Origin of the sequence: Roseococcus sp. YIM B11640 (assembly GCF_049727625.1) — a bacterium.
GTDB lineage: Bacteria > Pseudomonadota > Alphaproteobacteria > Acetobacterales > Acetobacteraceae > Roseococcus.
The window spans coordinates 280,180-335,111 of the sequence record NZ_JBBJOZ010000004.1 but is presented as its reverse complement, the minus strand read 5'-3'; the positions used below and the strand labels follow the sequence as shown (position 1 = coordinate 335,111).

Annotated in this window: 55 protein-coding genes (2 of these 55 only partly in view); 20 read left to right on the top strand and 35 right to left on the bottom strand. The window is 70.5% G+C overall.

What is annotated here, in order from left to right; all coding sequences use genetic code 11:
* On the top strand, window positions 1-13 hold the final stretch of the coding sequence (locus tag WJM96_RS18065) for a PadR family transcriptional regulator (RefSeq protein WP_424813931.1). It extends 497 nt beyond the left edge of the window; 13 of the gene's 510 nt are visible here — the last part of the coding sequence; its start codon lies off the left edge, out of view; its stop codon occupies window positions 11-13.
* A gap of 6 nt (window positions 14-19) precedes the next feature.
* On the opposite strand, the gene WJM96_RS18060 is transcribed toward WJM96_RS18065, so the two are convergent.
* Together WJM96_RS18060 and WJM96_RS18055 are read right to left on the bottom strand one after the other, a co-directional pair.
* A complete protein-coding gene (locus WJM96_RS18060; protein ID WP_424813930.1) occupies window positions 20-1,417 on the bottom strand; it encodes a malonyl-CoA decarboxylase in 1,398 nt (465 codons plus the stop codon).
* A 90-nt stretch (window positions 1,418-1,507) separates the two neighbouring features.
* Window positions 1,508-2,929 carry an NAD(P)H-hydrate dehydratase gene (locus tag WJM96_RS18055; RefSeq protein ID WP_424813929.1) on the bottom strand — a complete coding sequence of 474 codons (1,422 nt, stop codon included), beginning with the start codon at window positions 2,927-2,929 and terminating at the stop codon, window positions 1,508-1,510.
* A 28-nt stretch (window positions 2,930-2,957) separates the two neighbouring features.
* On the opposite strand from WJM96_RS18055, the gene WJM96_RS18050 reads away from it, so the two are divergent.
* Genes WJM96_RS18050 through WJM96_RS18030 form a run of 5 tightly spaced genes read left to right on the top strand, consistent with a single transcriptional unit; the run spans window position 2,958 to window position 6,378 of the window.
* Window positions 2,958-4,292, top strand: a complete 1,335-nt coding sequence (locus WJM96_RS18050) for a sulfite oxidase (RefSeq protein WP_424813928.1) — start codon at window positions 2,958-2,960, stop codon at window positions 4,290-4,292.
* Complete coding sequence (locus tag WJM96_RS18045) at window positions 4,292-4,615, top strand: hypothetical protein (RefSeq protein ID WP_424813927.1); 324 nt, start codon at window positions 4,292-4,294, stop codon at window positions 4,613-4,615. Before WJM96_RS18050 ends, WJM96_RS18045 begins: the two co-directional genes overlap by 1 nt.
* Before the next feature lie 7 nt (window positions 4,616-4,622).
* Window positions 4,623-5,249 (top strand): hypothetical protein, encoded by a 627-nt coding sequence (locus WJM96_RS18040; protein ID WP_424813926.1) that lies wholly within the window; start codon window positions 4,623-4,625, stop codon window positions 5,247-5,249.
* Between the two features lie 34 nt (window positions 5,250-5,283).
* A complete protein-coding gene (parA, locus tag WJM96_RS18035; RefSeq protein WP_424813925.1) occupies window positions 5,284-5,910 on the top strand; it encodes a ParA family partition ATPase in 627 nt (208 codons plus the stop codon).
* A gap of 36 nt (window positions 5,911-5,946) precedes the next feature.
* On the top strand, window positions 5,947-6,378 hold the full coding sequence (locus WJM96_RS18030) for a GNAT family N-acetyltransferase (RefSeq protein ID WP_424813924.1): 432 nt from the start codon (window positions 5,947-5,949) through the stop codon (window positions 6,376-6,378).
* Between the two features lie 133 nt (window positions 6,379-6,511).
* On the opposite strand, the gene WJM96_RS18025 is transcribed toward WJM96_RS18030, so the two are convergent.
* Together WJM96_RS18025 and WJM96_RS18020 are read right to left on the bottom strand one after the other, a co-directional pair.
* Window positions 6,512-7,822, bottom strand: a complete 1,311-nt coding sequence (locus WJM96_RS18025; RefSeq protein ID WP_424813923.1) for an NtaA/DmoA family FMN-dependent monooxygenase — start codon at window positions 7,820-7,822, stop codon at window positions 6,512-6,514.
* A 150-nt stretch (window positions 7,823-7,972) separates the two neighbouring features.
* Entirely contained in the window at window positions 7,973-8,842 is an 870-nt protein-coding gene (locus WJM96_RS18020; protein ID WP_424813922.1) for an amidohydrolase family protein, read from the bottom strand.
* Window positions 8,843-8,907: 65 nt separating this feature from the next.
* On the opposite strand from WJM96_RS18020, the gene WJM96_RS18015 reads away from it, so the two are divergent.
* Window positions 8,908-9,657 carry an SDR family oxidoreductase gene (locus tag WJM96_RS18015; RefSeq protein WP_424813921.1) on the top strand — a complete coding sequence of 250 codons (750 nt, stop codon included), beginning with the start codon at window positions 8,908-8,910 and terminating at the stop codon, window positions 9,655-9,657.
* 19 nt (window positions 9,658-9,676) lie between these two features.
* On the opposite strand, the gene cls is transcribed toward WJM96_RS18015, so the two are convergent.
* The 12 genes from cls to WJM96_RS17955 all read right to left on the bottom strand — a co-directional run bounded on the left by cls (window position 9,677) and on the right by WJM96_RS17955 (window position 23,937).
* Window positions 9,677-11,107, bottom strand: coding sequence for a cardiolipin synthase (gene cls, locus WJM96_RS18010; protein WP_424813920.1), 1,431 nt, complete (start codon window positions 11,105-11,107; stop codon window positions 9,677-9,679).
* A gap of 39 nt (window positions 11,108-11,146) precedes the next feature.
* Window positions 11,147-13,429, bottom strand: a complete 2,283-nt coding sequence (locus WJM96_RS18005; RefSeq protein WP_424813919.1) for a xanthine dehydrogenase family protein molybdopterin-binding subunit — start codon at window positions 13,427-13,429, stop codon at window positions 11,147-11,149.
* Window positions 13,426-14,400 carry an FAD binding domain-containing protein gene (locus WJM96_RS18000; RefSeq protein WP_424813918.1) on the bottom strand — a complete coding sequence of 325 codons (975 nt, stop codon included), beginning with the start codon at window positions 14,398-14,400 and terminating at the stop codon, window positions 13,426-13,428. The genes WJM96_RS18005 and WJM96_RS18000 overlap by 4 nt, the downstream gene beginning before the upstream one ends.
* The gene (locus tag WJM96_RS17995; RefSeq protein ID WP_424813917.1) at window positions 14,397-14,903 is read right to left on the bottom strand and encodes a 2Fe-2S iron-sulfur cluster-binding protein; all 507 of its coding nucleotides are present in this window, start codon (window positions 14,901-14,903) and stop codon (window positions 14,397-14,399) included. The genes WJM96_RS18000 and WJM96_RS17995 overlap by 4 nt, the downstream gene beginning before the upstream one ends.
* Window positions 14,904-14,997: 94 nt before the next feature.
* Window positions 14,998-15,801: a crotonase/enoyl-CoA hydratase family protein gene (locus WJM96_RS17990; RefSeq protein ID WP_424813916.1), complete on the bottom strand. Its 804-nt coding sequence runs from the start codon at window positions 15,799-15,801 to the stop codon at window positions 14,998-15,000.
* A gap of 10 nt (window positions 15,802-15,811) precedes the next feature.
* Entirely contained in the window at window positions 15,812-16,804 is a 993-nt protein-coding gene (locus WJM96_RS17985; protein ID WP_424813915.1) for an acyl-CoA dehydrogenase family protein, read from the bottom strand.
* The gene (locus WJM96_RS17980; RefSeq protein WP_424813914.1) at window positions 16,804-17,940 is read right to left on the bottom strand and encodes an acyl-CoA dehydrogenase family protein; all 1,137 of its coding nucleotides are present in this window, start codon (window positions 17,938-17,940) and stop codon (window positions 16,804-16,806) included. Before WJM96_RS17980 ends, WJM96_RS17985 begins: the two co-directional genes overlap by 1 nt.
* A gap of 83 nt (window positions 17,941-18,023) precedes the next feature.
* The gene (locus tag WJM96_RS17975) at window positions 18,024-18,515 is read right to left on the bottom strand and encodes a nucleoside deaminase (RefSeq protein WP_424813913.1); all 492 of its coding nucleotides are present in this window, start codon (window positions 18,513-18,515) and stop codon (window positions 18,024-18,026) included.
* Window positions 18,516-18,572: 57 nt separating this feature from the next.
* Entirely contained in the window at window positions 18,573-19,541 is a 969-nt protein-coding gene (locus tag WJM96_RS17970) for a Bug family tripartite tricarboxylate transporter substrate binding protein (RefSeq protein ID WP_424813912.1), read from the bottom strand.
* A 48-nt stretch (window positions 19,542-19,589) separates the two neighbouring features.
* Window positions 19,590-20,255 carry a hypothetical protein gene (locus tag WJM96_RS17965; RefSeq protein ID WP_424813911.1) on the bottom strand — a complete coding sequence of 222 codons (666 nt, stop codon included), beginning with the start codon at window positions 20,253-20,255 and terminating at the stop codon, window positions 19,590-19,592.
* Window positions 20,255-21,652 (bottom strand): PhoX family protein, encoded by a 1,398-nt coding sequence (locus WJM96_RS17960; protein ID WP_424813910.1) that lies wholly within the window; start codon window positions 21,650-21,652, stop codon window positions 20,255-20,257. The genes WJM96_RS17965 and WJM96_RS17960 overlap by 1 nt, the downstream gene beginning before the upstream one ends.
* The gene (locus WJM96_RS17955; RefSeq protein WP_424813909.1) at window positions 21,649-23,937 is read right to left on the bottom strand and encodes a molybdopterin-dependent oxidoreductase; all 2,289 of its coding nucleotides are present in this window, start codon (window positions 23,935-23,937) and stop codon (window positions 21,649-21,651) included. Before WJM96_RS17955 ends, WJM96_RS17960 begins: the two co-directional genes overlap by 4 nt.
* A gap of 104 nt (window positions 23,938-24,041) precedes the next feature.
* Between WJM96_RS17955 and WJM96_RS17950 the strand changes: the two genes are divergently transcribed.
* Window positions 24,042-25,436 (top strand): aspartate aminotransferase family protein, encoded by a 1,395-nt coding sequence (locus WJM96_RS17950; RefSeq protein ID WP_424813908.1) that lies wholly within the window; start codon window positions 24,042-24,044, stop codon window positions 25,434-25,436.
* Window positions 25,433-26,650 carry an O-antigen ligase family protein gene (locus tag WJM96_RS17945; protein WP_424813907.1) on the top strand — a complete coding sequence of 406 codons (1,218 nt, stop codon included), beginning with the start codon at window positions 25,433-25,435 and terminating at the stop codon, window positions 26,648-26,650. Before WJM96_RS17950 ends, WJM96_RS17945 begins: the two co-directional genes overlap by 4 nt.
* Window positions 26,651-26,676: 26 nt before the next feature.
* Here WJM96_RS17945 and WJM96_RS17940 read toward each other — a convergent pair whose 3' ends face one another.
* The 5 genes from WJM96_RS17940 to tpiA form a co-directional block, all read right to left on the bottom strand.
* Window positions 26,677-26,907, bottom strand: coding sequence for a DUF2934 domain-containing protein (locus WJM96_RS17940; protein ID WP_424813906.1), 231 nt, complete (start codon window positions 26,905-26,907; stop codon window positions 26,677-26,679).
* A gap of 62 nt (window positions 26,908-26,969) precedes the next feature.
* Window positions 26,970-27,785 carry a 3-deoxy-8-phosphooctulonate synthase gene (gene kdsA / locus WJM96_RS17935; protein ID WP_424813905.1) on the bottom strand — a complete coding sequence of 272 codons (816 nt, stop codon included), beginning with the start codon at window positions 27,783-27,785 and terminating at the stop codon, window positions 26,970-26,972.
* Window positions 27,785-29,419: a CTP synthase gene (locus tag WJM96_RS17930; RefSeq protein ID WP_424813904.1), complete on the bottom strand. Its 1,635-nt coding sequence runs from the start codon at window positions 29,417-29,419 to the stop codon at window positions 27,785-27,787. Before WJM96_RS17930 ends, kdsA begins: the two co-directional genes overlap by 1 nt.
* Before the next feature lie 65 nt (window positions 29,420-29,484).
* Window positions 29,485-29,805 carry a preprotein translocase subunit SecG gene (gene secG, locus WJM96_RS17925; RefSeq protein WP_424813903.1) on the bottom strand — a complete coding sequence of 107 codons (321 nt, stop codon included), beginning with the start codon at window positions 29,803-29,805 and terminating at the stop codon, window positions 29,485-29,487.
* 36 nt (window positions 29,806-29,841) lie between these two features.
* On the bottom strand, window positions 29,842-30,579 hold the full coding sequence (gene tpiA / locus WJM96_RS17920) for a triose-phosphate isomerase (RefSeq protein ID WP_424814038.1): 738 nt from the start codon (window positions 30,577-30,579) through the stop codon (window positions 29,842-29,844).
* A gap of 94 nt (window positions 30,580-30,673) precedes the next feature.
* On the opposite strand from tpiA, the gene WJM96_RS17915 reads away from it, so the two are divergent.
* Window positions 30,674-32,572, top strand: a complete 1,899-nt coding sequence (locus WJM96_RS17915) for a SurA N-terminal domain-containing protein (RefSeq protein WP_424813902.1) — start codon at window positions 30,674-30,676, stop codon at window positions 32,570-32,572.
* A gap of 1 nt (window position 32,573) precedes the next feature.
* Window positions 32,574-34,079 (top strand): anthranilate synthase component I, encoded by a 1,506-nt coding sequence (gene trpE, locus WJM96_RS17910; RefSeq protein WP_424813901.1) that lies wholly within the window; start codon window positions 32,574-32,576, stop codon window positions 34,077-34,079.
* A gap of 39 nt (window positions 34,080-34,118) precedes the next feature.
* Here the strand turns inward: trpE and WJM96_RS17905 are convergent, their stop codons facing one another.
* The gene (locus WJM96_RS17905) at window positions 34,119-34,607 is read right to left on the bottom strand and encodes a cupin domain-containing protein (protein WP_424813900.1); all 489 of its coding nucleotides are present in this window, start codon (window positions 34,605-34,607) and stop codon (window positions 34,119-34,121) included.
* Between the two features lie 143 nt (window positions 34,608-34,750).
* Between WJM96_RS17905 and WJM96_RS17900 the strand changes: the two genes are divergently transcribed.
* The 5 genes from WJM96_RS17900 (at window position 34,751) to WJM96_RS17880 (ending at window position 40,920) form a co-directional block, all read left to right on the top strand.
* Window positions 34,751-35,332 (top strand): anthranilate synthase component II, encoded by a 582-nt coding sequence (locus tag WJM96_RS17900; protein ID WP_424813899.1) that lies wholly within the window; start codon window positions 34,751-34,753, stop codon window positions 35,330-35,332.
* 19 nt (window positions 35,333-35,351) lie between these two features.
* A complete protein-coding gene (locus tag WJM96_RS17895; protein WP_424813898.1) occupies window positions 35,352-36,509 on the top strand; it encodes a M20 aminoacylase family protein in 1,158 nt (385 codons plus the stop codon).
* Between the two features lie 72 nt (window positions 36,510-36,581).
* On the top strand, window positions 36,582-38,144 hold the full coding sequence (locus tag WJM96_RS17890) for an ABC transporter substrate-binding protein (RefSeq protein ID WP_424813897.1): 1,563 nt from the start codon (window positions 36,582-36,584) through the stop codon (window positions 38,142-38,144).
* Complete coding sequence (locus tag WJM96_RS17885; protein WP_424813896.1) at window positions 38,144-39,727, top strand: GMC family oxidoreductase; 1,584 nt, start codon at window positions 38,144-38,146, stop codon at window positions 39,725-39,727. The genes WJM96_RS17890 and WJM96_RS17885 overlap by 1 nt, the downstream gene beginning before the upstream one ends.
* 38 nt (window positions 39,728-39,765) lie before the next feature.
* Window positions 39,766-40,920: a GGDEF domain-containing protein gene (locus tag WJM96_RS17880; RefSeq protein ID WP_424813895.1), complete on the top strand. Its 1,155-nt coding sequence runs from the start codon at window positions 39,766-39,768 to the stop codon at window positions 40,918-40,920.
* Here the strand turns inward: WJM96_RS17880 and WJM96_RS17875 are convergent.
* From WJM96_RS17875 to WJM96_RS17865, 3 genes are all read right to left on the bottom strand, one after another.
* The gene (locus WJM96_RS17875) at window positions 40,917-41,603 is read right to left on the bottom strand and encodes a DUF1194 domain-containing protein (RefSeq protein ID WP_424813894.1); all 687 of its coding nucleotides are present in this window, start codon (window positions 41,601-41,603) and stop codon (window positions 40,917-40,919) included. The two genes, WJM96_RS17880 and WJM96_RS17875, sit on opposite strands and share 4 nt — an antisense overlap.
* Window positions 41,604-41,648: 45 nt before the next feature.
* Complete coding sequence (locus WJM96_RS17870) at window positions 41,649-42,821, bottom strand: YbfB/YjiJ family MFS transporter (RefSeq protein WP_424813893.1); 1,173 nt, start codon at window positions 42,819-42,821, stop codon at window positions 41,649-41,651.
* 89 nt (window positions 42,822-42,910) lie between these two features.
* Window positions 42,911-43,798 carry a LysR substrate-binding domain-containing protein gene (locus tag WJM96_RS17865; protein WP_424813892.1) on the bottom strand — a complete coding sequence of 296 codons (888 nt, stop codon included), beginning with the start codon at window positions 43,796-43,798 and terminating at the stop codon, window positions 42,911-42,913.
* 86 nt (window positions 43,799-43,884) lie between these two features.
* Between WJM96_RS17865 and WJM96_RS17860 the strand changes: the two genes are divergently transcribed.
* Window positions 43,885-44,673 (top strand): enoyl-CoA hydratase-related protein, encoded by a 789-nt coding sequence (locus WJM96_RS17860; protein ID WP_424813891.1) that lies wholly within the window; start codon window positions 43,885-43,887, stop codon window positions 44,671-44,673.
* Here WJM96_RS17860 and WJM96_RS17855 read toward each other — a convergent pair.
* The 8 genes from WJM96_RS17855 to WJM96_RS17820 form a co-directional block, all read right to left on the bottom strand.
* Window positions 44,670-45,839 (bottom strand): Bcr/CflA family multidrug efflux MFS transporter, encoded by a 1,170-nt coding sequence (locus WJM96_RS17855; RefSeq protein ID WP_424813890.1) that lies wholly within the window; start codon window positions 45,837-45,839, stop codon window positions 44,670-44,672. The two genes, WJM96_RS17860 and WJM96_RS17855, sit on opposite strands and share 4 nt — an antisense overlap.
* On the bottom strand, window positions 45,836-46,276 hold the full coding sequence (locus tag WJM96_RS17850) for a cupin domain-containing protein (RefSeq protein ID WP_424813889.1): 441 nt from the start codon (window positions 46,274-46,276) through the stop codon (window positions 45,836-45,838). Before WJM96_RS17850 ends, WJM96_RS17855 begins: the two co-directional genes overlap by 4 nt.
* 126 nt (window positions 46,277-46,402) lie before the next feature.
* Complete coding sequence (locus WJM96_RS17845) at window positions 46,403-47,104, bottom strand: ABC transporter ATP-binding protein (protein WP_424813888.1); 702 nt, start codon at window positions 47,102-47,104, stop codon at window positions 46,403-46,405.
* Window positions 47,104-47,859 carry an ABC transporter ATP-binding protein gene (locus WJM96_RS17840; RefSeq protein ID WP_424813887.1) on the bottom strand — a complete coding sequence of 252 codons (756 nt, stop codon included), beginning with the start codon at window positions 47,857-47,859 and terminating at the stop codon, window positions 47,104-47,106. The genes WJM96_RS17845 and WJM96_RS17840 overlap by 1 nt, the downstream gene beginning before the upstream one ends.
* Window positions 47,852-48,775, bottom strand: coding sequence for a branched-chain amino acid ABC transporter permease (locus WJM96_RS17835; protein WP_424813886.1), 924 nt, complete (start codon window positions 48,773-48,775; stop codon window positions 47,852-47,854). Before WJM96_RS17835 ends, WJM96_RS17840 begins: the two co-directional genes overlap by 8 nt.
* Window positions 48,772-49,692 carry a branched-chain amino acid ABC transporter permease gene (locus WJM96_RS17830; RefSeq protein ID WP_424813885.1) on the bottom strand — a complete coding sequence of 307 codons (921 nt, stop codon included), beginning with the start codon at window positions 49,690-49,692 and terminating at the stop codon, window positions 48,772-48,774. Before WJM96_RS17830 ends, WJM96_RS17835 begins: the two co-directional genes overlap by 4 nt.
* 71 nt (window positions 49,693-49,763) lie before the next feature.
* Window positions 49,764-50,963 (bottom strand): ABC transporter substrate-binding protein, encoded by a 1,200-nt coding sequence (locus WJM96_RS17825; protein ID WP_424813884.1) that lies wholly within the window; start codon window positions 50,961-50,963, stop codon window positions 49,764-49,766.
* Between the two features lie 29 nt (window positions 50,964-50,992).
* A complete protein-coding gene (locus tag WJM96_RS17820; RefSeq protein ID WP_424813883.1) occupies window positions 50,993-51,784 on the bottom strand; it encodes an alpha/beta hydrolase in 792 nt (263 codons plus the stop codon).
* Between the two features lie 47 nt (window positions 51,785-51,831).
* On the opposite strand from WJM96_RS17820, the gene WJM96_RS17815 reads away from it, so the two are divergent.
* The 3 genes from WJM96_RS17815 to WJM96_RS17805 are packed head-to-tail and all read left to right on the top strand — an operon-like array spanning window position 51,832 to window position 53,982.
* Window positions 51,832-52,365, top strand: a complete 534-nt coding sequence (locus WJM96_RS17815; RefSeq protein WP_424813882.1) for a nucleoside 2-deoxyribosyltransferase — start codon at window positions 51,832-51,834, stop codon at window positions 52,363-52,365.
* 53 nt (window positions 52,366-52,418) lie between these two features.
* Entirely contained in the window at window positions 52,419-52,883 is a 465-nt protein-coding gene (locus tag WJM96_RS17810; RefSeq protein ID WP_424813881.1) for a hypothetical protein, read from the top strand.
* Window positions 52,884-52,887: 4 nt separating this feature from the next.
* Window positions 52,888-53,982 (top strand): OpgC family protein, encoded by a 1,095-nt coding sequence (locus WJM96_RS17805; protein WP_424813880.1) that lies wholly within the window; start codon window positions 52,888-52,890, stop codon window positions 53,980-53,982.
* Here the strand turns inward: WJM96_RS17805 and WJM96_RS17800 are convergent.
* The gene (locus WJM96_RS17800) at window positions 53,975-54,844 is read right to left on the bottom strand and encodes an MBL fold metallo-hydrolase (protein WP_424813879.1); all 870 of its coding nucleotides are present in this window, start codon (window positions 54,842-54,844) and stop codon (window positions 53,975-53,977) included. The genes WJM96_RS17805 and WJM96_RS17800 overlap by 8 nt on opposite strands.
* On the bottom strand, window positions 54,841-54,932 hold the final stretch of the coding sequence (locus WJM96_RS17795; RefSeq protein ID WP_424813878.1) for a DMT family transporter. The gene runs 811 nt beyond the window's last position; only the last 92 of its 903 coding nucleotides appear in the window; its start codon lies beyond the right edge, outside the window — the gene reads right to left on this strand; its stop codon occupies window positions 54,841-54,843. The genes WJM96_RS17800 and WJM96_RS17795 overlap by 4 nt, the downstream gene beginning before the upstream one ends.

Genomic DNA, 54,932 nt, shown 5'->3' with positions numbered 1-54,932 from the left:
CGAGAAGCTGTAAGGCCGATCAGGCCTTGATCAGCTTCTTCACGCCCGAGGCCATCGCGCGCTTGCCCTCGCCGGCATAGGCCTCGTGGTTGTCCTCGATGACGCCGAGGTCATAGAGGTAGTTCACCATCAGCCCGGCGCTCTCGCGCATGCCCTTCTTCGAGGTATCGCCGCGCCAGTTGATGCGCTCGATCCGCGCGCCGTTCGAGAGGTGGAAATGCGCCACCGGATCGGCGGCGCGCTTCTTGTTGCGCCCGGCCTCGACCGCCAGGTAGCGCGCGCAGAGCCGCACCAGCACGGGCTCTAGCGCCTTGCGGATCTCGGGCGTCGGCTCCTGCCGCGCGATGAGCTGCTGCAGCGCCGCGATGCCCGAGGTTTCGGGCGGCACGCCGGCGGCCGTGCGGAGCGCCGTCACCTCCTCGGGCGTCAACAGCGTGGGATCGGCCGCTTCCTCGCGGGCGGATAGCCAGCGCATGAAGCCGGGGATGGGCGAGAGCGTCGCGAACTGCTTCAGCCCGCGGAATTCCTGGCCGAGTAGTTCCACCACGCGCTTGATCAGGAAGTTGCCGAAGGCGATGCCGTCCAGGCCGCGCTGGCAATTGTTGATGGAGTAGAAAATAGCGGTGTCAGCCGTGGCTGGATCGGTCGCCACCGCATTCGGGTCCAGCAGCGCCTGCACCGAGGAAGCGAGGCCCTTCACCAGCGCGATCTCCACGAAGATCAGCGGCTCGGCCGGCATGCGCGGGTGGAAGAAGGCGTAGCAGCGCCGGTCCGAATCCAGGCGGTTCTTGAGGTCCTCCCAGCTCTCGATCCGGTGCACCGCCTCGTAGCGGATCAGCTTCTCGAGCAACGCGGCCGGGCTGTTCCAGTCGATGCGTCGCAGTTCCAGGAAGCCCAGGTCGAACCAGGAGACCAGCAGCGTCTTGAGGTCGGCCTCCAGTGCCTGGAGCAGCGGATCGCTGTCGGCCACGCCGAGGAGGTCCTCCCGCAAATCAACCAGCAGCTTCATCCCGTCGGGAATGGCGGTGAACTGCGTCAGCAGGCGGATGCGCGGGCTTTCCAGCGCGCGGCGCAGTTGCACCTTCGCGGCCGCCTTGCCCGCGCCTTCCGGCGCCTCGGCCCAGGCGGCGATGGCGCGTTCGACGGCCTTGGGATCCGCGTCGAAGCCGGCCAGGACGCGCAGGAATTCGACACGCTCGCCATTGGCAAGGCCGCGGTACAGCGCGGCCAGCTTCGCCGCGCGCGCGCGGGCCGAAACCTCGCCACCCCGGCCCGCGAGGCAGGCGCGCATCTGGGCGGCGATATCCTCCGGCTCCCGGCCTCCGACCTTCTCGGCCATATCGCGCCAGAGGCCGGTGACGCGGCGGAGCGCGCGGTCCACCAGCGTTTCGGGCGACTCTGCGAGCGTATCGGCCATGACTCTCTCCGGGTGAGTTGGGGATGCTACCTTGGAAATATTGAGAAACAAAGCGCGATCCCATGCGTCAGGAACATCGCCGGCAGGTGCTCAGTTGCGCGGCAACGCATCAGGAAGGTCTTCCGCGATCAGGCCAGGGCCAATCCGCATCGCGGCCTCGCCCTGCATCCAGGCAGCGGCGCAGGCGGCCTCGAAGGGAGGCATGCCCTGGGCCAGCAGCGAGGCCGCGATTCCCGCCAGGACGTCGCCCGTTCCCCCCGTCGCAAGCCAGGGCGGCGCGTTGTGGTTGACGGCCACCCGCCCGTCCGGCGCCGCGACCACGCTGTCCGCGCCCTTGAGCAGCACCGCGCCGCCGATCCGTGCAGCGGCGGCACGCGTCGCCGCCAGGCGGTCCTGGGCGGAGCCGAAGACGCGCGTGAATTCCGCCGCATGCGGGGTGACGACAGCCACGCCACGCAGCGCCTCCGCATCCCCGGCAAAAGCGGTGAGCGCGCCGGCATCCGCCACCACCCGCCGCTGGGCGGCGAGAAGGGCGCGCAGCAGCCCGCGGGTGGCGTCGCCGGGCGGCAGGCCGGGCCCGGCGAGGATCACCTCCCGGCGCGGGTCGTCGACGATCGCCGCCGCCACGGCGTCCATGCCCGCCGCCTCAATCACCAGCGCGCCGGGCTCCGCGATCCGGTGGATCTGCGCCGCCTCGGCGCTGGGACAGGCGATGGTCACGAGTCCTGCCCCTGTCCGGCGCGCGGCCCTCGCCGCCAGGAGGGCGGCGCCCGTCATCTCCGCGCCGGAGACGATCGTCACATGGCCGCGGCTGTGCTTGTGGCTCGCGCTTCCGGGAGCCGGCCGGTCCCATAGCGCGGGACCATTGGCGAAGGCGCGCGGGCGGATCGAAGCCAGGACATGCGCGGGCAGGCCGATATCGGCGACGACCAGCTCGCCGCAGAGGTCGCGGCCGGGCAGCAGCAGGTGGCCCGGCTTGGCACGGAAGAAGGTGACGGTCAGCGCCGCCTGGGGCGCGAAGCCACGCACCGCGCCCGTCGCGCCATCCATGCCGGAGGGCACGTCCACCGCGACGACCGGCGCGGCGCAACCCCGCAGGGCATGGGCGAAACTCCCCTCGAAATCGCGCGCGAGTCCCGCGCCGAAGAGCGCATCCACCACCAGCCCCGCGCGCGGCACATCGGCCAGCGTCGCCATCCGCCCTCGCCAGCGTGCCGCGGCGCCCTTGGCATCGCTGCCTGGGCGCGGCGGAGCCGCCGCGGCGACGGATACGTCCCAGCCCGCCTGCTCCAGCCGGCGCGCAACTACATAGCCATCGCCACCGTTGTTTCCGGGCCCTGCAAGCACCAGCACGCGGCAAGGACGGAACCGGCGCTGGATCGCCAGCGCAACGGCGTGCCCCGCCGCCTCCATCAGCGCGGGGCCATTCCCGGCGAAGCGGTCGGCCTCCGCCATTTCGGCGGGCGTCAGCAATTCCATAGGGATTGCGAAGGTGGGGCGGGTCTGGGCCATACTCACTTCAGATTGGGAGGCAACACGAATGTCCAACAAGAGCCGTGCACGGCCCGAACGCTCCTTGGTCGAGCTCTACCGCGACGATCCGGAACGCGCGGATGCGCTGGCCTGGGGTCGGCGCGGCGCGCTGCGCGGAACCGCTCTGGCCTCGATGGGCGCGGCGCTCGGCGTCTCGATTCCCTTCGCCGATCGCCTTCCCGCCGGCGTCCTTCCCGAGCTGCTGGCCCGTCCCGCCTCCGCGCAGACGGCTTCCGACGCGCCCCAGGTCTTCCGCATGGAGGGCAAGGAGCCGCTGATCCTGCTGGGCGACCGGCCGCTGGTGGCCGAAACGCCCGAGCATCAGCTCGACGAGGCCGTAACGAGCTTCAAGAACTTCTTCATCCGCAACAACGGCCAGATGCCCGAGCCCGCCACCAATCCCGACGGGTGGCAGCTGACCATCGACGGCGAGGTGAACACGCCGCTGACGATGACCATCGGCGATCTGCGGAGCCGCTTCCCCAACGTCACGCTACAGCTGCAGATGGAATGCGGCGGCAATGGCCGTGGCGCATTCGCGCCACAGACGCGGGGCAACCAATGGGGCAACGGCGCCATCGCCAATGCCGAGTGGACCGGTGTGCGCCTGCGCGATGTGCTGAACGCCGCGGGCCTCAAGCCCAGCGCCATCTACACCGGGCATTTCGGCGCCGACCCGCATCTCTCGGGCGCGACGGACCGCCAGGCCATCAACCGCGGCATGCGGATCGCGAAGGCGATGGACGAGGACACAATCCTCGCCTTCCGCATGAACGGCCAGCCTATCCCGCACATCCACGGCGCGCCGCTGCGCCTCATCACGCCGGGCTGGCCGGGCAGCTTCAGCCAGAAATGGCTCACCCGCATCTGGATCCGCGACAAGGTGCATGACGGCGCCGGCATGGGCGGCACGAGCTATCGCGTGCCGACGAACCCGATCGTGCCGGGCAGCAATAACAACGGCGCGAGCTTCCGCGAGCTGGAGAGCATGCCCGTTCGCGCCATCCTCTCGTCCCACGCGCATGGCTCGCGCCTGCCGGCCGGCACCCGCGCCCTCAACCTGCGCGGCGCCGCCTGGGCGGGCGACCTCACCGTCCGCGCCGTCCATGTCAGCACCGATTTCGGCGCGAGCTGGACCGAAATGCAGGTGGCCGCACCGGCCAACCGCCACGCCTGGCAGCGCTGGACGGGCCGCGTCGCCCTGCCCTCGGACGGGTATTTCGAGATCTGGTACCGTGCCACGGACAGCGAGGGGACGATGCAACCCCACGCCGCGGCGAACTGGAACCCTCAGGGTTACGGCGCCAATCCCATCAGCCGCGCCGCCGTGCTGGTGGGCTGATGCGCGCCTTCCTGCTGGCCCTCCTGGTCCTGGGCGGCGCCGCGCTCGCCCAGCCGGCGGCCGAGCCCGAGGAACCCTCCGTCCTGCCCGCCGGCGACGGGCAGGAGGAAACCTTCTACGCCTGCACCGCCTGCCACAGCACCGCGATCATCCGCCGCAGCGCCTTCTCGCGCGAGCAATGGGACGGGCTCATGGACTGGATGGTCGAGAAGCAGGGCATGAACCCCATCGAGGGCGACGACCGCCGCCAGATCGTGGACTACCTCGCGCGCCATTTCGGCCCCCGCGCCCCCGCGCGGGGCCGCAACCCCTTCCTGAACTGAGGCGCCCGTGCCCATCACCATCGCCTGCCTGCACACGGCCGAGAGCAACGCGGCGCTGTTCGACACGGCCGCGGCTGCGCTGCCCGGGGGCGCGCTTCGCCTCACCCACCGCGTCCGCCCCGACCTGCTGCGCGAACCCACGCCGGACACGCTGGCCGAGGCCGCTGCGATCCTGCGCGACCTCGCCTGGCGATCGGATGTCGTGCTGCTGACCTGCTCCACCATCGGCGGGGCGGTCGAATTCGCCCGCGACGCGCCCAAGCCCGTGATCCGGGCGGACGGCGCCCTGGCCGAGGCCGCCACCCGCGCGGGCGGAGAGGTGCATGTGCTCTACGCCGCGCCATCCTCCCGCGAGAGCACGCGCAACATCTTCGGCGAGGCCGCCGCCGCGACCGGCGCCCGCGTCTCCCTCCATCTGGTCCCCGGCGCCTGGCGGCTTTTCCTGGCCGGGGAGCACGCCGCCTACCTCCAGCGGATCGCCGATATGGCGCAGGGCATGGACGGCCGGGTCGTGCTCGCCCAGGCCTCCATGGCGCCCGCCGCGGCGCTGATGGCGGATCACCCTCCCCTCACCATTCCCGGCATCGCGGTGATGGCGGCCGCGCGAGCGGCACGGGCACGAAAACTCGCGTAAGCTGCGGCCGCACGGATTCGCAGAGAGGTGCCGCTTGGCCTTCATCATCGCGGTGGCGCAGCAGAAGGGCGGAGCGGGAAAATCCACCCTCGCCGCCAATATCGCCGTGGCCCTGGCGCAGAACGGCCAGAAGGTCGTCCTGCTCGACACCGATCCGCAGCAGAGCCTGCAGCGCTGGCACGCGCTGCGGCCCGCGACCGCCGCACCCTTGGGCTTCGAGGCCCCGTCCGGCTGGCGCCTCACCGGCGCTGTGGACCGGCACAAGCGCTCGGCCGATTTCATCGTGCTCGACACGCCGCCCCATGCCGATACGGATGCCCGCATCGCGGTGCGCGCCGCCGATCTCGTGCTCATCCCGGTCCAGCCCTCCCTGCCCGACCTCTGGGCCGCCGAGGGGACGGTCGCGCTGGCCGAGGCGGAGAAGACGCCCTACCGCTTCGTCCTGAACCGCTTGCCCGCCACCGGCCGGCTGCGCGATGTGGTGATGGACGAGCTGAAGCGCCGCAAGGCCCCGGTCTCGCCCCACACCCTGGGCAATCGTTCCGCCTTCGCGGCGGCCTTCGCGCTCGGATTGGGCGTCACGGAGAGCGCCGCGCGGAGTCCCGCCGCAGAGGAGGTCCGCGCCCTGGCCTCTTCCCTCCGGCCGGGGAAGGCCCAATAAAGCCGGGATGACTTTCCGCCGAACGGGGCGCCGCGCGTGAAGGCGGGCCCCAAGATCACCATCAGCGATGACGACTACCCCGAGCTGGAGGCCGTGGCGGCCATCCAGCGTGGCCTGCACGCGTACAACCAGGAACGCGGCGGTCCCTACGACCGCGAGCCCGTCACCGTCCTCGCCCGCGACGAGGAAGAGGTGGTGAAGGGTGGGCTACTCGGCCTCACCTACTGGAACTGGCTTTTCATCGACTGGCTCTGGCTGGCGCAGGGCGCCCGCGGCCAGGGACTGGGCACCGAACTGCTCTCGCGCGCCGAGGCCATCGCGCGCGGGCGCGGCTGCACGGATGCCTACACCGACACCTTCAGCTTCCACGCGCCCGAATTCTGGCAGCGCAATGGCTGGGTGGAGGCCGGGCGGCTGGACGGGATGCCGCCGGGCCATTCGCGGATCTGGTACCGCAAGAAGCTGTAAGGTCCGGTTCGGTCCCGGCCGCCTTACTATCTTACCATCTTACTATCTTACCCGTACGCGCCGACCGGCGGACGCGCCTCGCCCCTTGGCGCACCCTTTATAGGAAAATTGTCTTTTCCACTCAAGCCGCGCGTCAGCCGGGGTTCAGCAGGTTCTCGCGTAGCGTCCTGCCGGCATATTCCTTACGGAAGATGCCGCGCCGCTGCAGCTCCGGCACCACCATCCGGCCGATATCCTCGTAGGTCATCGGGAAGGTCGTGGGCGGGATCACGAAACCGTCGCAGGCGCCGGCCTTGAACCAATCCTCCATCACATCGGCGATCATCTCCGGCGTGCCGGCCAGCTGGGCGCGGGCCTTGCGCGCCGCCTCGGCATAGGAGGTGCCGTCCGCCTTCGCCCTTTGCCGCATCCGGTCGCGCGAGCCCTGGGAGCCCTTCGCGCCGGCCGCCGCGTCGGCCTGATCTGCGCTTTCCATCTTGCTGAGGTCCACACCCAGCAGACCGGAATTGGAGGCCATCACCAGCTCCGGGTCGATGATGGTCTGCAGGAACTCCGCCTTCTCCTTCGCGATGGATTCCGTCTCTCCCACCACGGCCGAGAAGGTCGGCAGGATCGCGACGTCGGAACGCGATCGGCCGAAGGATCTAAGCCGCCGCTCCATGTCCTCGCAGAACTCGATGCCGTCCTCCTTGGTGGCGACGGTGCAGAAGATCATCTCCGCCCAGCGCGCCGCGACGTCGCGACCGCGCGGCGAGGAGCCCGCCTGCAGGATCACCGGGCGGCCCTGCGGCGTGCGCGGGATGGAGAGCGGCCCGCGCGTCTTCACGAAGGGCCCCTCGTAGTTCGCGTAGCGGATCTTCGTCGCATCGGTGAAGACGCCGCTCTTGCGGTCCAGCACGACCGCATCCTCGTCCCAGCAGTCCCAGAGGGCGCAGCAGGCAGCCAGCACATCCTCGGCACGGTCGTAGCGGAGGTCCTTGTCCGGCAGCTGGTCCAGGCCGAAGTTGCGCGCCTCCGCGTCGTAGCTCGACGTCACCACGTTCCAGGCCACGCGGCCCTTGCTGATGAGATCGAGCGAACCGAGGCTGCGGGCGAGCTGATAGGGCTCGTAGAAGGTGGTCGAGAGCGTGGCGCCGAGGCCCAGATGCGTCGTCGCCCGCGCCATCAGCGGCAGCACGATCATCGGGTCCAGCAGGCTCGCCTGGCCGCCGCGGCCGATATAGTCGGCGAAGCTGTCGCGATAGAGGTCGGGGATGCCCAGGCCATCGGCGAAGAAGCCGCAATCGAAGCGCGCGGCCTCGAGCAGGCGTGCGAGATTCTCCCAGCGCGAGGGTTCCCAGATATCGTCGAGGGGCGCGGCCGGGTGGCGCCAACCGCTGGCGAAACTCGCGGTGGGGCCCGTCTTCAGATAGGCCACGAGATGCATCTTGCCCGGACGTCTCACGTCAGTCTCCTCGCGCAATCGGCGCCGGCGCTTTGCCTACCATCGCAGACAAAGCCCGTCAGGCCGAGCGGCGAGGACGGATCGCGCCGACGGGACCTGGAATGACCCGCGCTTGGGCAGCGGGGCTCAGGGAGCGGGCAGCGGCCAAGCTCAGAAGCGGTACAGCACCGCCGGGTTGTCCACGAGCACGCGATGCCGCGCCGCATCGTCCGGCACCCAGTCGAAGAGCCAGTCGAGCAGCATGCCGTCATCGGTCATCTGCTCGACCGTCTCGAACTGGGTGTGCGGCCAGTCGGTGCCCCAGACGCAGCGCTCGGGCGCCGTGTCGACGAAGCGGCGCGCGATGGGCGCAAGGTCCGCATAGGGCGGGCGGCTGGCACGGTAGCCGCAGATCTTCACCCAGGCGCGGCCCGTCTCCAGCAGGCGCAGCGCGGCGGCGAGCTCGGCGCCGTCCGGCCCGTTCGCCGCGTCCACGCCGGCCATGTGGTCCAGCACGATGGGCACGGGAAGCCTGGCCAGCACGGGCTCCAGTTCCCGCACCTGCGCGCCCTTCATGTAGAGCTGGATGTGCCAGCCGAGATCGGCGACGCGGCGGGCCAGGCTCTCCAGCTGCTCGACCGGCGTGCCGTTGCCGCTGACGGCGTTGAAGCGGACGCCGACGGCGCCCTCGCCGGCCAGGCGCTGCAGTTCCTGCGGCATGGCGCTCTCGTCCACCACCACGACGGCGCGGGCATTGTCGCGGCCGAAGCGCGCCACGGCATCCATGGTAACGCGATTGTCGGTGCCGTAGACGCTGGCCTGGACCACCACGCGGCGGTCGAGGCCGAGCGTGCCGGCCATGTCCAGGTAGTGGTCGATCAGCGCGGGCGGCGGCGTGTAGGGCCGGGAGGCGCTGAGGGGGAAGCGGTCATAGGGGCCGAAGATGTGGAAGTGGCTGTCGCAGCTTCCGGGCGGCGCCTTGCGGCGGGGCGGGTTGGTCCGCGCGTTGGCGGGCACGCAGGTGAAGGTGAGCGTTTCCATCGGCCCAGATTGCGGGGATCGCCGAGGCGGCGCAATCTCGGGCCCTCAGATTCAGGAGGATACGTATGAGCAAAGTCGCGGTCGTCACGGGGGCGAGCACGGGCATCGGGCGCGCGGCGGCGCTCGGGCTCCTGAAGGCGGGCTATCGCGTGGCGCTGGCCGCCCGGCGCCAGGATGCGCTGGAGGAGACGGCTCAGATGGCCGGCGCCCATTCCGGCAATGCCCTGCCCATCGCCACCGACGTTTCCTCGCCCGAGGGCGTGGAGCAGCTCTTTTCCACGCTGAAGTCCAAGTGGGGCCGTTGCGACCTGCTCTTCAACAATGCGGGCATGGGCGTGCAGGGCTACCTGCTGGAAGACCTGCCGGTGGAGAAGTGGCTGCAGGTGGTGGCGGTGAACCTCACCGGCTCCTTCCTCTGCGCGCAGCAGGCCTTCCGCATGATGAAGGAGCAGACGCCGCAGGGCGGGCGCATCATCAACAACGGCTCGATCAGCGCGCATACGCCGCGGCCCGACAGCGTGGCCTATACCTCGACCAAGCACGCGATCACCGGGCTGACGAAGCAGCTCATCCTCGACGGCCGCAAGTACAACATCTGCGCGGGCCAGATCGACATCGGCAATGCGGCGACGAACATGACGGCGCGCATGACCAAGGGCGTGAAGCAGCCGAACGGCGAGATGATGGTCGAGGCGACGATGGACGTACAGAACGTCGCCAACGCCATCGTCTTCATGGACAGCGTCACGCCGGAGGCCAACGTGCCCTTCCTGACGGTGAAGGCCAACCTGATGCCCTGGGAAGGGCGCGGCTGATCTTCCACTCTCCCGGCCGCTAGAGGAGCGGGCTGAGCACCGCGGCGCTGTTCTGCCAGAGGCGCCGCAGGATCGGCCATTGCAGCACCTCGGCCGCATGCACCTCCTGCCCGCGCGCGGCATAGTTCAACTGCCGCTCGCGGATCTCCGCCACCAGTTCCGGCGAGTGCAGCAGGATGTTGTTCTCGTAGTTCAGGTCCAGGCTGCGCCGGTCGATATTGGCGGAACCGACCAGCGCCACCTCGCCATCCACCGTCAGGGTCTTGGCGTGCAGCAGCCCGCCCTGGAACTCATGGATCGCGACCCCGGCGCCCAGCAGGCTCGCATAATGGCTGCGGCTCGCGGCAGCGACTGCCCAGCTGTCGTTGCGCGCGGGCAGGACGAGCATGGTCCGCACGCCGCGATTGCCCGCCGCCCGCAGCGCGGACTGGATCGAGGAATCCGGCACGTAGTAGGGCGTGGTGATGATGAGCTCCCGCCGTGCCGCGAAGATCAACGACTGGAACATCTCCGACAGCGCGAAGGGCCGTGAGCTCGGACCGGTCGCGATGACCTGGGCGGCGAAGCCCCCGGCGGCCTTGTCCATCGGCTCGTTCAGGAGGTGGCCGATATCCTCGCCGGTCCAGAGCGCCCAGTCGCCGGCGAAGAGGTGCTGGTTCTCCCGCGCCAGGGGTCCCTCGAAGCGGAGCATGATGTCCACCCAGGGCGCATAACGCGCCTTGATGCGGAACTCGGGATCGGCGCAGTTCTGGCTGCCGCCATAGGTGATGCGATTGTCGATGACGGCGAGCTTGCGGTGGTCCCGCAGGTCGATCCGGCCGTGCAGCGGGCGGAGCACCGCGATTCCCACCGGCAGCGACGCCACGACCCGAGCCCCCGCCTCGCGCATCGCCCGCCAATGGGCGCTCCGGATGAAGGCGCGCGACCCGACGTCATCGACCAGCACGCGGCAGGCCACGCCGCGCCGCGCCGCCCTGCCGACCGCCTCCGCGACGCGGGCGCCGTTGCGGTCATCCAGCCAGATGTAGAAGAGCAAGTGGACGTGGTCCCGCGCGGCATCGATGTCGCCCACCAGCGCGTCGATGGCCTGGTTCTCGTCTGGCAGCAGCCGCGCGGTGTTGCCGCCCACGACGCGATAGCGGCTGATGGACCGGCCCACCCGGAACAGCTCCTGGAAGCGCGGAGGCAATTCGGGCCGCAGCGCCTCGGCCTGCGGGCCGAGCCCGGCGAGCGGGTCGGGCAGAGCCTCCACCGCGCTGCGCAACCGCGCCACGCGCCGCCGCCCGATACTGGTCTCTCCCAGCAGGAGGTAGCCGCCGATACCGGCGGCCGGCACCAGCAGGATCACCACGATCCAGGCCAGGCGCGAGACAGGATCCCGCCCCGGCCGCAGGATCACCCGCGCGATCAGCGCCATCAGGACCAGCACATAGGCGACGGCGACGACCATGCACCGATCCTGAAGGACCGCAGCGCTGCTGCGAAGGGGCTACAGCAGCTTGTCCAGCGTGATCGGCAGATCCCGCACCCGGATCCCCGTGGCGTTGTAGACCGCGTTCGCCACCGCCGCGCCGACACCCGTGATGCCGATCTCGCCGATGCCGCGCACCCCCATGGGGCTGTGCGGGTCGGGGATATCGGTCCAGATCGCGTCGATCTCCGGCACGTCGAGGTGCACAGGCACGTGATACTCGGCGAGCGAGGGATTCATGATCCGGCCCATCCGCTCGTCGAAGAGCGTCTCCTCGGACATGGCGAGACCGAGGCCCATGATGATGCCGCCACGGAACTGGCTCATCGCCATGCGGGGATTGATGATGCGGCCCGTGTCGAAGGAGCCGAGGAAACGGCTGACGCGCAGCTCCCCGGTCACGGCATTCACCCGCACCTCGCAGAACTGCGCGGCGTAGGAGTGCATGGAATGCTTCGTGCCCTCCATGGGCTGCGGCGCCGCCGCCTGCACCAGGAGCTCGTCGCGGCCTGCGCGGCGCAGGATGGAGACGAAGCTCTCGAACCGCGTCCCGTCCTCGCGATGGCCGAGGCCCGCGTCCCGCATCTCGACGTCCCGGGGCTTGAGGCCGCCGAGCGCGGAATCATTGCCGGCGAGTTTCAGCAGCTCCTTCACCAGCACCTCCGACGCCGCCGTGACCGCCGCGATGATGGAGGCAGTCTGCGACGAGCCACCGGCCATGGTCCCGGAAGGCATGTCGGTATCGCCATACTCGAAGGTCACCTGCTCGACCGGCAGGCCGAGCCGCTCGGCGGCGTGCTGGGCCTGGGCGGTGGCGGTGCCCATGCCCATCTCGTGGCTCCCCATCCGCACGATGGCGCGCCCGTCGGCGAGAAGCTGGATCGAGGCCGAGCCGCCGGCCATGCGGTAGTAGGGATATGTCCCCGTGGCTACGCCCATGCCGACCCACCACTCGCCCTCGCGCCGCGCGCGTGGCCTGGGATCGCGGCGGTCCCAGCCGAAACGCTCCGCGCCCGCGCGATAGGCTTCCACGAGATTCCGCTCCGAGAAGGGAAGGCCGGAGGTGGGGTCCTTCTTCGGCTCAAGCCGCCGGCGCAGCTCGATGGGGTCGATCTCCAGCTTCTCGGCAAGCTCGTCCAGCGCGCATTCCAGGGCGAAGGTCCCGATGGACTCGCCCGGCGCGCGCATGAACGTATTGGCCACCATGTCGAGCTCGGTGACCTGCTGCTGCAGAAGAATGTTATCCGCCGCATAGAGGTGGCGCGTCGGAAAGGTGAACGGCTCGGGGCAGTCGTTATGCGAGGTCACTCCCGCGATGCCGGTATGGATCAGCGCGGTCAGCCTGCCGTCGCGCCCGGCGCCCAGCGCCACGCGCTGCTCGGTCAAGGTGCGGCCGCCGGTGGCGCGGAACACACCCTCCCGCGAGAGCGTCATCCGAACCGGCCGGCCGGCCAGCTTCGCGGCGGCGGCGGCGAGGATCTGGTGGTTCCAGACGCTCTTGTTGCCGAAGGCGCCACCCACGAAGGGCGAGAGCACCCTCACCTTCTCCTCGGCCAGCTTGAACACCCTGGCGAGAGTGCTGCGGGTCAGGTGCAGCATCTGCGAGGCGTCGTGCACCAGCAGGGACCCGTCCTGCCAGGCGACCGTCAGCGCGTGCGGCTCGATGGCGCAGTGGTTGTAGCGCGGCGTGTGGAACGTCAGGTCGACGCTCACCTCGGCCTCGGCCAGCGCCTTTTCCGGCTTGCCGATCTCGATGCGCGCCGGCTCGCCCAGCACGGAGGAAGGCTCATGCGCCTTGGCGCGGGCCGCCGCGAAATCGACCTCGGCGTGGCTGGCCTCGTACTCCACGCGGAGGAGCGCGGCGGCATGGTCGGCCTGCTCCTGCGTCTCGGCCAGGACCAGCGCGACGGGCTCGCCGTTCCAATGGATGCTGTCATCCTGCATCACCGGTAGGCCACTGGCCGCGGCACCCGCGTCGTCGGCCATCATCACCGGCGGCGGCGCCATGGGGGGCGCATTCCGATGCGTCATGACGAGCACGACGCCCGGCGCGGCCTCCGCCGCGGCGGTCTCCAGCGAGGCGATGCGCCCGCGCGCGATCCGGCTGTAGACGAGCGCCGCATAGGCGAGCCCCTCCATGCCGACCTCAGCCGAGAAGCGGGCGCTACCCGTGACCTTCAGCCCGCCATCGCGGCGCGGCAGCGGCAGCCCCACCACGCGGTTCGCGTCCATCAACATGTCCGAAGCCTTGTCCGGCATCAGCCGGACGACGCGCTTCATGGCATTCTCAAGGAGGCTCATGCGAGGTCCTCCAGCACCGCCACGATGGTTCGTCGCGCGAGCTCCGGCTTGAAGCCGTTCTGCGAGAGCGGCGCGGCATCGGCCAGCTCGGCCTCGGCGGCCGCGCGGAAGCTTTCCGCCGTCGCCGGCCGTCCGCGCAGCGCGGCCTCGGCCTTCAGCGCGCGCCAGGGCTTGTGCGCAACCCCGCCCAGCGCGAGCCGCACGTCCCTGACCTGCCCCTCCGCCACATCCAGCGCGGCAGCGACCGAGACGAGTGCGAAGGCGTAGCTGGAGCGGTCCCGCACCTTGCGATAGGCCGAATGCGTGCCGAAGGAGAGCGGCGGAAGCTCGACCGCCGTGATCAGCTCGCCTGGCGCCAGGGCCGTCTCGATATCGGGCCGGCCGCCGGGCAAGCGGTGGAAGTCCAGCATGGGCAGGCGCCGCGTTCCCTGCGGGCCCTCCAGCACCAGCACGGCATCCAGCGCGGCCAGGGCCACGCACATGTCGGAAGGGTGTGTCGCCACGCAGGAGGGCGAGGCGCCGAGGATCGCGTGCATGCGGTTGAAGCCGTCGATGGCGTCGCACCCGCTGCCGGGGCAGCGCTTGTTGCAGCGCGCGGCGTCGTCATAGAAGTAGAGGCAGCGCGTGCGCTGCATGATGTTGCCGCCGACGCTCGCCATGTTGCGGATCTGGCCCGAGGCGCCTGCCAGGATGGCGCGCGACAGCACCGGGAAGCGCTCCCGCACCGCGCGGTTCTCGGCCACCGCCGTGTTGCGCGCCGCCGCGCCGATGACGAGCCCGCCATCCTCTCTGGCCTCGATCCGCTGGGACAGGGCCGTCACATCCACCAGGAATTCCGGCGCCTCGATGGTCTCGCGCATCAGGTCGACGAGATTGGTGCCGCCGCCCAGGAACTTCGCGCCCGCGTGCCGCCCGGCAAGGCCGATCGCATCGCCCGCGCTGCCGGCGCGCGCATAGCCGAACTCGATCATGGCGCGCGCTCCCCGGCGAAGGTGGACTGGATCGCCTCCACGATGCCGTTATACGCACCGCAACGGCACAGATTACCGCTCATCCGCTCGCGCAGCTCGTCGTGGCTGAGTTCCGCGTGATGCGCCAGATCCTCGGTGACGACGCTCGGCACGCCGCGCGAGAGCTCGGCCGCCATGCCGATCGCCGAGCAGATCTGCCCAGGCGTGCAATAGCCGCATTGGAAGCCGTCATGCTCGATGAAGGCTGCCTGCAGCGGATGCAGCGCGCCGTCTTCCGCCAGCCCCTCGATGGTGGTGATCTCGCGGCCTTCGTACTGCACGGCCAGCGCGAGGCAGGAGTTGATGCGCTCGCCGTCCACCAGCACGGTGCAGGCGCCGCAGGCACCCTGATTGCAGCCCTTCTTCGTGCCGGGCAGGCCCAGCTTTTCCCGCAACAGATCCAGCAGCGAGGTACGAAGATCGAGCGTCAGCTCGTGACGCTCTCCATTGACGATAAATTGCATTCGCCGTCTCTCCATGCCGCGCGGGCGAGCCGCGCGATCGAGGGGTGGAGGTGTTCGGCGTTTTAAACGGCAGGGTCGCTACTGGGTTGCGACCCTACCTTCCGTGGAAGACAGCCTGCCGCTTCTCCAGCATGGCGTTCACCGCCTCCTTGTGGTCCTCCGTCTCCTGCGCGATGGCCTGGTAGGCGGCGGACATCTCCAGCAGCGAGGCGAGCGACATGTGCTGGCCTTCGCGCAGCAGGCGCTTGGTCATGCGCAGCACCTGCGGCGGGTTCTTGGCGACGCGCGCCGCGAGCTCCTTCGCCGCGCCCATCAGCTCGGCATGCGGCACGACGCGGGAGACGAGCTTCGCCGCCAGCCCCTGCTCGGCATTGAGCGGATCGCCGGTGAAGGACATCTCGGCCGCCATGGCGAGGCCGACGGCGCGCGGCAGCAGCCAGGCGCCGCCATCGCCAGGGACGATGCCCACGCGCACGAAGCTCTCGGCGAAGATGGCCTTCTCGCTCGCGATCCGCATGTCGCACATGCAGGCGAGGTCGAGGCCCGCGCCGATCGCCGGGCCGTTGATGGCCGCGATGGTCGGCAGGTCCAGCTCCCATAGCGCCAGCGGGATGCGCTGGATGCCGCGGCGGTAATTCTCGCGCATCTCGGCCGCGCTCTGGGCGGCCATGATGCCGGTGCGGTCGCGCATGCCCTTGAGGTCGCCGCCGGCGCAGAAAGCCGGGTCGGCGCCGGTCACGATCACGCAGCGCAGGCTGTCGTCGCGCGAGATGCGGCGGCAGGCGTCCTCCACCTCGTCGCAATCGGCGAAGCTGGAGATGGCGTTGCGCCGCTCGGGCGCGTTGAGCGTGATGGTGACGACCGGGCCGTCCTGCTCGATCTTCAGAAAATCAGCCATGATCGTGTCCTTATTGGGGGTCGCGGGCCGTGATGCCCGGCCAGAGCTCCGAACCGTTGCGGGAGAGAGCGCCACGGCCCAGCTCGGCGGCCCAGAAGCGCTCGGTGCCGCCCTCCTCCCGCCAGGACCAGAGTCGGCGGGTGAAGTGATGCAGCTCATGTTCCTCGGTGATGCCGATGGCGGCGAAGACCTGGTGGGCGGTGGCGGCGCCCATGGTCGCGGCCTCGCCCGCCACCACCTTGGCGCAGCCGATCTCGAAGGCAGCACCCGCCAGGCCATGCGCGTCGGCCGCGCGGGCGGCCTGGTTCACGGCAACGGCGACCGCCGCCACCTCGCCCGCCATGGCCGCGAGCTGCTGCTGGATCGCCTGGAACTTGCCGATGGGCCGGCCGAACTGCTTGCGCGTATTAGCCCATTCCACCGTTAGCGCCAGCACGCGCTCCAGCGCGCCCGCGATGATCGCCGAACGGATGAGCGCGCGGCCGAGCAGCCCCGCGCGCGGGCCGAAACTGTTGGGCAGGATGCCGCGCGCGATACGCGGGCCGGGCACGACACGGTCGCGCGGCTCGCGGCCGAGATTCTCGGTGGCCGACGCCTCGCCCACCTCGTGCAGGGCGACGGTCGTGCCCTCCAGCAGCGCGATGCGCTTCACATGGCGCCCGTAGGGCACGGGTCCCGTGCCGCAGGCGAGGCCGAGCGGACCCTCGGGCACCTCAATGCCCGCGCTGGCGAGCAGCGCCGCGGCGAGCATGGTCTCCGCGACCGGCGCCGGCGCGCCATGCCGGCCCAGCACCTGCCAGATCGCCGCCGCATCGCCCCAGGAGAGGCCGACGCCGCCGGCATCCTCCGGCACCAGCGCGAGGGCGAGGCCCTGCCCTTCCAGGCCGGCCCAGAGCTCGGCCGGGAACTCGCCGGCTTCCACCTGGCGCAGCACGGCCACACCGCCGGCATCGGCGATCAGGCGGTCCACCTGCTCGACGAGGATCGAACGCAGTTCACTCATCAACGAAGTCCCAGGTCACGCGCGATGATGCCGCGCAGGATCTCACGCGTACCGCCGCGCAGGCTGAAGGTGGGCGCGAGCTGCGCCAGGACGCCCAGCATCTCGCGCAGCTCCGGCGTGGAATCGCCGGGGTCGAGCAGGCCGCGCAGTTGCTCGGGCAGCGCCTGCTCGAAGAGGTTGCCGGCATCCTTCACCAGCGCGGCCTCCACCTGCGGAGACTCGCCGCGCTCCAGCATGCCGCCGACGGAGAGCGACATCCCGCGCAGCGTCGCGAGACGCGCGACCATGCGGCCAATCGTGACTTCCGCGCCCGGCTGCGGCGCCGCGCGAAGCGCGTCGATGCCGGCGGCAAGCGCGGGATAGGAGGAGAGGTAGCGATCCGGCCCGCTGCGCTCGAAGCCGAGTTCCGAGGTCGCCTGCGCCCAGCCCGCGCCTTCCTGCCCCAGAAGGTCGTCGGGCTTCAGCTTCACGTCGTCGAAGGTCACTTCGTTGAAGCTATCCTCACCCGCGAGGTCGCGGATGGGGCGGATGGTGATGCCCGGCAGCGAGAGGTCCACGAGGAACTGCGAAAGCCCCGCATGCCGCGATCCGCCCTCGGCCGGCGGCGAGGTGCGGACGAGCGCGATCATGTAGTCGCTCTTATGCGCGAAGGTCGTCCAGATCTTGCGTCCGTTCAGCACCCAGCCCTCGCTGGTGCGGTCCGCCTTGGTGCGGAGGGCGGCGAGGTCGCTTCCCGCATCGGGCTCCGACAAGCCGATGCAGAAAGCCAGCTCGCCGCGCGCGATGCCGGGCAGGATGCGCTGGCGCTGCTCTTCCGTGCCGAGGCGCAGAATGAGCGGGCCGGACTGCCGGTCGCCGATCCAGTGTGCGCCCACCGGCGCGCCCGCCGCCAGCATCTCCTCCAGCACCACGATGCGCTCGAGGCTGCTGCGCTCATGCCCGCCATACTGCCGGGGCCAGGTCATGCCGATCCATCCGCGCGCGCCCACGGCGCGCGAGAAGCCGCGGTCGAATCCCATCCAGGAGCGCGCGCGGGTCCCGGGCGCCCAGTCGCGGCCCGCATCGGCCAGGAACTCGCGCAATTCGGCGCGCAGCTTCCCGGCGTCCGGCGGTGTGTCGGGCAGGTCAAAACGCATTCGTGAACTTCCTCCTGGCGGCGCAGGCTAGACGGCTCCCGTGGTCCCGGCGAGCCCCCTCCCGTCCAAGCGGTCGGGAGGGTTCAGCGGGACATGCTGGCCCAGGCCTCGATGACCGAGACGGCCTCCGCCTTGAGCGCGCGGTGCGTGGGGATAGGGCCCTCAGCAACGGGCAGGCCCGCGACACGCCGCAGGTCGCTGACATCGCCGCCGCGGCGGCGCTGCTTCGGCACGGCCGCCAGAGCGGCCTCGCTCTCGGCCAGCGTCGCCGCATAGACCACGCGCGCGATGCCGCTGATACGCATCGTGGCGACACAGAGCGCGCACGGTTCGCAGGACGAGAAAACCGTGCAGCCCGTGAGGTCGAGCGTGCCGAGCTTCGCGCAGGCGTCCCTGATCGCCTCCGTCTCGCCATGCGAGGTCGGGTCGAGCTTCGCGGCCGAGCGATTGAACCCCTCGCCCACCACCACGCCATCGCGCACGACGATGGCGCCGAAGGGCTCGCTGCCCGGCGTCGCGGCGGCTTCCGCCGAGAGGGCGATGGCGCGGCGGAGGAAGTCCTCATCGGTCGTCATGCGGAATGCCTATCACGAACTGGCGGCCCGCCCAGTGTCTGAGGGCGCGAAGGCAAATCAATCGTTCGTGATGCCCATGGAGCGCACGGTGGCGCCGACCGTGTTCACCTGGTTCTGCACGAAGGTGACGAAATCCGGCTGGCTCATCTGGCCGGAGACGATGCCCACCGTCGCCAGCCGCTCCTGGAAGGCGGGCGTCTGCAGGATCTCGGCCGTCTCCGCATGGAGGCGGTCCACGATCGCGGTCGGGATCCGCGCGGGTCCGCTGAGGCCGAGCCAGTTGAGCGCCACGAGGCTGGGCAGCCCGGCCTCGGCCGTCGTGGGCACGTCGGGCACGCTCGGCTGCCGCGCGGGCGAGGTCACGGCATAGGGGCGCAGGCGGTTCGCGCGGATGTTCTCCACATTCTCCGGCAGCGTGTCGAAGGAGAGCAGGATGGACCCGCCCAGGATATCCGCCTGCATGGGCTGCGAGCCGCGATAGGGCGCGTGGTTGAGCTGGATGCCCGTCTGCGCCGTGAACATCGTGCCCACCACATGTCCCACCGAGCCGATGCCCGAGGTGCCGTAGGTCACGGGGGCGGGCTGGGCGCGCATCCAGGCCATCAGCCCGGCCATGTCCGTCGCGGGCACAGAGAGGTTGGTCACCACCACCATCGGCGTGGAGCCGAGGTAGGAGATGTGGGTGAAGGACGTCATCGGGTCGTAGCCCGGCGCGCGGTACAGCGGCGGCGAGGTCACGACCGGCGCGGTGTTGGAGAGCATGAGAGTGTAGCCATCCGCCGGCTGCGCCGCGACATGCTGGGCAGCGAGCGTGCCGCCCGCGCCGGGCCGGTTGTCCACCACGACGCGCGCATGGAGCTTCGGGCCCAGCGCATCGGCCAGCACGCGGGCCACGATGTCCGACGAGCCGCCGGGCGGGAAGGTCACGACGATGCGGATGGGGCGGGACGGCCAGTTCTGGGCCGAAGCTTGCCCGCCGAGCAGGCAGGCGAATGCCGCGAGGAGTGGCAGAAAGCGACGACGCATGCGCAAACCCTCCAGGGAACGAGGGAGCGCAGCACGAAGCGTGCCGGATTACGGCGCCATCATCTCGAGGCCGGCCTCGACGCCCAGCACGGTCGCGTCCCATATGGGCTTGCCGCCGAACTCGGTGCCCAGCAGCGGCACGGGATAGTTGGTGCACCAGCCCAGCAGCACGTCGCAATGCGGCGCCACGCGCGCCGCCTGGGCCGCGATCTCCGCGCGCGGCACGGCGGCGTAGGAGAGGTTGTCGGAAAGGCCCAGATGGTCCTCGGCGCTCACCTGCCAGCCGCGCGCCGCGAAGGCGTCCAGCAGGCGGCGCTGGTAGGCGTCATTATAGGGCGTGACGAGGCCGAGACGCACGGGGCGCGCCGCCAGCCGCGCCTCCAGCGCCAGGGCAGAGGTCGTGGCCCCGATGCCCGTGACCGCCGCGATGCGGGCGCAGAGGTCCCGGTCATGGTCGAGCCCGATCACGCCCCCCTTGCTGCCGTTCCAGACGATGACGCCGGGCCGCGCATGGCTCAGCAGCGTCGCCGCGCCGAGCATGCCGTCGAGGTCGTAGCAATCCGGGAAAGGGTCCGCGCCGCCATGCACCGCGATGCGCGAGAAGATGGGCAGCACGTCCGGCCGGTCCCGCAGCATCGCCTGGGTCACGGCCTCGACGACCGTGTTGCCCGAGGGCGTGATGGTCGCGAGAATCTTCGGCCCGGCGAGGCGCATCAGCGGGTCAGCGAGATCAGGGCGCTGCGCGGCGGCACGCCCGGCTCGAACTGGGGCCAGCGCGTCGAGGGACGGTCGAAGCTCGCCCCGCGCTCGGCGCCGGGGCGGCGGGCCACGGTGAAGATGACGCGCCCGTCCGGCGAAACCGCCGCGCCGCCGATCCCCGCAGCCCGCGCCACGCCGTAGAGCGGGGACATCGAGCCCCGGTCCGCGAGCCAGAGCGTCTGCGCGGTGGCGCCGACCACGCCATTCGTATCGGTGCCGAGCAGCAGGCGCCCGCGCCCATCCACCGCGACCGTCGCGATGCGGCCCAGCGCCGCCGTACCGAGCGCCGCGCCGGACATGCTGTTGCTCGCCGGATCGCCGCCATCGGGGGTGAGGGTCAGGACACCGAAGCCGCCGCAGGCGTGCAGCCGTCCGGATTGTGGGTCCCAGGCGAGGCCGGAGGGCGCGTCGAAGGGCGTGCCGCCGGCCTGCCGCGCGGCCTCGGAGACATTGGCGAGCCCGCCCTCGGGGATCGTCAGCCAGTTCAGGCGCCCCCCCTGGAACTGCGCGACGGCGAGGCTGCCCGCCTCCAGAGCGCTGCCACCCGAGGCCGGGGCCGAGGACACGAAACGGTACAGGTATCCGGCCGGTCCCTCCTCCGCGAGGAAGACCACCGCCTGCCCGCCCCGCGCGGCCGCCGCCGCCGCATCCGCCTTGGGGAAGCGGCCCAGCGCCGTGTGCTTCACCGGAATCGATTGCGGGTCGAGCGGATCCAACTCCACCAGCCAGCCGAAAGCCTCGGGCCGGCCGAGGCCCGCCATGCGCGAGAGCCAGGGCGCGGCATCGCCCTCGGTCAGCAGCAGCGTGCCCCAGGGCGTCGCGGTGCCTCCCGTGACGGCGAGGAGGCCGCGCAGCGCGCTGCCGGACTGCTCCACCAGCGGGCCGCTCGCGCGGCAGAGATTGCCGGCGGTCAGGCGGCGCGACTGGAAGCCGCCATCCACCACGATCCAGCGCCCGCCCTGCAATTCGACGTTGAGCAGGCTCGCGCCCTGCATGTTCACGGCCACGTCCGGCCGGTCCACGCCGCCGGGGAAGGCCATGGCGGCGTTCACGGTAGGATGCGCCACCGCCAGCACGCCGCGCGGCACGCGGTCGGCCGCGTCGGGTGGCACCACCAGCGCCGCGATCCGCGCGTCCCAGCCGAATTGCGCGCCCGCGCCCTCGGCATCCACCTGGCCCGGGTCGAAGGGCGGGGCATCAAAGGTCACGCGGTCGCCCCAGCGGATCAGCATGTCGCGCCGATAGTCAGGGGCGACCCAGTCGTCCTGCTTCACGGCGGGGGCGGTTTGCGCGAGGGCGGCGGCAGGCAGGAGGAGCGCGGGAGTAGCCAGAAGATGGCGGCGAAAGATCAAACCGGAAGCTCCTCGATCATCGGCGGGACATGGGCGCGCACCTCGGGCAGCGGCCCCTGCCAGGCTTCCACGCGCACAAGGCAGGATTGCGCCGACAACCCCTGGGTCAGCCTGGAGGTCGCGATGTCCGGCGTCAGCACGTTCGGATTCCCATGCACGCAAAGGCTGCCGGGCACGCCGGGCTCCAGCGGGTCGAACCAGGCGCCTGTGGCGAGCAGCACGACACCGCGCGTCAGCCGGTCGTCGAAGCGCACGCCCGCGAGGCAGGCGCCGCGCCCGTTGAAGACGCGCACCACCTGCCCCTCGGCGAGGCCGCGCGCGGCGGCGTCCTCCGGATGGATCAGCAGCGGCTCGCGGCCCTGGATCTTGTCGCGTGCCGCGATCGGCCCGGGGTCGAGTTGCGAATGCAGGCGGGTGGGCGGCTGGTAGCTCAGCAGATGGAGCTCCCCGGCCTGGGCCTTGCCGAGCCATTCGCGCGGCTCCAGCCAGACGGGCATGCCCGGGCAGTCGGCATAGCCGAGCGCGGCCACGGTCTCGCTATGGATCTCGACCTTGCCGGAGGGGGTGTTGAGCGGGTGCTCCTCCGGGTCGGAGGCGAAGTCGGCGAACTGCGTGAAGGCCTCGCCCTTCTCGATGGGCGGCATCTCCACATGGCCCTCGGCCCAGAACCGGTCGAAATCGGGCGCCTCGAAGCCCACCCGCGCGCAGGCCTGCTGCCAGCGCCCGTAGATGTGGCGCAGCCAAGCATCCTCGTCGCGCTGCTCGGTGAAGCGGGCGCGGAAGCCCAGGGCATCGGCGAGGTCGGCCAGGATGTCATGGTCGTTGCGCGCCTGGCCCTGCGGCGGGATGGCCTGGTGCATGGCGCGCACGAAGCGGTCGCGCGAGGAATGGGCGATGTCGTTCCGCTCCAGCGTCGTGGTGGCGGGCAGCACGATGTCGGCATGGCGGGCAAGGCCGGTCCACCAGGGCTCGTGCGCCACGATGGTCTCGGGCTTCGCCCAGGCGCGCATCAGGCGGTTGAGGTCCTGGTGATGGTGGAAGGGATTGCCGCCGGCCCAGCAGACCATGCGGATGTCTGGCAGCGGCAGGGTGCGCCCATTGTATTCGAGCGTGCCGCCCGGGCGTTCCAGCAGCTCCGTGATGCGGCCCACGGGGATGAAGCGGTTCACCGGGTTGCGCGCGGCCGGCAGCGAGAGGCCGGGCAGCTCCTTGCGCGGATTGCCGATGCCGCCGGAGGAGCCGTAGCCGAAGGTCACCCCCTGCCCCGGCTTGCCGATATTCCCCAGCACGGAAGCCAGCGCGACCAGGGCCCAATAGGGCTGCTCGCCATAGTCCGCCCGCTGGAGGGACCAGGTGGCGGTGAGAAGGGACGGCCGGGCCAGGCATTCCTCGGCCAGCGCGCGGATCTTCGCGGCGGAAACGCCGGTGATCCCCTCGGCCCATTCGGGCGTGCGGCCGGCGAGGCTCGGGGCAAACTTCTCCCAGCCGGTGCAGCGGGTGGCCAGGAACTCCCGGTCCTCGCGGCCCAGCGAGACGATGTGGTTCATCATCGCCAGCATCATCGCCGTGTCGGTCCCGGGGCGGATGGGCACCCATTCGGCGCCCAGCGCCTCCTCCGTGTCGCCGCGATAGGGGGAGATGTTGACGATCCGGAGCCCCGCCGCCACGGCCGCGCGCATGTTGGGGCCGTAGCTGTTGGCCGCGCCGCCCGAGCAGACGAAGCCGTTCTTGGCTGCGAGACCGCCGAAGGCCAGCATCAGCTTCGCGTTCTGGGCGACGGCGGCCCAATCCGTCATGCGGCCCAGGAAGACCTCGTTGGTGCCGAGGATATGCGGCATCAGCGCCTGGGCCGTCGCATAGGAATAGGCGTTGACCGAGAAGGTGTAGCCGCCGCCGAGGCCGAGATAGCGCTGCAGCTGGCTCTTGGCATGGTGGAAGCGCCCGGCGCTGGACCACCCGTAGGAGCCGCCGAAGATCGCCTCGTGGCCATGCTCGGCGCGGATGCGGGCCGTTTCCTCGGCCAGCAGGCGAATGGCGCGGTCCCAGCTCACGGGCACGAACGCATCGCCCCCGCGCAGATGGCCGGAGCGCCGCCCCTCGAGCCAGCCCTTGCGGATATAGGGCCGGTCGATGCGCGCCCGGCTGTGGACGGTGGCGGGCACGGCCTCGATCAGGCTCGCGGGAACCGGGTCCTGCGCGAAGGGCCGGACGGCGACGAGGCGCCCGCCCTCCGTGACGGCATCGAAGAAACCCCAATGCGAGGCATGCGGCTTGATCTCGGTCATGGGGCGAAAGATGCCCTCAAATCCACCGCTCGCGAAGCTCCTTGGGTTCCAAGGGCTTCCTTCGCGGGCTAAGCTGTCCCCGACCTGCCAAGGATGATGCTGCCATGACCCCGCCGCGCAACTCCAACGCCGCCCGTGACATCGCGAACCTGCTGCATCCGTACACGGATGCGCGCGCGCATGAGCAGAACGGTCCGCTCGTCATCACCCGCGGCGAGGGCGTGCGCGTCTTCGACGACCAGGGAAATTCCTACATCGAGACGGTGGCCGGCCTCTGGTGCGCCTCGCTGGGCTTCGACAACCAGCGCCTCGTGGACGCCGCCACGAAGCAGATGAAGCAGCTGCCCTTCTACCACGCCTTCACGGGCCGCAGCCATGAGCCGGCGATCGACCTGGCCGAGATGCTGATCGAGCGCGCGCCGGTCCCGATGAGCAAGGTGTTCTTCTGCAACTCGGGCTCCGAGGCGAACGACACCGCGATCAAGATGATCTGGTTCTACAACAACGCCGTGGGCCGGCCCGAGAAGAAGAAGATCATCGGCCGCATCAAGGGCTACCACGGCATCACCCTGGCCGCGGCCTCGCTGACCGGCCTGCCCGCGAACCACAAGCTGTTCGATCTGCCGATCGACCGCTTCCTGCACACCTCGACCCCGCACTACTACCATGGCGGCAAGCCCGGCGAGACCGAGGAGCAGTTCGCGACGCGCATGGCGCAGGAGCTGGACGACCTGATCGTCCGCGAGGGCCCCGAGACGGTCGCGGCCTTCTGGGCCGAGCCCGTGATGGGCGCGGGCGGCGTGATCGTGCCGCCGGCCACCTATTTCGAGAAGATCCAGGCCGTGCTGAAGAAGCATGACGTCTTCTTCGTGGCCGACGAGGTCATCTGCGGCTTCGGCCGCACCGGCAGCTACTGGGGCTGCCAGACCTTCGACATCCAGCCGGACATCCTGACCTGCGCCAAGGCGCTCAGCAGTTCCTTCCTGCCGATCTCGGCGGTGATGGTGAATGACCGCGTCTACCAGGGCCTCGCAGACGGCTCCTCCAGCGTCGGCACCTTCGGCCATGGCTTCACCTATTCGGGCCACCCGGTGCCGGCCGCCGTCGCGGTCGAGACGCTGAAGATCTACGACGAGATCAAGATCGTCGAGCATGTCCAGAAGGTCGGCCCCGTGATGCAGCAGGGCCTGCGCAGCCGCTTCGCCGACCACCCGCTGGTAGGCGAGGTCCGCGGCGTCGGCATGATCGCCGCCGTCGAGTTCGTGGCCGACAAGGCCGAGCGCCGCAACTTCGACCCCGCCGCCAAGGTGGGCCCGCGCTTCTCCAAGATCGCGGAGAAGCACGGCCTCATCATGCGCGTGCTGCCGGGCGACGGCATCGCCTTCTCGCCGCCGCTCATCATCACCGCGGACGAGGTGAACGACATGCTCGACCGCTTCGGCCGCGCCGTGGACGAGCTGTCGGTGCAGCTGCGCCGCGAGAGCCTGGCGGCCGTTTGAGCCGCCCGCACCCCGCTTGGGCGCTGGCCATAGCGCTGGCCATCGCCCCCTTCGCGGTGGTGCTGCAGAACCGGGTGATGGCGCCCATCGCGCTGCTGGGCTTCGCCGGTTGCGCGGGGTTGGGCGCGTGGCGGGGCTGGCGCCCGGCCCGGCCGGAAGGGCTGGCATGGCCCCTTCTGGCGGTGCTGGCCTGGATGGCGCTTTCCGCGCTCTGGGCCCCGGAGGCCGGGCGCGCGCTGGATGCAACGCTGCGTCTTGCCCTTTCGGTCATCCTGGCTTGGTTCGCGGCCGAGGTGCTGCGGCGCGAGGAACCCTCGCGGCTGCTCGCGCCCGCCGTTGCGCTGGGCGTCGCGCTCGGCATCGCCGCGGCGGGCTTCGACGCGCTGACTGGCAATGCGCTCCGCGCCGCGGTGCGCGGGCTGAAGAGCTGGGACATCACCCTTTCCTTCGGGCTGAAGAACGCGGCTTCTGTGATCTCCGTGCTGCTGCCGCTCGCCGTCTTCGCGCCGGCGCTGCCGCGATGGCTGCGCGTGGCGATGGCCGTGGCCGGGGCCGCGGTCGTGATCCTGCTGCCGGGCGACAGCGCGAAGATCGCCGTGCTGGCCGGCCTCGCTGCCGGGATCGCGGGCCGCTGGCGCCCGGGCGCGACTTCGGCGGCGCTGGCGGCGGTGGCGGCGCTGTCGATGCTCGCCCTGCCCTGGCTGCTGGGCGCCGCGCTCCCGCTCGATGCGGCGCGCCTGCCGGAATCGGCCGCGCACCGGCTGCTCATCTGGGACTTCGCCGCGACCCGCATCGCCGAGCACCCCATCCTCGGCTGGGGCATGGAGGCGAGCCGCGCCATCCCGGGCGGCAGCGGCGGGCCGGACATGGCGATGCTGGCCGCCTTCGGGCTGGGCGCGAAATCCGCCTGGTTCGCGGGCGCGCAGCTCCTGCCGCTGCATCCGCACAACCTCGCGCTCCAGGCCTGGCTGGAGCTTGGCGCGGTCGGTGCGGCGCTGATCGCCTGGCTGCTGGCCGCGACGGCGCGCCGGGCCCGCGGCGGCGCGGCGAGCGGCGCCTTCGCGGCGGCCCTCGTCATCGCGATGCTGAGCTACGGGGCCTGGCAATACTGGTGGGTGGCGACCCTGCTGCTGGCGGCGGTGGTCGCCGCTGCCTTGCCAGGTCGGCACGGCTCCCTGCTCGATGCCTCACGCGGGAAACAGCCTGAGGCCTGATCGCGCGGCGATAGCCGGCCGCTGGGCTAGTTGCTGGAGCCCGTCCCCGTTTCCAATGAGGTCAGCGACACCGGATCGCTCGAGGGGAAGGTGGAGGCCAGCGCCTTGTCCAGCGCGGCTTCCTCGCGCTCGACCTCGGCGCGGGCCTCGTACCAGAAGCGATGATCATCGCCCTCCGGGCAGCCCGCCTCTTCCCAGAGCAGATAGGCCTTGTCCCGGATGCGCTGCTCCAGCAGCGATTGCGCGTCGTCTGACATGCGGGTCCTCCCGGGACAGGATCTGGGCATCAGCCTCGCCGATGCCAAGCTTCCCGTCCAGGTCAGGCCTTCGCGAGCGCGTCGAAGGCCTTGAGCCGCGCGATGAGGGCCGGCATCTCGCGCATGGGGATCATGTTCGGGCCGTCGCTGGGGGCGTGGTCCGGATCCTCGTGGCACTCGATGAAGACGGCCGCGACGCCGACCGACACGGCCGCCCGCGCCAGGACCGGGGCAAACTCCCGCTGGCCGCCGCTGCTGGCGCCCTGCCCGCCCGGCTGCTGCACACTGTGCGTCGCGTCGTACACCACCGGATAGCCGGTGCGCGCCATGATCGGCAGGCTGCGCATGTCGCTGACCAGCGTGTTGTAGCCGAAGGAGGCGCCACGCTCGCAGAGCAGGATGCGCTCGTTGCCCGTGCTCGCGATCTTGGCCGCGACGTTCACCATGTCCCAGGGCGCGAGGAACTGGCCCTTCTTCACGTTCACCGCGGCCCCCGTCTCGCCCGCCGCCAGCAGCAGGTCCGTCTGGCGGGAGAGGAAGGCCGGGATCTGCAGCACGTCCACCGCCTCGGCGGCGGGCTTGCACTGCTCGGCCGTGTGCACGTCGGTCAATACGGGCAGGCCCGTGCGCTCGCGCACCTCGGCGAGGATGGCGAGGCCCTGCGCCATGCCGATGCCCCGCTGGGCGGAGGCGCTGGTGCGGTTCGCCTTGTCGAAGCTCGATTTGTAGATCATCGGCACGCCGGCGGCCTTGGCCATCTCGGCGATGGCGGCGGCCGTTTCCAGCGCATGCTCCCGGCTCTCGATCTGGCAGGGGCCGCAGATGAAGGCGAGCGGCCGCTCCTGGCCGATCACCACGTCGCGCACGGTCACGTCCATCAGACGAGCCTCGCCTGGCGCACCGCCGCGCCCACGAAGCCCGCGAAGAGCGGATGCGGCTCGAAGGGCTTGGACTTCAGCTCGGGGTGGTATTGCACGCCGATGAACCAGGGATGGTCCGGATACTCGACGATCTCCGGCAGCAGCCCGTCGGGCGACATGCCGGAGAAGAGCATGCCCGCCTTCTCCAGCCGCTCGCGATAGCCGACATTCACCTCATAGCGGTGTCGGTGACGCTCCTCGATGCGCTTGGCGCCGTAGACCTTGCTGACCAGCGAGTCCTCGGCGAGCACCGCCGGATAGGCGCCGAGGCGCATGGTGCCGCCCAGATCGCCGCCCTCGCTGCGCGTCTCGCGCTCGTTGCCGCGGGTCCAGTCGGTCATGAGGCCAACCACGGGCTCCGTGCAGGGGCCGAACTCGGTGCTGGAGGCGCCGGGGATGTCCAGCAGGTTACGCGCCGCCTCGATCACCGCCATCTGCATGCCGAAGCAAATGCCCAGGAATGGAATCTTGCGCTCCCGCGCGAAGCGGACCGCCTCGATCTTGCCGGGGGTGCCGCGCTCACCGAAGCCGCCGGGGACGAGGATGCCGTGCACGCCATCGAGCCGGCGCACCACCTCACCCTCCTCCTTGTCGAAGAGCTCGCTGTCCACCCAGTCCAGCTTCACGCGCATGTTGTGCGCGATGCCGCCATGGGCGAGCGCCTCGTTCAGCGACTTGTAGGCGTCCAGCAGGCCCGTGTACTTGCCCACGACCGCGATCGTCACCTCGCCCTCGGGGCTCGAGATGCGCTCCATGATGCGGTTCCAGCCGCTCATGTCGGGTTCGCCGTAGATGCTGAGGTTGAAGTGCCGCAGCACCTCGCGGTCCAGCCCCTCGCGGTGGTAGCTGCCAGGAACGGCGTAGATGCTCTTGGCGTCGTAGGCCGGGATCACGCTCTCGGGCCGCACGTTGCAGAAGAGCGCGATCTTGCGGCGCTCGTTCTCGGGGATCGGCCGGTCGCAGCGGCAGAGCAGGATCTGGGGCTGGATGCCCATGCCCAGCAGCTCCTTCACGGAGTGCTGCGTCGGCTTGGTCTTCAGCTCGCCGGCCGAGGGGATGTAGGGCACGAGCGTCAGGTGGATGAAGAGGCTGCGCTGGGGCCCGAGCTCGTTCGCCAGCTGGCGCACGGCCTCCAGGAAGGGCAGCGACTCGATGTCGCCGACCGTGCCGCCGATCTCGACCAGCACGAAGTCGTAGTCGTCGGTGCCCGCGACGACCGCTTCCTTGATCGCATCGGTGATGTGGGGAATGACCTGGACGGTGGCGCCGAGGTAGTCGCCCCGGCGCTCCTTGGCGATCACCTCGGAATAGAGCCGTCCGGTGGTCCAGTTGTCCGCCTTGTCGGCGTGAACGCCCGTGAACCGCTCGTAGTGGCCGAGGTCGAGGTCGGTCTCGGCACCGTCATCGGTGACGAAGACCTCGCCATGCTGATACGGGGACATCGTCCCCGGATCGACGTTGAGATAGGGGTCCAGCTTGCGCAGGCGGACGCGATAGCCGCGCGCCTGCAAAAGGGCCCCGAGGGAAGCCGCTGCGATGCCCTTGCCAAGCGAGGAGACCACGCCGCCGGTGATGAATACGAACCGCGCCATGGGAGCCCGTCATAGCCAGAATGACGGCGCCGCAACAACCCCCTAGGGACGCAACCCTCGAATGTTTAGTTCGTGGGGACGGTGGGCGCCGCCGGGATGGCAGGCGCCGGGGTGCTGACCGGGGGCGCGGGCACGTCGAGAATCGACGAGCTGACCGAGCTGCCGCGGTGCAGCAGCGCCAGCGTCAGGGCCAGCACGAAGAAGATCGTGCCCAGGATCGCCGTGGTCCGCGTCAGGAGGTTGGCCGTGCCGCGCCCGCCCATCAGCGAGCCCATCCCCTGGGAGGAGCCGATGCCGAGACCGCCACCTTCACTGCGCTGCACGAGGATGACCCCGATGAGCGCGAGGGTGACGATCAGGAAGATGATGAGGAGGATCGTGGACATGCTGCGCCCCCCTCTACTCCGAACGGGAAGTCAAGGCTAGGCCGGGACCGCCGCCGCGATGGCCAGGAAATCCGCGGCCACCAGGCTGGCCCCTCCCACCAGGGCGCCATCCACATCCGGCAGGGCGAAAAGGCCCGCCGCATTGGAGGGCTTCACCGAGCCGCCATAGAGCAGCCGCGTCGCCTTCGCGGCCTCGCCGAAGCGGCCGACCAGGGCCTTCCGCATCGTGGCGTGGATGGCGGCCACCTCGGCCTCGGTCGGCGTGCGGCCGGTGCCGATGGCCCAGACCGGCTCATAGGCCACGATGCCCCCAGCCGCCACGAATCCGTCGGGAATGGAGCCCGCAAGCTGCTCCGTCACCACCGATTCGGCTTCGCCGGCGAGGCGCTGGGCTTCCGTCTCGCCCACGCAGATGACCGGGGTCAGGCCCGCGGCCAGCGCCGCCCCGGCCTTGGCGTGGACGACCGCATCGGTCTCGCCATGGTCGGCCCGGCGCTCGGAATGGCCGAGGATCACGTGGGTGGCGCCCACATCCCGCAACATGTCGGCGCTGACATCGCCCGTATGGGCGCCCTTGGCCTTGGCGTGGCAGTCCTGGGCACCGACCGCGACCGGGCCGCCCCGGAGCACGGCCTCTACGGCCTGCAGATGGACGAAGGGCGGGCAGACCAGCAGATCGGCCCTCTCGGCGCCGCCGCGCAGCCCCTCGGCGAGGGCCTGGGCCTCCCGCAGCGTCCCGTGCATCTTCCAGTTGCCTGCCACCAGCGGCCGAATCCCAGGCGTCATGCCCATCCCTTCCTGATCATGAGCAAATGGATAGTCCGGCCGGGCGTTTGGCAACAGCCCGGCAAAGGGCTATGCGCGGGCGATGATCACCGCAATGCGCCGGCTGGCCGGAACCTGGTTCGCCAAGCTCCTCTTCCTCCTGCTCGTCCTGTCCTTCGCTGCCTGGGGCATCGAGGACATGCTGCGCAATATCGGCCGCGAAACGGCCGTCGCCCGCGTGGGCGGCGAGGCCATCGAGGCCGACGAGGCCCAGGAGGCCGCCCGGCGGGAGCTGCAGCGCATCCAGCGCCAGCTCCAGGGCCGCATCGAGATCGATCAACGCATCCGCCAGGCCATCGCGGGCCAAGCCGTCGAGGCCCTGGTGCAGGAGCGCGTGCTGCGGCAGGAGGCCACGCGCATGGGCCTGGCCGTCCCCGACGACGCAGTGCGCAACTACGTCTTCCAGATCCCGGCCTTCGCCGGCCCCGACGGCCGCTTCAGCCGGCTCAACTTCGACGCCTTCCTCCGTAACAACGGGCTGACCGAGGGCCAGTTCCTCGGCCTCCTGCGGGCCGATCTCGCCCGGCAGCAGCTGACGGGCGCCGTCCGCTCGGGCGCGGCCACCCCGGCCGCGCTCGCCGAGCGCATGCTCGCCTGGAACCTGGAGCAGCGGACCGCCACCCTGGTCGAGCTTCCCTTCGCCGACGCGCCGGAGCCCGAGGCGCCGACGGACGCCCAGCTCGCCCGCTTCCACGAGAACAACGCCGGCCGCTTCTCGACGCCCGAATACCGCGAGATCGCCGTCGCCACGCTGAACGCCGCCCGCATGGTCAGCGAGATCCAGGTCACGGACCGCGACATCGAGGACGCCTATGCCGCCGCCCGCGCCCGCTTCGAGACGCCGGAGAAGCGCGAGGTCCAGCAGGTGCTGGTGCAGGAGGAGGGCGCGGCCCAGCGCCTGGCCGAGCGCTGGCGCACCGAGGCCGATTTCGCCGTGATCGAGGCTGCCGCCGCCGAGGCCGGGGGCACGGCCTCCAACCTCGGCCTCAGCACCCGCGCCGACCTGCCGCTGCCTGAGCTGGCGGACGCCGCCTTCGCGCTCGAGCCCGGCGCCGTCTCGGCCCCGGTCCGCACGCCCTTCGGCTGGCATGTGCTGAAGGTCGCGCGCGTCGAGGCCGGTACCACCCGCACCCTGGACGAGGTGAAGGAGGAGCTTCGCGGCGAGATCGCCTCCGAGCGCGCCGCCGACCTCGCCTTCGAGCGGGTGAACCAAGTGGAGGACGCGCTCTCGGGCGGGGCCACCCTGGCCGAGGCCGCGCAGCGCTACTCGCTCGGCTTCTACGAGGGGAAGATCGACGCCACCGGCCGCTCGCCGGATGGGGCCGAGGTGGAGCTTCCCGTGGCCGCGGCCGCCCGCACCGCGGCGCTCCGCGCCATCTTCCAGACCGAGCGCGGCGCCGCGCCCCGCCTGCGCGAGGGCGAGTGGGGCTTCATGGCCGTCGAGGTCCGCGACGTGACGCCGCCGGCCCTGCGCCCGCTGGACACGGTGCGCGAGCAGGTGGTCGCCGCCTGGACCCGCGACGCCCGCCGCCGGCACCAGGAGGAGCGCGCGGCCGCGCTGCTGGCCGCCGTCCGCGGTGGGCAGACGCTCGCCGCCGCCGCCGAGGCCGCCGGGGTGCGCGCCGAGGAGCTCGGTCCCTTCGGGCGCGAGGCGGGTGGCGGCAACCCCATGCCGCGCGACCTGCTGGCCCCGGTCTTCGAGCTGCGGGGCAACGACCCCACCATGGTCGAGCGCGCGCAGTCCTTCGCCGTCCTGCAGGTGCTGAGCGTGACGCCGGCAGACCTCTCGGCGCAGACCGAGGCACTGACCACGCTGCGCAGCGAGACGGCGCAGTCCATGGCCGAGGATATCGAGGCCCAGTACCAGGCCGCGCTGCGCGCGCGCGCCAATGTCCGCATCAACCCGCGTCTGGTCGAACAGATCGCCGGCAGCAGCGAGTGACATGACCTCTCCCGATTTCGCGACGTTCCGCACCGCACTCGAGGCCGGCGAATCGCAGCTTCTGTGGCGCGAGCGCGTCGCCGATCTGGAAACCCCGGTCGGCACCTTCCTCAAGCTCGCCGAAGGCAAGCCGCACGCCTTCCTGCTGGAGAGCGTGGAAGGCGGCGCCGCCCGCGGCCGCTTCTCCGCGATCGGCCTTGCGCCCGATCTCATCTGGCGCTCGCGCGGGGGCGTCGCGGAGTGCAATCCGCATGCGCTGACGGCGCCGCACGCCTTCGCCGAGGAGGAGCTTCCGCCCCTGCCCGCGCTGGCCGCGCGCATCGCGGCGACCCGCATGAAGCTGCCCGCCGGGCTGCCGCCCATGGCCGCCGGCCTATTCGGCTATCTCGGCTACGACATGGTGCGGGAGATGGAGCGGCTGCCCGCCACCAACCCGGACGTGCTGGGCATCCCTGACGGCGTGATGATCCGCCCCACGCTCATGGCCGTCTTCGATCACGTGCGCGATGCGCTCACCCTGATCACCCCCGTCTGGGCCGAGAAGGGCATCGACGCCGAGGCCGCCTGGAACCTGGCCCAGGCGCGGCTGGACGAGGCCGAGGCGGCGTTGGGCCGCCCCCTGCCCCGCCCGGCGCCGCCCGCCAAGCTGCCGCCCGCCCAGCCGCCGAAGTCCAACTTCACGCCGGACGAGTTCATCGCCGCCGTGGAGCGCGCGCGGGAATACATCCGTGCAGGCGACGCCTTCCAGATCGTGCCGAGCCAGCGCTTCTCGGCGCCCTTCGCCCTGGCGCCCTTTGCGCTCTACCGCGCGCTGCGCCGGATCAACCCGGCGCCCTACCTCTTCTTCTTCGACTTCGGCAGCTTCGCCGCGGTCGGCGCCTCGCCGGAGATCCTGGTGAGCGCGAAGGAAGGCGAGGTCACCATCCGCCCGCTGGCCGGCACCCGCCGCCGCGGCGCGACGCCCGAGGAGGACCAGGCGCTCGAGAAGGAGCTGCTGGCCGATCCGAAGGAGCGCGCCGAGCACCTCATGCTGCTCGACCTCGGCCGCAACGATGTGGGCCGCGTGGCCGCCATCGGCACGGTGAAGGTGACGGCGCAGTTCGGGATCGAGCGGTACAGCCAGGTCATGCACATCGCCTCCGAGGTGCGGGGCCGGCTGCGGCCAGGGCTGACGGCGCTGGACGCGCTGCAGGCGGGCTTCCCGGCGGGCACCCTCTCGGGCGCGCCCAAGGTGCGGGCCATGGAGATCATCGAGGAGCTGGAGCCCTCGCGTCGCGGCCTCTATGCGGGCGGCGTCGGCTATTTCGGCGTGGACGGCAACATGGACGTCTGCATCGCGCTGCGCACCGCGCTGGTGAAGGACGGCACGCTGCATGTGCAGGCCGGTGCCGGCGTGGTCGCGGACAGCGACGCGCGGGCCGAGCACCAGGAATGCGAGCAGAAGGCGAAGGCGCTGTTCCGCGCGGCGGAAGAGGCAGTTCGCTTCGCGGCGGTCGGCAGCCGCTGACAATCCGGCCCGAGGCTGCGCCCCGGGCCGTCACGGACCTCAACCCTTGTGGATGGGGTCCACCCAGATGACGCCCTCGGGCTTCTCGACCGGCTCGATGTCGAGGTTCACCACGACGGCCTCGTTGTCGCTGCGGACCAGCACGCAGGAGAGCGTCTCCGCCTCGCTGGCATTGATCTCCTGGTGCGGGACGTAGGGCGGCACGAAGATGAAGTCGCCGGGCCCGGCCTCGGCGACGAATTCCAGCCTCTCGCCCCAGCGCATGCGCGCCTTGCCGCTCACCACGTAGATCACGCTTTCCAGCGCGCCATGGTGGTGCACGCCGGTCTTGGCGCCGGCATGGATATCGACCGTACCGGCCCAGATCTTCTGGGCGCCCACGCGCGCCGCGTTGATGGCGGCGGCACGGTTCATGCCCGGCGTCTGCGCCGTGTTGGGGTCGAGCTGGTTCGCCTTGATGACGCGCACGCCCGTGTGCTTCCAGCCGTCGGGCGGGATGTCGTGGCTGTGGTGGCCGTCATGCGGCATGGTGAATTCCTCCGGAAGAGAGTCGGCTGCCCTCAATGATACGCCCGACGATCGCGATAATCACCCCCGCGGATTATACGAAAATTTCCTGTTGAACCCATGCCCGGCTTGACCCGGCGCGCCATCGGCGCCCAACTTCGGGGATGCTCCTGCTCATCGACAACTACGACAGCTTCACCTTCAACCTGTACCATTTCCTGGGGGATCTGGGCGTCGAGGCCGTGGTGAAGCGCAACGACGCGCTGAGCGTGCAGGACGTTTTCGCCATGCGCCCCGATGCCGTGCTGCTCTCGCCCGGGCCCTGCACGCCCAACGAGGCAGGCATCTGCCTGCCGCTCATCGCCGCCGCCGCCGAGGCGAAGCTGCCGCTGATGGGCGTCTGCCTGGGTCACCAGGCCATCGGCCAGGCCTTCGGCGGCCAGGTGATCCGCGCGCCGGAGCCGGTGCACGGCAAGGTGTGGGAGGTGACGCATGACGGCGAGGGCCTCTTCTCCGGCCTGCCCTCCCCCTTCCATGCCACCCGCTACCATTCGCTGATCGTCGAGCGCTCGACCCTGCCCGCCGCGCTGAAGCCCACCGCCGAGACCTCGGACGGGCTCATCATGGGTCTGCAGCACCGCGACCTGCCGATCCACGGCGTGCAGTTCCATCCGGAGAGCATCGCCTCCGAGCATGGCCACAAGATCCTGAAGAACTTCCTCGAAACGGCCCGCGTCGCCGCCTGACGCGCTTCCAGGAGACTCCATGTCCCCCCTCGACAAGATCCGCCAGTACCACCCCGAGCTGACCGAGCTGCGGCGCGACCTGCACGCCCATCCCGAGCTCGGCATGAACGAGCACCGCACGGCGGAGATCGTGGCGAAGCAGCTCGAATCCTACGGCGTCGAAGTCCATCGCGGTGTCGGCAAGACGGGCGTGGTCGGCGTGCTGCGCGGCCGTCCGGGCAACCGCGCCATCGGCCTGCGCGCCGACATGGACGCGCTGCCGATCGAGGAAGCGAACGACGTCGCCTTCAAGAGCACCACAAGCGGCGTGATGCACGCCTGCGGCCATGACGGCCACACCACCATGCTGCTCGGCGCCGCGAAGTACCTCGCGGAAACGCGCGACTTCGAGGGCACGGTGAACTTCATCTTCCAGCCCGGCGAGGAAGGCTGCGGCGGCGCGCTGGCCATGCTCGAGGACGGGCTGTTCCAACGCTTCCCGTGCGACGCCGTCTACGGGATGCACAACCGCCCCGGCATGCCGGTCGGCGAGTATGCGATCAGCGAGGGGCCGGCCATGGCCGGCGGCGCCTTCTTCGACATCAAGGTCAACGGCAAGGGCGCGCACGGCGCGCACCCCGAGGCAGGCATCGACCCCGTCATCGCGGCCTGCCACATCGCGACCGCCGCGCAGACCATCGTCTCGCGCAGCCTGGATCCGGCCAATCCGGCGGTGATCAGCATCACCAAGATCGGCGGCGGCGACGCCTACAACGTCATCCCCGAGAGCGCGACCATGTCCGGCACGGCGCGCTTCTTCAGCCGCAAGGTGGGCGAACAGATCGAGGAAGGCATGAAACGCGTCGTCGCCGGCGTGGCGGCCGGCCTCGGCTGCACGGCGGAGCTCGACTGGCGCCTCATCTTCGCGCCGACCGTGAACGCCACGGATGCGACGGACGCCTATGTCGCCGCCGCGACCGAGATCGTGGGCGAGGCCAAGGTGACGCGCGGCAAGCCGCCCTCCATGGGCTCGGAGGACTTCTCCTTCATGATGGAGAAGGTGCCGGGCGCCTACATCCTGGTCGGCAATGGCGACGGCGCCATGCCGCACAACCCGCACTACATGTTCAACGACGAGGCGATCCCGTACGGATCCGCCCTCTATGCGCGCATCGTGGAGCGTGGGCTGAAGGGTTGAACCCCTTTCCCACGCATTGACGCCCCGGATACTGCGCCGCAGCATCCCTGCCGCAAGACAGGGATGCGGGCGATGAAGGCACTACGTGTTCTAGGCTTCCTGGCATTGGCGGCGGCGGGCATCTCCCAGCCCGCGCCTGCCCCGGCCGCCAACCTGACGGCGGTGCTGGAGGCGGAGATCGTCACGCTCGATCCCCACTATATCGGCGCCTATATCACCCGCACCTTCGGCTACATGGTGTTCGACACGCTCTACGCGCCGGACAGCAACTTCAACTACCGCCCGCAGATGGCCGAGGGCCACACGGTCTCGCCCGACGGCCTCACCTGGACCTTCACGCTGCGCGACGGGCTCAGCTTCCATGACGGCTCGCCCGTCACGGCGAACGACGTCGTGGCCTCGCTGCGCCGCTGGTCTACGCGCGCGGCGCTCGGCGGGCGGCTGATGTCCGTCACGCAGTCGCTGGAGGCGATCGACGCCAAGACCTTCCGCCTCGTGCTGAAGGAGCCCTACGGCCTGGTCATCGAGACGCTGGGCACCATGGCCTCGCCGACCCCCTTCATCATGCCCGAGCGCATCGCGCGCACGCCGGGCACCGAGCGCATCACCGAGATCATCGGCTCCGGCCCCTTCGTCTATTCGCGCGCCGACCACCGGCCCGGCGATCGCATGCTCCTGCGCCGCAATGCCAGCTACGTACCCCGCAACGAGCCCGCGGATTTCCTGGCCGGCGGCAAGCGCGTGATGATCGACGCCCTCGACATCCGCGTCGTGCCGGATGGCGGCACGGCCGCCGCCGCGCTCCAGGCGGGCGAGGTGGACTACATGCAGTACGCGCCCTTCGACCTGCTGCCCCAGTTCGAGCGCAACCGCCGCATCACCGTGCTGAACTTCACCGGGCCGCACATGTTCACCGGCCACTTCCGGCTGAACCACGCGGCCCCGCCCTTCGACGATCCCGCCATCCGCGCCGTCCTGCTGCGCCTCGTCGACCAGGGCGAGGTGATGGCGGGCTTCGGCCTGGGCACCCGCTATGCCCGCACCTGCCCGGCCTTCTTCACCTGCGGCGGCCCCAACGAGAGCGATGTCGGCACGAATGTGCTGGCCGACCCCTCCATCGAGGCCGCGCGCACCGCGCTGCGCGCCACGCGCTACAACAACGAGCCCATCGTGCTCATGGTCGCCTCCGACCTCGAGGCCGCGAAGGTCTCGACGGAGATCCTGGCCGACCGCATGCGGCGCGCGGGCTTCAACGTGGACGCGCAGGTGACCGACTGGGCCACGCTCCTCGCCCGCCGCACGCGGCGCGAGGGCTGGCATGCCTATGGCGTTCACGCGCTGAACGTGGACCTCGGCTCGCCCCTCACCAATTCGGTGCTGAACTTCAACTGCCAGAACTCGGGCAATGCGGGCTTCATGTGCTTCCCCCGCATGACCGAACTCTTCGACGCCTTCGCCCGCGCGCCCAATGCCGAGGCGCGCCGCGTTATTGCGGGCGAAATCCAGGGCATCGTCTACGGCCAGGGCGTGGCCGTGCCCTGGGGCCAGTTCGCGCAGCCCGCGGCCTATCGCGCGACGCTCCGAAACATGATCCCCTCCGCCATTCCCCTCTTCTGGAACGTCGAGAAACCCTGATGCCTGAATATGATGTGATCGTGGTCGGTGCCGGTTCCGCCGGCGCCGCCCTGGCCGGCCGTCTCTCAGAGGATTCCAACCGGCAGGTGCTGGTGCTGGAGGCCGGGCGCGACTGGCGCGCGGCCGAGGCCCCGCCCGCGCTGCGTTCCAGCAACATCATCCCCTTCATGCACGCCCGCCAGAACCAGCTCGACTGGCAATGGCCGGAGCTGCACACGCGCCGTTCGCCCGCGCAGGCGCCCAAGTACTACTGGCGCGGCAAGGCACTCGGCGGCTCCTCGACCGTGAACGCGCAGATCGCGATCTGGGGCGTGGGCGCGGCGTTCGACGCCTGGGCGGAAGCCGGCTGCGAGGGCTGGTCGGCGCGGGACGTCATCCCGCTCTTCGCGAAGCTCGAGGACGACCCCGACATGGCGGGTGTCGCGCATCACGGCCAGGGCGGTCCCATCCCGGTCTACCGGGCGCCGCAAGAGACCTGGGGTCCGGTCGACAAGGCGCTGCGCGACGCGGCGCTGGCCTGCGGATACCCCTGGAACCCCGACCTCAACGATCCGGAGAAGGAGGGCGTCTCCTGCTACCCGATCAACAGCCGCAACTTCGAGCGCGTCACGACCAATGACGGCTACCTGGAGCCCGCCCGCAACCGCCCGAACCTGACCATCCGGGGCGGCGCGCTGGTGGACAAGGTTATCGTCGAGAACGGCCGGGCCACCGCCGTGCGCGTCATGCTGGACGGTGTATGGCAGGAGATCCGCGGGCGCGAGATCGTACTGGCCTGCGGCGCGATCCACTCGCCCGCCATCCTGTTGCGCTCCGGCCTGGGCCCGGCGCAGGAGCTTGCCCAGCACGGCATCGCGGTCGTGTCGGACATGCCGCATGTGGGCAAGCACTTCCACGACCATGCGATCTGCCGCACCAACCTAGAGTTGCGGCCGGAATACGTCTCGAAGGACCCGAAGCAGCGGCACACCAACAGCTGCGTCACCTACAGCTCCGGCCTCGGCGGCGGCGGGTTCCGCGACATGATCTTCATCGGCTTCAACCACCGCTACCTCGGCCAGGGCGATCTGCCCGGGCCCATGGGCGGCGTGGCGGCCGGCATCTACGACGTCTTCTCGCGCGGCGAGCTGACGCTGGCCTCGGCCGATCCATCCATCGACCCGGTGGTGGAGGAGAACATGCTGGCCGACCATCGGGACGTGGTCCGCATGCGCGACGCCGTGCGCCGCCTCGCGGAACTGGCGCGGCAGCCCGCCATCGCCGGCATCAGCGAGCGCATCACCTTCGGCGAATCGGGCCTCGACATCGCAACGGTCGCGGCCATGCCGACGGCCGAGCTCGACCAGCTGATGCTCGAGCAGGTGAACGACATGCAGCACGCGGCCGGCACCTGCAAGATGACCGCCTACGAGGACCCGCGCGGCGTCGTCGACCCGGACCTGAAGGTCAAGGGAATCGAGGGCCTGCGCGTCGCGGACGCCTCCATCATGCCCTTCGATTGCCGCGCCAACACGCATTTCACCTGCGTGATGATCGGCGAGTGGCTGGCCCGCCGGATGAAAGAGGAAGTTGCCCCCAGATAGGCAGTTGCACGTATCGGTTGCATGCGGCAATGGGGGGCATGGACGTCCGCACCGCCTTCGCCGTTCTCGCGCTGATGGTCCTGGCTAATGGTGCGGCGCTGGCCCTCATCCTCCGCGACCTGCCGGACGAGTTGCGCCTCTCGGCGCGAAGCTGGCTCGCCGGCACGATCCTGATCGCCACCGGGTATGGCTTCTACACCATCCCCGGCCTTCCCTTGTGGGCCACGGTGACCGGGGCCAATGGCGCGATCCTGCTCGGCCTCACCATCTGCTGGCGCGGGGTGCAGCAGTTCGATGGCCTGCGGCAAAGGGCCTGGCAGTTTCTCCCGGCTTTGGCCGGCACCGGGGCGATCTTCTGGTTCTCCGCGGTCCAGGAGAACACGATGGCGCGGGTCGTGGCGGTCTCGCTCGGCTCCATCGCCATTCTATCGGGCTGCTGCGCGGTCCTGCGGCGGAAGCGCGAGGAAGCCTCGCGGAGCCGGCAGCTCCTCTTCGCGCTCTTCGTCACGATCATCGGGCTGAGCTTCGTCCGCATCGCCCATTTTGCCTGGATGGGCATCGCGCCGACCTTCAGCATCAAGGACAATTCGGTGCTGGTGAACGTCATCGCGCCCCTCATCGCGGCAACGCTGCCGGTGATCGGCACGACGGCCTTCATGCTCATGTGCTCGGAGCGGCTGCGGCGGCAGTGGGAGGCAGCGGCCTCGACCGATGCGCTCACCGGCCTCGCGAACCGCCGGACCCTCACCCGTGCCGGGGAGAGGCGCTTCGAGGAGGCGCGCGAGAATGGAGAGGCTTTGGCCCTGGCGCTGATCGACGTGGACGAGTTCAAGTCGATCAACGACCGCTTCGGCCACGAGGCCGGCGACCTCGCCCTGCAGCACATCGCCGCCAGCCTGCGGGCGGACGCGGAGGATGGGGAGATGCTGGCCCGCACCGGGGGCGAGGAATTCGTCGTCCTGCTGGGCGAGACGGGCAACGGGACGGCCTGGCTGGCTGCCGAGCGCCTGCGCCTTTCGGTGCAGCGGCGACCCTTCGTCCTGCGCGGGATGCGCCTGCCGCTCACCATCTCCGTCGGCATCGCGGTCGCACGCGCGGAGGATGAGGATTTCGACAACCTCCTGCGACGCGCCGACCGCGCCATGTACGCGGCCAAATCCGCGGGGCGGAACCGGGTGGAGCTCGCCGCCTAGGCGATCTCGCGCACCAGCTTGGCCCGCAGCGCACGGGCGATGTCGCGCCGGTCCTCGGCGGTCGCGACGAAGGCGCCGGGGCCGCCGATCACCTCGCGGCGATAGGTCTCCTCTAACCGCTCGCCGAAGCGCGTCACCATGCCCGAGGCCGCGATGGCCAGCGCGTTGATCACCACGCCGCGCGCGACGAGCTCATCGCGCACATCCGGCGCGCGGCGCAGGCTGCGGAGGTCGGGCCCGTCGCCGGACAGGTCGATCACCTGCTGGTCGGCGGCGAAGGGCGCGGCGCGCAGCAGCCGGCCCGCATGGTCCAGCGCGTCGCCGATGGCGTTGTAGCTCTGGGGCGAGCGTTCGGCCTTGAGAAGGGCTTCGCCCAGCGCCTGGGCGGAGGCCGCATCCGCCACGCGCCGCCAGTCCACGATGGCCGCCGACGCCCCCGGGCTGCCCCATTCCAGGATCGCGATGGCGACGGCGCCGCGCCGCTTGCTGCGGATGGCGGCGAGGACCTGCGGATGGGCCAGGGCATCGGCATAGCCCTCTCGCTGGAGGCGGAATTCGTCCTCGTCGATGGAGCCCGAGGCATCCATGGCGAGGACCAGCAGCAGGTCCACCGCCTCCTGCGCCCGGGCCGGGGCAGCGAGGGCGGGCGCGGCGAGCAGCGAGCGGCGGAGGATCGGGCGCATGCCGGATTCGTCGCGTGGCGGCCTCCCCGCGCGCAAGCGGAAACATCAGCGCGGCGAGGCGAGCTCGACCAACAGGGCCACCGCCAGCGCCGCGGAGGCGATGACGAAGAGCAGCGCGTGCGATCCCGTCTCGGCGAAGAGGAAGGAGAGGCCATAGCCGCCACCCGCCTGGCCCACGGCGAAGGCGATGGTGCCGAGGCTCCAGGCCGCGCGCTGGCGCTCGGGGTCGGGGCCCGCGATCTCGCGCAGGCGTCCGAGCACCAGCGGCACGATGCCCGGCACGAAGCCGCCCACGATGATGCTGGAGGCCACCAGCGCGGCCGGGGAATGGCTCAGGACGACCAGCCCCACGGCCGCCACCTGCAGCGCCAGGGCCACACGCAGGGCCGAGCGGAAACCCACCCGGTCGGCCAGGGAGCCCGCCAGCACCGGCCCGGCCATGGCGCCCAGGCCGAAGACCACCCAATAGGCCGCGCCCGCCTTGAGGCCCTGCCCCAGCCCTCGCGCGACGAAATCCACCAGCAGGGTCATATGCGGCACGAGGCCCAGCGCGTTCAGCGCATAGACGAGCGCCAGCAGCCAGAGCGCCCGCGAGGGCCGCAGGCCGGCGCGCGCCGCCGCCACGCGCCGCGCGGCCGGCGGCCACCCGCCCCAGGCCAGCCCGGCCAGCACGAGCGCCAGCAGGCCGAGCTCGATCCAGGTCCGGACCAGCCCGCCTTGCAGCAGCAGCGGCACCGCCGTGCCCGAGAGCGCGATGCCCGCGCCCACACCCGTGAAGATCAGCCCGCCCGCCAGGCCCCGCCGGGCTTCCGGCACGTGCGGCAGGATGGTGGGCGCCACCAGCACCATCAGCATCCCGCCCGCGATTCCCGAGGCCAGGCGCCAAAGGAAAAACCACGCGAAGGAGAGCGGCGCGGCGCAGGCAAAGAAGCTGGCCACGGCCAGCAGCATGGCGCCGCGCATCGCGGCCGTCGCGCCGAACCGCGCCGCCACCCGGCGCGCCAGCAGCGCCCCCGCGAGATATCCGGCGAGATTGGCCGCTCCCAGATAGGCCGCGTCGCCCGCGCCGAACCATCCGGCCGAGACCAGCTCCGGCAGGAGGGGCGTATAGGCGAAGCGCGAGAGCCCGATGCCCAGCAGGCTCGCGCAGAACCCGGAGAGCACCATGCGCCAGGGCGTGGCGGGTGATTGGGCGCCGGTCAGGGACAGGGCTGGCATCGTCGATCTCCTCGCCGGAGATCATGGGATGCGGCGCATCGCGCGAAAAACGATTATATATGAAAGGAGCTATCGTTCCAGGAGATAGGCTATTCCGCCGCCTGGACCTCCCTGGGCCCCGCGCAGGCCGTCTCGACGAAGGCCCGCAGCGCGCTGGAGGCGAAGCCGTCACGGCGGCGGATGAAGAGCGTGTCCACCCGTCCCTCCCGTGCCGGCAGATCATGCACCGCGATGTGCCCCTCCCGCTCGGCCCCACGCACGAGGCTTCGCGGCAGCAGGGTGATGCCGATGCCCGCGGCCACGCAGCCCAGGATGGCCTCGATGGTGCCGAATTCCAGCATCCGCACCTCGCCGACGCCTCGTCGGGCGAGCAGTTCCTCCAGCCGCTGGCGGTAGGAGCACCCGGCGCGCAGCACCACGATCTTGGCGGAACGCGCGGCGAAGACCTCGCGCGGGTCGCGGATCGCGGGGTGAGTGAGCAGCGCGAGATCCTCCCGGAAGGCCAGTCGCTCCTCCAGCTCCGGATGGCCCACCGGGCCGCAGACGAAGGCGCCCTCCAGGCGGTGCTCCAGCACCTCCTGGATCAGCTCGCAGGTCGTGCCGGTGCGCAGCACCAGGTCCACATCTGGATGGGCACCCACGAAATCCGACAGCCGTGCGGAGAGCCGGAGCGCGGCCGTCGTCTCCAGCGAGCCGATGGTCAGCGCACCCCGGGGATGGCCATCGTCGCGAAAGGCGCGGCGGGCTTCCTCCAGCACCTGGCGCGCACGCAGCGCGTAGGGCATCAGCCGCTGCCCGGCGGCGGTCAGCGTGACGCCTCGCGCATGCCGCTCGAAGAGCGCGCCGCCCAGCTCCTCCTCCAGCGCGCGGATACGGGCGGTGACGTTGGACTGCACGGTGTTCAGCTCGGCCGCCGCCCGGTTCATGCCGCCCAGCCGCGCCACCGCCTCGAAGACTTTCAGGTCGCCGATATCCATGAGCCCAGCCTATCACGAAAAGCGATGGCTCGCGCATCTTGCGTGGCGGCGCCCCTGCCCCGACCCTGGCAGCCAGGAGGAACACCATGACCGAATCACCCGTGCTGATGTCCGTCGATGCCCGTGGCATCGCGACCGCCACGCTCAACCGCCCCGCCCTGGGCAACGCCTATAACGGCGAGATGCTGGACGCGATCATCGAGGGCCTGCCGAAGCTGGCCGCCGACCCGGCCATCCGTGGCCTCGTCATCCGGGGCGCGGGCAAGAACTTCCAGGCGGGCGCGGATATCCACTGGCTGAACGCGGCCGCCTCCGCCCCGCCGGAGCAGTCCTTCGCCGCCTCGCTGCAGACGACGCGCGCCATGCAGGTGCTGAACGAGTTCCCCAAGCCGAGCTTCGCCGTGATCCATGGCGCCTGCTTCGGCGGCGGCACCGGCATCGCCTGCTGCGTGGACGTGGCGCTGGCCACCACCGCGGCGAGCTTCGGCATCACGGAGGTGCGCGTCGGCGTCTCGCCCACGCCGATCTCGACGCACATGGTCCATGCCATGGGCCTGCGCCACGCCCGCCGCTACGCCATCACCGGCGAACGCTTCGGCCCGGATGAGGCCATGCGCATCGGCCTCGTGCACGAGGTCCATGCGCCCGAGGCCATCGAGGCGCGGCTGGAGGAGATCATCTCCGCCATGCTGCTCTCCTCGCCGGCCGCCATCGCGGTGACGAAGACGAGCCTGCTGGAATCCAACGGCCTCGTGCTCAGCCAGCACCAGATGACGCAGCTCGCCAACGAGAGCTGGATGGCGCGGGCCAGCGCGGAGGGCCGCGAGGGCCTCGCCGCCTTCCGCGAGAAGCGCAAGCCCAGCTGGGCGGTTTAGCGCGTCTGCAGCAGCAGCCGCGCCACGATGGCGCTGCTCCCGGCGATGCCGAGGGTCAGCGCCATCGGCAGCGCCGTCCCGTTGTGCAGGGCCGAGACCAGCGAGCCCGCCACCGCGCCGAGCCCGAACTGCATCGTGCCCAGCAGCGCCGAGGCCGTGCCCGCCATGTGCGGGAAGGGCGTGATGGCCAGCACGCTGCCGATCGGCGCCACGATGCCCAGCAGCCCCACATAGAGCACGATGGAGACATAGACCGCGTAGAAGGGCGCGCCGGTCAGGATGAAACCCGTCAGCGCCACGCCGCAGCAGGCCACGATGCCGAGCGTGATGGTGAAGACGCGGTCACGCCCGAAGCGCGCGGCAAGCCTGCCGCCGATCTGCGACATCAGGATGAAGCCCGCCGCACCTGCACCGAAGAACCAGCCGTAGCTTTCCGGCGCCACGCCGTAGATCGAGATGAAGACGAAGGGCGAGCCCGCGATGTAGGCGAACATCCCCCCCATCGCGAGGCCGGAGGCGAAGGCAGCGGCCATGAAGCGGCGGTCGAGGATGAGCTGCAGGTAGCTCCGCAACACGGCGGCGACCGAGGCCTTCTTGCGCCGTTCCTCCACCAGCGTCTCGGGCAGGAAGATCAGGCAGAGGGTAAAGGCCGTGGCGCCCACCAGCGCCAGGAACCAGAAGATAGCACGCCAGCCCGCGACGGCCGCGAGGTAGCCGCCCATGAGCGGCGCCAGGATCGGCGCCACGCCCATGATGAGCATCAGGCGGCTCATCATCTTCACCGGGTCGATCTCATGGGCCACGTCGCGCACCACCGCGCGCGCGATCACCATGCCGGCACAGCCCGCCAGCGCCTGCACAAGCCGCAGCAGCACCAGCGCCTCGATGCTGGTGGCCATCGCGCAGAGCGCGGATGCGATCGTGTAGACGACGAGGCCGACGAAGAGCGGAGGTCGGCGCCCGAGCCGGTCCGCCAGCGGGCCATGCACCAGCTGGCCCGTGCCCAGGCCGAAGAAATACGCCGCGAGCGTGAGCTGGGCGCCCTCGATTCCAACGCCCAGATCCCTGCCGATGGTCGGCAGGGAGGAAAGGTACATATCGATGGAAAGCGGCGCGAAAGCGCTGAGAAGGCCCAGCAGGACGGCCAGGCGGTTGTGTCGGCTCATGCGGGAGGCGGTAGGAAGTCCACCTCGTGCAGCGCGGAGAGGCGGACGACCTCGGCCGGATCGGGCACGTTGTGGATGGCTTTGAAGAGGTCATGCAGGCGGCGCGCCGGCGAGACCCAGAAGAAGGCGCGGCCGATCTTGCCGCTCTCGTTGAAGTAGCCGTGCATGATGCCGCGCGGCATGCGCACCAGGTCGCCCGCCTTCGCGAAATGCGTCTGGCCGTCGAGGATCAGCTTCCACTCGCCCTCGAGCATCAGGATGTACTCGTCCTGCGTCGGGTGGATGTGCGGCGGCACGAAGGTGCCCGGCGGGGACAGCGCCTCGAAGGCGAAGCAGTCATCGGTGGAGGCCTTGGGGTGATAGGTCTGGCCCAGGATGTTCCAGGTCACGTCGCCGAGACCGGTGCCGACGCGGGTAATGCCAGCGGTTTCGTTCATGGGATGCCTCTCCTTCGATGGCGGCGGCGATCTCTTGTTGCACCGCAGCACGATTGTTGCCCCAGGCCAACCATGGGCGGCGGGGAGCCTGGGTTTCCCCTGCCGCATAAGTCGTTGCCGAGACGTTCAGACGTGCAGGTAGCGTTCCCGCAATTCAGGCTCGGAAGCCAGCGCCGCGCTATCACCGGTCCAGACCGTGCGCCCGCGCTCGATGATGACGTGCCGGTCGGCCAGGCGCATCACGGCGCCGAGGTTCTTGTCGATGAGCAGGATGGACTGCCCCTCCGACTTCAACTTGCCGATGACGGCCCAGATCTCCGCGCGGATCAGCGGTGCCAGGCCTTCCGTGGCTTCGTCGAGGATGAGCAGCTTCGGATCCGTCATCAGCGCGCGGCCGATGGCGAGCATCTGCTGCTCGCCACCCGAGAGGTTGCGGCCGGAATTGCCCCGGCGCTCCTGCAGGCGCGGGAAGAGGCCGTAGATGGAATCGAGGTTCCAGCGGCCGGGGCGCGCGGTGGCGACGAGGTTCTCCTCCACCGACAGCGTGGGGAAGACCTGCCGCCCCTCCGGCACCAGGCCGATGCCGCGGCGGGCGATGACATGCGGCGCCTCGCCCACCAGCGCGGCCTCGCCGAAGCGGATGGAGCCGCCGGTGACGCGGCCGCCCACGCTGCCGAGCAGGCCCATGATGGCTCGGACGGTGGTCGTCTTCCCCATGCCGTTGCGGCCGAGCAGGGTCACGACCTCGCCCTCGCCGATGTGCAGCGAGACGTCGGCCAGGGACTGGCTCTGTCCATAGGCGGCGGCAAGGCTTTCGATCCGCAGCATCACGCCAACTCGTCCTCGCCGAGATAGGCCTCGCGCACGACGGGGTTCGCGCGGATCTCGTCCTTGGTGCCGCTGGCGATGACCCTGCCCTGCGCCAGCACGGAAATACGGTCCGCCAGCGCGAAGACGGCGGGCATGTCATGCTCGATCAGCAGCACGCCATAGCGCTCGCGCAGCGCGCCGAGGATGCGCAGCAGGCGCTCGGCCTCCTCCGGGCCCGTCCCGGCGAGCGGCTCGTCCAGCAGCAGCAGGCGCGGCTTCATGGCGAGCGCGATGGCGAGCTCGAGCTGCCGCTTCTCGCCATGGGAGAGGACGGCAGCCGGCACGCCCGCGCGGCGCTCCAGCCCCACTTCCGTCAGGGCCGCCATCGCCTGGTCGTTCAGCGCGGCCTCCTGGCCCGCGGGACGGAAGAAGCGGAAGGACGAGCCGCTGCGCGCCTGCACTGCGAGCGCCGCATTCGCCAGGGTCGTGAAGCCCGGAACGATGCTCGTGATCTGGAAGCTGCGCGCGAGCCCCGCCCGCGCGCGCCGCGCCATGGGCATGTGCGTCACGTCGCGCCCGGCGAAGAGCACCGCCCCGGAATCGGGCGTCAGGGTGCCGCTGATCTGGTGGATCAGCGTCGTCTTGCCCGCGCCGTTGGGGCCGATCAGCGCATGGATCTCGCCCTGGCGGAGGTCCAGCGAGACGTCATCCGTCACCACCAGCCCGCCGAAGGCCTTTCGGAGGTTCCGCAGCTCGAGCAGCGCGTCACTCACGGCGCAGCAGCCCGGCGATGCCGCCACGCAGGAAGTAGACGCAGAGGATGAGCAGCGGCCCGAAGATGAGGCGCCAGTGCTCGGTCAGCTTGGCCAGCCACTCCTCGATCAGCACGAAGCTGAGCGCCCCCATCAGCGCGCCATGCGGCCCGGCAAGCCCGCCCAGGATCACCATGAAGAGCAAGTCGCCGCTGCGCTGCCAGGTGAGGTAGGCGGGCGCCACGAACTCCGTCGCATTGGCCAGCAGCACGCCGGAGACGGCACCGATGGCGCCGGCGATGGCATAGGCCGTAAGGCGATAGCGATAGGGCTCGAACCCCACGGCCTGCGCGCGCGTCTCGTTCTCGCGCGCGGCGCGCAGAACGCGGCCGAAGCGGCTCATCAGCAGCGCCTGCACCAGCGCCCAGCTGAGGATCAGCAGCGCCAGGCAGGTGAAGTGGAAGAAGAGCTTGTCCTCCAGCAGCCGCGTGCCGAGGAGCTCCGTGCGGCTATAGAGCGTGTAGCCGTCGTCGCCGCCATAGATCGCGAGGGACGAGGTCGCGAAATAGGCCATCTGTCCGAAGGCCAGCGTGATCATGATGAAATGCACGCCGGAGGTGCGGATGGCGATGGCGCCCGTGATCGCCGCGAAAGCCGCGCCGGCGAGGATCGCGACGGGCAGTACCATCCAGGCCTCGGTGACGCGCGCATGGTCGAGCACCACCACCGCATAGGCGCCCACGCCCAGCATGGCCGCGTGGCCAAGGCTCACCAGCCCCGCGCCGCCGACCAGCAGCGAGAGCGAGATGGCCGCCATGGCGAAGACCATGGCGCGGGCCAGCAGGGTCAGCGAATAGCTCTGGCCGAAGCCGACGAAGGGGGCCAGCGCCAGCGCCGCGAAGATCGCGAGCGGCACGGCGGCGTCGCGCCACTTCATCGGCGGGCCGGGAAGAGGCCGGCGGGACGTGCCGCCAGGATCGCGGCCATCACGATGTAGACCAGCATCGAGGCCAGGGCCGCGCCGGTCTGCCGCGCGGCCGAGGGCGAGAGGAAGAGGCGCATCAGGTCCGGCATGAGCCCGCGTCCCATGGTCTCCACCAGGCCGACCAGCAGCGCCGCCACGAAGGCGCCGCGCACGCTGCCGATGCCGCCGATGACGATCACCACGAAGGCGAGGATGAGCGGCGTGTCCCCCATGCCCGGCTCCACGGAGAGGATGGGTGCCGCCAGCGCGCCGGCGAAGCCCGCCAGCATCGCGCCGAAGCCGAAGACCAGCATGAAGAGGCGCCGGATATCGACGCCGAGCGCGCTGACCATCGGCGCGTTGCTGGCACCCGCGCGCACCAGCATGCCGGCCCGCGTGCGCTCCACGAGGAACCAGAGCAGACCCGCCACGGCGAAGCCGACGACCAGGATGGCGATGCGGTAGGTCGGGTAGAGCAGGCCGTCCATGCCCTGCACGCCGCCGCTCAGCGCCTCTGGCATCGGCATCTGCATGGGCGCGGTGCCGAAGACGGCCTTCACGCCCTGGTTCAGGAAGAGGATGACGCCGAAGGTCGCGAGCACCTGGGAGAGGTGATCGCGGTCATAGAAGTGCCGGAAGACCAGGAATTCCAGCAGCAGGCCAAAGCCCAGCGCGGCCGGCAGGGTCAGCGCCAGCCCCCACCAGAAGCTTCCCGTCCAGGCCGCGAGCGTGGCGCCGAGATAGGCGCCCACCATGTACTGCACGCCGTGGGCGAGGTTGATGAAATCCATCACGCCGAAGACGAGCGTCAGCCCGGCCGCGATCAGGAACAACAGGATTCCGAACTGCAGCCCGTTCAGCGCCTGCACCAAGAGCAGCGTCGCACTCACCGAATCTTCCGCCCCCCGAAAACCCGCCGCGGCTGAACCGCGACGGGCCATTCCATCACGTCAGGACGCGATCAGATGCGGACCGGCATGCGGCAATCGCCCACCCACGGGTCGATGCTGGAGGTGAGCACCTTGCGCACCGTCTCCGTCTGGAACTTGCCGTCCGGACGCCGCGCCACCTGGAGCTGCCAGAAATCCTGCACGGGGTACTGGTTCACACCGAAGCGGAAGGGCCCGCGCACGCTCTGGAAATCGGCAGCCGCGATGGCGGTCCGCAGGGCGTTCTTGTCGGTGAGGTTGCCGCCGACCTTCTTCACCGCGGAATCCAGCAGCCGCGCCGCGTCATAGGTCTGTGCCGCATAGCTTGCGGGGACGTAGTTGAACATGCCCTCGAAGTCACGAACGAAGGCCTGGTTCGCGGGGTTGTCCATGTTCGGCGCCCAGCTGGCGGCCGCGTAGAAGCCGAGCGCGGCCTCGCCCTGCGCGGGCAGCGTCGCCTCGTCCACCGTGAAGGTCGAGAGGAACGGGATGTTGGCGAGGCCCGCCTGCCGGTACTGCTTCACGAGGTTCACGCCGAGGCCGCCGGGCATGAAGGTGAAGATGGCATCCGGCCGCAGCGAGGCGATGCGCGCGAGCTCGGCCGAGAAGTCGAGCTGCGTCAGCGGCACATAGACCTCGTCCACCACCGTGCCGTCGTAGCGCGACTTGAAGCCCGCCACCGCGTCGCGGCCCGCCTGGTAGTTGGGCGTCATCACGAAGACGCGGCGGTAGTTGGAGTCCTTCGCCACCTGGCCCATGACCGAATGGACCTGGTCGTTGTTGTAGCTGGTGGTGAAGAAGTACGGGTTGCATCCGCGGCCCGCCAGCGTGGAGGGCCCGGCATTCGTGGAAATCAGGAAGGTGCCCGACTCCGTCACCGGCCGCACCAGCGCGCCGAGGATGTTGGAGAAGACCACGCCCGCGATGAAATCCACCTTGTCGCGCTCGATCGCGGCGCGGACCTTCGTGACGGCGACGTCGGGGCGCAGCTCGTCATCGATCACGATGGTCTCGACGGGGCGGCCGCCCAGCTTGTTGTCCAGATGCCGCATGCCGAGCATCCAGCCATCGCGCATATGCGTGCCCAGCGCCGCGGCGGGACCCGTCAGCACGGCGACGAGGCCGACCTTGATGGGCGCGGGCTGCGCCTGGACGGCCGGCGCGGCGAGCACGCCGGCGCTGGCGCCGAGAAGCGTGCGGCGGGCAAGGCCCGCGTGGTTCTGGGACGCCATGGGTTGGTCTCCGCGAATTGTTTGAAGCCTCAAATAATCGATACCGCGCCGCAGGCCTGCCATGCAAGCCTCGCGACCCTCATGGTCAGCGGATGATCCGCCTGCGGCAAGGGGGAGAGGACGGTGAAATGGTCCAGGCCGGGCAGCGCCTCCCAGGTGCCGCCCCAGAGTTCCGCGAACGCGCGGCTCTGCCTCAGGAACTCGCCGCTTTCGGCGCCGCCCACGGCGCAGTGCAGCGGACGCCCCGGAGACGGCAGCAGGGCCGGCGACAGCGCGCGGGCCTCGGCGGCGTCGAGGCCCAGGGCCTTGTTGAGACTGGTCTCCACCAGCGGCTCCAGCCAGAAGAGGCCCGAGACGGGCACGCCCGCCGCCACGACCTCCGCGGGCAGGCGCGCCATGAGCGCGGCCGTGAGATGCCCGCCCGCCGAATGCCCCGAGACGACCATGGGCAGGCCCATCCGTGCATGCATCGCCTGCGCGGCGGCCTCCGCCTGCTCCACGATGCGCGCGAGCGGCACGTTGGGGCACAGGTCATAGGACGGCACGCCGACGGCGATGCCATGCTCGAACAGCCCCGCCGCGCAATGGCTGGCCGAGCTGCGGTCCAGCGCCTGCCAATAGCCGCCATGGAAGAAAAGCGCCGCGCCGCGAACGTGCTTGGGCACGAAGAGGTCTATGCGTTCGCGCTCGCCCGGGCCGTAGGCGATCACCTCGGGCGGATGGGCCTCGCGGAAGGCGGCTGCGTCGCGCATCCACTCCGCGATGATGGCGGGGTGGCCGGGCACGCGGGCGCGGTTGTTGTATTCGATCTCGAGCTTCATGCGTTTCATCATAGTCCGGCAATGCTCATGCTGGCACAATCCGGGCGATGCGCGTCTATCTTGCCGGACCAGAGGTTTTCCTGCCCGACCCGGCGGCATTCGGCGCCGCCAAGAAGGCAATCTGCGCGCGCCACGGCCTTACCGGGGTCTTTCCGCTCGACCCGCCCACGCCGATGCCGTCCGGCCCGCCCGACTGGCGGCGAATCCACGCGGCCAACGAAATGCACATCACGGGCTGCGACATGCTCGTCGCCAACCTCACGCCATTCCGTGGCGCCTCGGCCGATTCCGGGACTGTGTTCGAGGTCGGGCTGATGCGCGGCCTGGGGCGGCCGGTCTTCGGCTACACCCACATGCCCGGCGAGTATCGCGCCCGCATCGCCGATGCCCGCCACGACGGCAAGCTCTGGGCGGATGCCGAGGGGTTGGAGATCGAGGATTTCGGCCTCTCCGAGAACCTGATGATCGAGGGCGCCATCCTGGCCTCCGGCGGCGTGTTCCTGCGCGCCGAGGCACCGCTGGACTGGACCGATCTCGCGCTTTTCGAGGCCTGCGTCGCGGAAATCGCGAAGCGCGCGTAACCAGCGGCGCGTCCCTGCCGTAATCCCGGCCAGAGAGGCCAAGGGAGACGGCTATGGAGCAGGTCAAGGCCACGCCCATATGGGCCAGCGTCATCGCCTGGGCGGCGGCGATCTGGATCGCCTACGAATTGCTTTGGTACGAACAGTATAAGCTCACGGGCAACGAGGGCTCGGTCTATCTCTTCACCATCCTCTCCGACTGGCTGGGATCGCCGGGCGGCGAGAAGCCCTTCCGCCTCTTCGTCGGCATCATGGAGATCGCCGCCTCGATCCTCGTGCTGATCCCGCGCACGCAAGGGGTCGGCGGGCTCTTCGCGGCCGGCATCATGGCCGGCGCCATCTTCTTCCACACGGTGAGCCCGCTCGGCATCGATCCCTACGGCGATGGCGGCGTCCTGTTCAAGGAAGCCTGCTTCACCTTCCTGATGGGGCTTCTGGTGGCCTGGATCCGGCGCGCGCAGATCCTGGCGCTGCTGCCGCGCTCGCTGGCCGCGCGGCTGCCCTTCAAGGCGGCGTGAGGCCGTGCCCGCGCCCCTCGCCCGCCCGCCGCGCGACCTCCGGCTCGACGTGCTGCGCGGCTGGATGCAGATCTCGATCTTCATCTCGCATGTCGTCGGCACCTCCCTCGCCTGGGGCATCCACGCGGCCTGGGGACTCTCGGATTCCTCCGAGATGTTCGTGTTGCTCTCGGGCTTCACGCTGGGCTCGGTCTTCTCGCTGAAGCTGGCGCGCGGCGGCGCCGTGGCGGCGCTGCGGGACATGCTGGGGCGCGCCTTCCGGCTCTACCGCACGCATCTCACGGTATTCTTCATGTTCGCGGCCATGGTGATCGCGGCCGACATGTTCGTGCCCATGCCCTTCGCCGTGGACCGCTTCGGCTGGCGCTTCCTGGTGGACATGCCCTGGGCCGCGCTGCCCGCCGCCGCCGCCATGCTCTACCAGCCGGATTTCATGGGCATCCTGCCGGTCTTCGTGGTGGGCATGCTGCTGCTCGGCCCCTTCATGCTCCTGCAGCAGCGCATCGGCGCCTGGGCGCTGGCGCCTTCCTTCCTGCTCTACGTGGCGGCCAATCTCGGCTGGGTCGCGACGCCCGCTCTGGGCGGCACCACGATCGCCTTCGAGCCGCTGGCCTGGCAGTTCATCTACCTGCTCGGCGCCTGGAGCGGCAGGCGCGCCCTGCATGGCGAACCCCTGCCCCGCGCGCCGTGGATGCTCGCCCTGGCAGCCGCCATCCTGATCCTGGGCTTCGCGGCACGGCTGGTGGAACACGGCTTCGTCGCCGGGCCCGGCCTCGCCGCCCTCGCCCTGCAGCACAAGGAGGTCCTGGCCCCCGCGCGGCTGCTGCACGCGCTGAGCCTCGCTTACCTCGTGGCCATCCTGGTGCCGCGCCACGCGGACTGGATGGAGACGGCGCCGGGCCGCGCGCTCGCCGCCATCGGCCGGCACAGCCTGCGCGTCTTCTGCACGGGGCTGTTCCTGGCCTGGGGCGTCTCCCGCATCACGGAAGTCCACCCGGAGCTGGGGCTGATCCTGGTGCTGAGCGGCATCGCCGCCCTCTGGACGGTCGCGGTCTGGAGCGAGGGACGCGTTGCCGCCCGCTCCGCCGCCATCAGGTGAGGCGCCAGGCCTCGCCCTCGCGCGACACCGCGCCATCCTCCTCCAGCATGATGAGCTGGGCGAGCATGCTGCGCCCGGCGGCGCCTACGAGCCTGGGGTCGAGCGGCCCATAGACCGCGCCGACCAGTGCCGCGACCGCGGCGGGCCCATGCTCGCGCAGCGCGGCGACGATCCGGGCCTCGCGCTTCTGCCGGTGCAGGGAAAGGCCGTCGAGGAATGGCATCGGGTCCGGCAGCTTGGGCCCGTGGCCCGGCAGATAGAGCGTGTCCTTCCCCTCGCGCGCGCGCAGCTTCGCGAGGCTCTTCATGAAGTCGCGCATGTTGCCGTCGGGCGGGCTGACGACGCTGGTCGACCAGCTCATCACATGATCCGCGCTGAAGAGGATGCCCGTGCCTTCCAGGGAGAAGCACAGATGGTTCGCGCAATGGCCCGGCGTGTGCAGGGCGGTGAGGCGCCAGCCCTTGCCCTCGATGATGCCGCCATCGGGCACCGTGACGTCCGGCTTGAAATCGTGGTCGCCACCCTCGACGCCCGGCGTGTGCGGGCCGAAGCCGTAGGTCTTGGCGCCGCTCCAAGCGCGCACCGAGCGCGCGCCGGGCGAGTGGTCGTTATGGGTGTGGGAGACGAGGATATGCGTCACCGTCTCGCCCTTCAGCGCAGCGGCGATGCTGGCCAGATGGTCCATGTCCTTCGGGCCGGGGTCGAGGATGGCGACGGAATCGCCCTCGCCTATGATGTAGGTGTTCGTCCCGCGGAAGGTGAAGGCGCTCGGGTTGTTGCAGAGGATGCGGCGCACGCCGGGCGCCACCTGCTCGACTTCGCCAGGCTTCAGCGCGTCTTCGCGCAGGAATGGGACGTTCACGCTTTTCCTCCTGATTTCCGCGCACGGATCATCTCGCGCCGCAGGATGTAGAGGGCGGCCAGGACGATCAAGCCAGCCCCCGCGAAAG

Bases quoted from the DNA above. Each gene is read 5' to 3' on its own strand.
- WJM96_RS17825 (WP_424813884.1), bottom strand. From the start codon at position 50,963: ATGGCGTCCCAGAACCACGCGGGCCTTGCCCGCCGCACGCTTCTCGGC.
- WJM96_RS17975 (WP_424813913.1), bottom strand. From the start codon at position 18,515: ATGACGACCGATGAGGACTTCCTCCGCCGCGCCATCGCCCTCTCGGCG.
- WJM96_RS17835 (WP_424813886.1), bottom strand. From the start codon at position 48,775: ATGAAGTGGCGCGACGCCGCCGTGCCGCTCGCGATCTTCGCGGCGCTG.
- WJM96_RS18055 (WP_424813929.1), bottom strand. From the start codon at position 2,929: ATGGCCCAGACCCGCCCCACCTTCGCAATCCCTATGGAATTGCTGACG.
- WJM96_RS17880 (WP_424813895.1), top strand. From the start codon at position 39,766: ATGGACGTCCGCACCGCCTTCGCCGTTCTCGCGCTGATGGTCCTGGCT.
- kdsA (WP_424813905.1), bottom strand. From the start codon at position 27,785: ATGGACGTGACCGTGCGCGACGTGGTGATCGGCCAGGAGCGGCCGCTC.
- WJM96_RS17815 (WP_424813882.1), top strand. From the start codon at position 51,832: ATGCGCGTCTATCTTGCCGGACCAGAGGTTTTCCTGCCCGACCCGGCG.
- WJM96_RS17965 (WP_424813911.1), bottom strand. From the start codon at position 20,255: ATGCGCCTCGCCGGGCCGAAGATTCTCGCGACCATCACGCCCTCGGGC.
- WJM96_RS17845 (WP_424813888.1), bottom strand. From the start codon at position 47,104: ATGCTGCGGATCGAAAGCCTTGCCGCCGCCTATGGACAGAGCCAGTCC.
- WJM96_RS17890 (WP_424813897.1), top strand. From the start codon at position 36,582: ATGAAGGCACTACGTGTTCTAGGCTTCCTGGCATTGGCGGCGGCGGGC.
- WJM96_RS17885 (WP_424813896.1), top strand. From the start codon at position 38,144: ATGCCTGAATATGATGTGATCGTGGTCGGTGCCGGTTCCGCCGGCGCC.
- WJM96_RS17895 (WP_424813898.1), top strand. From the start codon at position 35,352: ATGTCCCCCCTCGACAAGATCCGCCAGTACCACCCCGAGCTGACCGAG.
- trpE (WP_424813901.1), top strand. From the start codon at position 32,574: ATGACCTCTCCCGATTTCGCGACGTTCCGCACCGCACTCGAGGCCGGC.
- WJM96_RS17930 (WP_424813904.1), bottom strand. From the start codon at position 29,419: ATGGCGCGGTTCGTATTCATCACCGGCGGCGTGGTCTCCTCGCTTGGC.
- WJM96_RS17955 (WP_424813909.1), bottom strand. From the start codon at position 23,937: ATGACCGAGATCAAGCCGCATGCCTCGCATTGGGGTTTCTTCGATGCC.
- WJM96_RS18060 (WP_424813930.1), bottom strand. From the start codon at position 1,417: ATGGCCGATACGCTCGCAGAGTCGCCCGAAACGCTGGTGGACCGCGCG.
- WJM96_RS18000 (WP_424813918.1), bottom strand. From the start codon at position 14,400: ATGATCGAGTTCGGCTATGCGCGCGCCGGCAGCGCGGGCGATGCGATC.
- WJM96_RS17905 (WP_424813900.1), bottom strand. From the start codon at position 34,607: ATGCCGCATGACGGCCACCACAGCCACGACATCCCGCCCGACGGCTGG.
- WJM96_RS18005 (WP_424813919.1), bottom strand. From the start codon at position 13,429: ATGAGCCTCCTTGAGAATGCCATGAAGCGCGTCGTCCGGCTGATGCCG.
- WJM96_RS17940 (WP_424813906.1), bottom strand. From the start codon at position 26,907: ATGTCAGACGACGCGCAATCGCTGCTGGAGCAGCGCATCCGGGACAAG.
- WJM96_RS17855 (WP_424813890.1), bottom strand. From the start codon at position 45,839: ATGAGCCGACACAACCGCCTGGCCGTCCTGCTGGGCCTTCTCAGCGCT.
- secG (WP_424813903.1), bottom strand. From the start codon at position 29,805: ATGTCCACGATCCTCCTCATCATCTTCCTGATCGTCACCCTCGCGCTC.
- WJM96_RS18045 (WP_424813927.1), top strand. From the start codon at position 4,292: ATGCGCGCCTTCCTGCTGGCCCTCCTGGTCCTGGGCGGCGCCGCGCTC.
- WJM96_RS17810 (WP_424813881.1), top strand. From the start codon at position 52,419: ATGGAGCAGGTCAAGGCCACGCCCATATGGGCCAGCGTCATCGCCTGG.
- WJM96_RS17820 (WP_424813883.1), bottom strand. From the start codon at position 51,784: ATGAAGCTCGAGATCGAATACAACAACCGCGCCCGCGTGCCCGGCCAC.
- cls (WP_424813920.1), bottom strand. From the start codon at position 11,107: ATGGTCGTCGCCGTCGCCTATGTGCTGGTCCTGATGGCGCTGATCGCG.
- WJM96_RS17995 (WP_424813917.1), bottom strand. From the start codon at position 14,903: ATGCAATTTATCGTCAATGGAGAGCGTCACGAGCTGACGCTCGATCTT.
- WJM96_RS18015 (WP_424813921.1), top strand. From the start codon at position 8,908: ATGAGCAAAGTCGCGGTCGTCACGGGGGCGAGCACGGGCATCGGGCGC.
- WJM96_RS17875 (WP_424813894.1), bottom strand. From the start codon at position 41,603: ATGCGCCCGATCCTCCGCCGCTCGCTGCTCGCCGCGCCCGCCCTCGCT.
- WJM96_RS17985 (WP_424813915.1), bottom strand. From the start codon at position 16,804: ATGAGTGAACTGCGTTCGATCCTCGTCGAGCAGGTGGACCGCCTGATC.
- WJM96_RS18020 (WP_424813922.1), bottom strand. From the start codon at position 8,842: ATGGAAACGCTCACCTTCACCTGCGTGCCCGCCAACGCGCGGACCAAC.
- WJM96_RS17900 (WP_424813899.1), top strand. From the start codon at position 34,751: ATGCTCCTGCTCATCGACAACTACGACAGCTTCACCTTCAACCTGTAC.
- WJM96_RS17990 (WP_424813916.1), bottom strand. From the start codon at position 15,801: ATGGCTGATTTTCTGAAGATCGAGCAGGACGGCCCGGTCGTCACCATC.
- WJM96_RS17860 (WP_424813891.1), top strand. From the start codon at position 43,885: ATGACCGAATCACCCGTGCTGATGTCCGTCGATGCCCGTGGCATCGCG.
- WJM96_RS17950 (WP_424813908.1), top strand. From the start codon at position 24,042: ATGACCCCGCCGCGCAACTCCAACGCCGCCCGTGACATCGCGAACCTG.
- WJM96_RS17915 (WP_424813902.1), top strand. From the start codon at position 30,674: ATGATCACCGCAATGCGCCGGCTGGCCGGAACCTGGTTCGCCAAGCTC.
- WJM96_RS18050 (WP_424813928.1), top strand. From the start codon at position 2,958: ATGTCCAACAAGAGCCGTGCACGGCCCGAACGCTCCTTGGTCGAGCTC.
- WJM96_RS17865 (WP_424813892.1), bottom strand. From the start codon at position 43,798: ATGGATATCGGCGACCTGAAAGTCTTCGAGGCGGTGGCGCGGCTGGGC.
- WJM96_RS17970 (WP_424813912.1), bottom strand. From the start codon at position 19,541: ATGCGTCGTCGCTTTCTGCCACTCCTCGCGGCATTCGCCTGCCTGCTC.
- WJM96_RS17980 (WP_424813914.1), bottom strand. From the start codon at position 17,940: ATGCGTTTTGACCTGCCCGACACACCGCCGGACGCCGGGAAGCTGCGC.
- WJM96_RS17850 (WP_424813889.1), bottom strand. From the start codon at position 46,276: ATGAACGAAACCGCTGGCATTACCCGCGTCGGCACCGGTCTCGGCGAC.
- WJM96_RS17870 (WP_424813893.1), bottom strand. From the start codon at position 42,821: ATGCCAGCCCTGTCCCTGACCGGCGCCCAATCACCCGCCACGCCCTGG.